The organism is Brucella sp. IR068 (assembly GCF_049065885.1).
Classification (GTDB): Bacteria; Pseudomonadota; Alphaproteobacteria; order Rhizobiales; family Rhizobiaceae; genus Brucella; species Brucella intermedia.
The window spans coordinates 1-53,068 of record NZ_JBAKHE010000010.1; the positions used below are offsets into that span (position 1 = coordinate 1).

Below are 53,068 nucleotides of genomic sequence, written 5' to 3' on the forward strand. Positions count from 1 at the left end.
GAAACCGTCAAGGTCAAGGACGGCTATGCCCGTAACTTCCTGCTCCCGCAGGGCAAGGCTCTTCGTGCCAACGAAGCCAACAAGAAGAAGTTCGAAGGCCAGCGCGCCCAGCTCGAAGCCCAGAACCTGGAACGCAAGAACGAAGCCAGCGCCGTTGCTGAAAAGCTCAATGGCGAAAGCTTCATCGTCGTGCGTTCGGCTGGTGAAACCGGTCAGCTCTACGGTTCCGTTTCGACCCGTGACATTGCCGAAATCATCTCGGCCAACGGCTTCACCCTGCACCGCAACCAGGTTGAACTGAACCACCCGATCAAGAACATCGGACTGCACGAAGTTGAAGTCTCCCTGCACCCGGAAGTCCAGGTCAAGGTGGTTATCAATGTCGCCCGCTCGGCAGAAGAGGCCGAACGTCAGGCAAAGGGTGAAGACCTGACCTCCGTGGAAGCAATCTACGGCATCGAAGAAGAGCCTCTGGCTGAAGAATACTTCGACGAAGACGAAGAAGCCGAAGAACAGGCTTAACGAAAAAGGCCCCGTCAATCGATGGGGCCTTCTTTTTAGCAGATCCGGAATTGCAATCGATCTTGGCGAATCACTCAGCCAACACGATCTTGGGCTTTTTCACCATGTAGCCGTGCTGGCGCAGATGGCAGTACACAGCCTTAGCCGTATTCACCACCTGTTCACGGAACATCGGCTGTACCCGCTGACAGTCCCCGGTAGTCTTCCAGCCCTGAGCTACGATCTCGTAGTCTGCCTTCGATTTGACGACGATCTTGGCGGGGTAATTGGCTTCCTTGAGAGCGGGCATGATGGCCTTCATGGTTTTATCCTGGGCCACGTCCTCACGCACACATTCCTTTTCTCCGAAAGCTCCGTACCTGCAGACGTAGTCTCCGGCTGATGCCGTGATGGTCGATACGAACAGGGCAGCAGCTGCTATTAAGAATTTCCTCATGACACACTCCAGTCAAACCTTGAGATTTATTTCGCTGTACCCTTATCGTCTTGTTTTACCTAACGAATGCAATTGATTGCACGGACCGTCAAGCTGATTTTCTTGACTGACCAAGCAATTCTATAGTGCGAATTGCCGCAGACAGATCGGCCCGGAGGTTACTGATCTCCACACCGTCGCGGTGATGCTGATCACGCCACACGCGTTCACTGCTACTGAGCTGGCTCTCAAGGCTGGCGATACCTTCCTTCTGCTGCGATATAATCTTTCGATAGGTGTGCAAGGCCATGTTGACCGTGCTGCTCACATAGCCGTCAGGCTTCAGCCCATCCGGAACCCCGACGTTCAGAACATCTTCGTAGGTGAGCTTCTTGTCAGCTTCTTCGCAGCGGTGCTGGGCCACACGCTGGCGCATCCAGTCCATCTTCACCTTGCTGATCTTTTTCTGCGATCGGTACTTGGCTCGCTCGTGGATGCCCTTCGCGTCATGCGTGTCGACCAGTTGCATCATTTCCCTGATGGAGATTTCCATGATCAACCTTCAGCGTTCTTGATCGTGATCTCGTCGTGATCTCGTGTCAGCACAAGCAGGTAGCTCGAGCTGTAGCTGCTCTGGCTCCCATGGCATTCGAAGATCACTACAGGGGTTGGGTTGTTGACGGGGCGAGATAGATGACGAACTGCTCGCTCGAGCGCCTCCCCCATGGACCACAGGCGACTGGCTATCGTGTGTTCGCCGTTATTCGTGCGAACGTCATACCAGCGGTCGTCCTTGTGCTTACTTAGGTTCAGCATCGCCGTCCTCCTCGATAACCTGGCAGCGATGAATGTCTACAGCGCTGATGTATCCGTAGAACTCAGTGCCGGCCCACATCTCAGCCTGGCTGTCATAGTCCGAGAAAACTCCAACGATGGCCTCCACTACCGCTTCTTGAACCTCCTCCGCAGAACAATCGCTGAGCTTAGGGACAAGCGGCACATAGTCGGAGTCGTCCTCGTCCAAGCCTTCGTTGACTTCGTCGTGCTCTTCCGCACTCACGAAATTCAGGCCGTCTTCAAGCTCCTCGCGAGCATGTTTCGGCAAGTCGGAGACTTCGATCTCCATAATCACACGCAGTTTCATTCAACCCTCCTTGGGTGATGCCATCTTGGCTGATGGCCAGACAAGTGCAATTGATTGCACAACCTAGCGAACAAGTTCGTACTGGTGCCCACCCGTGACCGCGATCCCGCGAGCATCGATATCGAGCCAGTCCTTGGGGACTTTGTGCTCAGCCTCGGGCTGCCCCTCATCATTGAAGACGAGCACCTTCTCATATCCGTGGAGCACACCACCGATGCGCATGCACTTCTTCTCCACCCCGTCGATCTTCATTCTGAATGCCATCACTTGCGGCCTTTCTTCTGCTGAGCCTCGATCTCTCGGGCTATCTTGATCTTGTCTAAGGACGAGCTTCCGGTGGTCGTAGAAATCGTCCGTGTCGGTCCTCACGCGTCCGAGTTTAGGGTCGTAATGACCAATGCGTGGCGTAATCATTCTTCTCCCCACCCCTTGACTCTTTTGCCTTTCCGGAAGGCGCATAACCTTTTGCTGACTTCGAACGACCTGTTGGCGGCGGCCTCGATCATGAAGGAACGCTTCTGCTCGGTCAGATCATGCTCTTTGACTTCAACAACATGATCGACCTGCCTCGAAAGAACCCGTGCATTCTCGCTCGCAAACAGCTTGCTTGCGAAGAACGCGGGTTTTCCTGAGTCGAGATCATAGCTGTAGAGTTTCATGGCTTGTCTCCAAGCATTTCCTGAACCTTGGTGCGCAGCGCGTCGATCTCGGGATCAAAATCTTCCCAAGCTTGATCGTCGGGGCAGTGGTCGAGCAGGTAATCTTCCAGCTCACCAAGCATATGGTTGAGTACCTGAACGCGAGCCATCTCCTGTGGGTCATCCTTGATGCTCACGATCCCCTCCGCATCCCGTCGCGCAGCTCCTGAACCTTTGCCGCGTCCGCGTCCGAGAACATCGTCAGGCGCGTTCCGGTCGGGAGACGCACGATCACAGGATTGTAGCCAAACAGGTGCGTCTGCTTGCTGATGGCGAGAGCTTCTTCCTCGGTCAACACACAGCTGTTCTGGGCTGTCACGTAGCTGAACATTCATCGCCTCCGATCTTCGGAAATTTCGAGTGATGTTCCTTGAACTCCATAGGAGTTGCGAACACGGCCTCCTTGTCGGACTCGAGCTTCAGGATTGGTGGGATCACGGACTTGCAAACATTGCGCCTGTAGATCGCCAGCCCCGCGCACTGCATGTTCCGGATCGTGTGACAATTCACGAAGGTGTCGCTGTGCGCCCGCATGAGCCATTCCTCCGGTGTCGCCCCGCCGAGCCAGCCGTTGAGTGCTGTGCGCGCCCAGGGACAATCTGAACAAGGCTTCTTGTGCTGGACCTTGCCTTCGACTGCCTCGTCGCTGCTTATGAGCTGCCGGCGCTTCATTCTCCCGGCTCCAGTTCTTCCTCGACCAACTCGAAGCCGTCATCATCCGGAAACGGGCCATGGATCGTCATAGCGGGAGACAGGCTCACTTCTGGCATGGCGTCGTGGAACATGCCTCCGTAGATCGTCGGGCCCGCCCCATCGACCCCGGAAATCTCCATCGTATCGCCTACCAGCTCGTCGTACTTGGCCTGGGCTTCTTCCTCGTCCTCGGCCTGAATGTAGACCGTGGCTGCGATCATGATTTCTTTGCTGAACAGCTTCATTCTGCCCTCCTTGGCTTCCCTTGAACTTTGACTGATGACCGTCATATTGCAATTAATTGCATTAGCTGATGATCATATACGGACGCTGGATATGCTCGGCGGCGTCCGGGAACTTGGCGATGATCGTCTTCACCTGAACGGCGTCATAGCTGTGAGGCATCTTCGGCCACTTGGCTTCCATGGCTCGCATGAACTTGTGCTGCCAGCTACCGCCCGTCTTGGTTTTGATCGTGCCCATGTAGATCCATTTCTGGCCTAGATCGTCGTGGACAACTGTTCCGAGGAGCATGATGTATGGTGGACTTACCATCAGTCCCTCCATGCCTCGTCGGGGAGCTTCTTCATCGCCCGGATCTGACGAGCGCTGATCTGGTGATGAGCGATCTTGTGACGGATGCGCTTATTCTGGATTTCGATCCCCTCGAGCCGCTTCGCCTCACGCTCGTGCCACTGGGCGATCTCCTCGATCGTGTCGTTGCGGACTGTCTGGGCGTGGGCTGCCTTATAGATCGGCCTGAATGCCTGGTTCAGCTCCAGAAGCCTATCCATGGGCGGCTCATTGACGACTCTCACGTTCGACTGGTCGCATCCGTGGAAGCTGGTGCCGAACAGCCAGGCGAGTGCCCGCCCCAGATATCCGACTTCCTTCTTGCAGTACGGGCAGCAGTGTGCCGGCACCTGCTCTTTCAGCTCAGTCTGCGCGTGAGAGCTCATGTCTCGGCCTCCCCAACAAATTGTCGGCCTCTTGCTCGAGTGCCATCATGATTTCCTTTGGCAGCATGGCCGTGGCAACCAAGTAGACAGCCTCGGCGTATGCCTTCTCGCCTATTTCCTTCACCCGCTGGCGCTTGTCCGTGAGCTTCGATTGCATCGCGTAGATCTTCTTGCCGAAAAGCTCCGCATCTGCCTTGCGCCCCTCGGCCTTGGCCTGTGCGAGTGCCTCCTCGTACTGTGCCTTGATCCCTACGGTTTGCATGTAGTGATCGCGCACACTGAGGTATTCGAGCTCGACCTCCCGCAACGGTTCGGGAAGCCTGATCGCCTTCGCATAGGTCTGGATGCCTACCTGCTTGGATTTCTTGGTCAGTCCGAAGAAGGGCATTATTTGAGCGCCTCCTCGACGGGAACTTCCTGAATGCCTGGCACACGGAGGATTTTGACCGGTCCCTCGGACAGTGCCTCTATCATAGGCATAAGCATGTTGAGCCGATCCTGACCAAGGACGACGACCCCATAGGACCCGTCTTCGAGCTTCACTGTGATCTGAGCTATCTGGACCTCAGCGTGCGTACTCATTGTCGTCCTCCCCATATGCTTCGCGCACATGAACGATCCGCTCGTATTCTTCCCCTGTGGCGGTGACCTGGACCGTCTGACTCACACGCCCTTGAGCATCCAACATGTCGGCCTGTTCGATGATGACGTGACCTTCGGGGAGTCGGTCCTTTTCAGCTGCAGCGAGCTTGGCTTCGAGGGCTTCTCGATTAAGCTCTACTTCGTCCTGGAATACGAAATCCCACTCAGCGCAAAGGTAAGCGACTGCTGCACGGCACATATCATCAAGAGAGCGCATATCGACTTTGATGATGCCGTTTCCTGTTTCCTTGTGGCCGTATCGTTCCAAGACGGTCAATGCATCGTCGTCTGACGTAAACGAAAACTTGTCAGCTAACCTTTGCTCCAACTCCTTGATCTGCGCAGTCAGCGCCGCGTTGTCGGCTCTCAGGGTATGTACTTGCTCCAGCGCATCGTTTCGCTCGGTGATGAGTTCGCGGATTGTTAGGTGACGCTCATTGGCGATATTCTGCCATCGCTCCTTCTCCGCCCGTTCCGTCGCCAATAGCTCCTCAGCCTGCGAGCGTCGGACAAGCTCATCCTTGTATTTGGCCTGCGCTTCGGGACGAAGGTTTTCAATGTGGCGCAGGAGCATAACGCCCATGATCCCGCCGAGCTTGGCAACCGTCTCCAGACCCGTATCTGTAGCGGCAGGCGCGGGGGAAGACGGGAGCTTGGCCGTCATGGCGTGCCAGATGTTGTGCACGGTGGCGCGTTCGTCCTCGTTGTCCCAATCTACAGCAAGGGCCGCATCAATCATTTCGTCGGTTGCATCTGCGGGCATTGCGACTAGGGCGGTGCGGATACCTTCGAAATTCTTAGCCATGCTGGTCGACCTCCTTCTCGTGTTCGATGATCTTGGCGACCGCGGCTTCCCAGAGCTCGCGATGGTTGACCTGATACCAGTCTCCCTTCGGGCTCTTGATCCACACGCACATGCCGCTGATGTGCAGGGCTATGTCGAACTTGCCTTCGGGGGCGGTCAGCGAACCGAGGGTCGTGTGAAGGCCGATAAGCTGGTTCTCTCCCAGCTTCAGGGCTTTGCCCTCGATACCGACTGGCAGTTCTGCCGCGTATTCGACTTTCTGCTCACTCATGTCAGACCCCCGCAGCCCGCAGGACCTGAACAATGTCGGCCCACAACAAGACGGTGGCGAGAAACAGACCGAGTGCGAACACTTCGGCTACGGTATGGAGAAACTCATTCATGGCTGTCGCCCTCCTCCGGTAGGTCGACTTCGGTCAGCTCGTAGATCGAGTTGGCGCTGCCGCGGTCGTGTCCTTCTTGCTCGAACACATCGAGCGCATCTGACGGGTCCACTGCGATGGCGAGGAACGCCTCGTTATCGGCCCCGAACAGGATCAGGTAATGCTTGGTCATCATGCCCTCCTTGGCAGTGCAATTGATTGCACAATCTATGCTGCTTTATTGTCGACCTGGGTCAAGAACCGGCCATACATTTCCTTGAGGAGTGCGATGCCCGCTTCGATGCACAGGTCGGGGTCCCGCTTCATCTGGGCCATCAGGTAGCCATTGTGATGCGCCTCGTAGGCACGAGTCAGCACTGCACGCTGGTCCTGGGTCACCCCGATCGTGAAAGTCTTGGCAATCTTGAGGGCTTTCTTCCATTCGCCCTTCTGCATGTGGTCGATCACCTGAGCTGTCTTGGTCATGCGGGTCATCATGTCCCTCCAGTGCAATTGATTGCAAACTTACTTGCGCCTGGTGACGACAGGCTTAGGCTGATCGACCTTGTACACCTGGACGATCTTGTGGGCCGCATCGCCATTCTCGACCAGAACGAAATGGAAATACCCTCCGAGCGATAGCTGGGCGGCCATCGCCTCTGCCTCCACGTCAACCTGCTCCTGATCACCAAACAGCGCTATGTTCAGCTGGGGAACGGTGCTACCGCCTGCTGCTATGAGGATAAAATCCGGGGTCATCTTGCTGGTCATCTGTCTTGCCCTCCTTGGCGTGGGGAGTGTTGATTGCTCCCTATGCCTTGAACTTAACTGAGAGCATACTTGATGCAATAAGAAATGCAATTAATTGCACATATCAGGACTTATTTTTCAATTGGTCCCAACCGTCCTGAAGCGTCTTTCTGGCTGTCTCGATCAGGAGAGGCTTTGCCCTCGTCAGTACGTCGATCGTATCGGACTTCTCCTCGAGATACTTGGGTGCGAACTTCGGGTCGTGCTTCACGATCGATCGCGTATTGTCGATCAGGTCAGCGAGCTTGATGTTCTGTGAGTCAGGGCATGCGAGGGACAATCGTCTCAGGTTCTCCTCATAGCGAGCCTTCCTGTTGCCGAACTCCAGGGGAACATTCGTCAGGTCCCGCACCATGTGACCGATACGCGGTCCTAGCGTTGTTTCGATCTGTTCGATCGTGACCTGCGTGTCTTCCACCACGTCGTGGACCCACGCTGCCCCGATGACACACAGATCGTTGATACCGTGGTCCCGGAGGATCTGCACGACCGCCCGAGGATGGACGATGTACGGATTGCCCGTGTACTTGCGGGTCTGACCTATTGCTGAATGCGCCGCTGTTGCGAACGCCATTGCCATCATATCAATCATGGCTTTCCGCCTCTCTGTTTCTTCATAATTCTTCCATTGGGGCAAATGCACCAAACACGGTCGCCGCACTCATGACCTGCAGGGGTGAACACCTTGCCTCGCGTGTCGATGATGCCATGATTGCCGCACAAGCAGCAGTGTCCTGTGTCGGAGAACTCGTCCAACCATAGCGATGCCATCTGAGTTTTAGTGATCGGCTTCGGCATATGTGGTCAATCCTCTTCTGTCGGGTAATCCGTGACCCCGCGCTTGGCGTCCTCGTACCCACGATCATACTCGGCCTTGTGCCTGTCGCTCCAATGCCCCCACGGCCTCCTGCTCCAGCCGTAGCCAAAGTGTGCCTGTGCTTGTCCGTATGCCTGCCGGAGAGACGGGTTCTCCCGTATCTTCTGGTCGTGCTCTGCGAAGTTGACTTCGGTCATGTCGGCTTACTTCCCTAGTATGCGAAAGCAATGGCCAGATCGTCGATCTCACCGCCCGCTTCCTTCAGGGCGTGCATTACATTCGGCCAGCCTTCGAAAACCTGCACACCTTCGACCGGGCCTCCGAACATGAGCATGTGCTCGTCCTTCACGTCCTCTGCGCCGGGTAGGTCAGCGCACTGCCAACGATCATAGTCGTCCTTCTTGATAAGGCCGAAACTGCCGGTGCTGCCACTCCTGTCGACGGATACGATCACCACAAACTTCGTCATGTCTTTCTCCTTCAATCGTATCTTGGCTTAGGGCCTGACGTTTGCAATTGATTGCACAACTCAACCTATCCCGGAGATACCTTTCGTAAGCAGGGCTGCGTCCTCTGCTGGAAGGTCGGTGATGACGAACTCCTTCCAGATCGATCGGGGGATCATCTTGGCAGGTATCTGTGTCGCCCCACTCATTCCCGCGGCCACATACCGATGATGACCGTCCACGAGCAGATGCCTTCCGTCTGGCCAGTGGAGAGCGAGGACAGGCGTTTCGATCCTGACTCCCAGGAGGCGCCTCACCCTGTGCTGTTCGATCCCGCGCTTCTCGAGGAAGAACTGAACGACTTCGGGTAACACGTCGATTTGCACGGTCTTCCTGGTCCGCACCTTCCAACTCTTGGTCATGGCCGTGATGTTGAAATGGTGCGTCTCTCCGGTGACGTCATCGACGTGGGAGAAGACTTCGTCCATTGGACCCATGTCTTTCATCTTCATCAGTGCAGCCCTACCCTGATACCTACGAGTTGGGTCTGGACAAACCGCACTAAGGCCAGTGCGTCCTTCCGTCTCTTGAAGAACAAGCAGCACGAGCCGCTTCCACGCCCATAAGTGTACGTGTCCCACTTGTCGTATCGTGGCCCCACATTCTTGTTCAGCCAGCCTAACACCCACGGGTTCACCACCCAGAACTCGCTCTTGTCCTTCCATGTATGCGTCTTGCCGTCCTTGTCAGTGTAGGACTGGTCGAACACCACTTCGGTCTTCTCCCAGACTATCTGGTGGGCGTACGTTCTGAGGCCCGCGTTCAGCGTGTTGATCTGTTTGCAATAAACGTCTTCAAACGAGACAAGCGCTCGATAGTCGTCCCGGAAATCTGGAACTCCTTCTGGCGGTCCTGGCCTGTGTGCGTGCGGGTCGGCCTGATCGTGGATGAAGAACACATTGTCCGAGCCGATCGTCATGCCGTGCTTGTGCTTGACGTACTTGGTCATGGCTGGGTCTCCTTCACGGGGTACTGGTCTAGCCAGGCGTCGTAGGCTTCGTGATCGATCAGGCCCCCGTATGCGAAGGCACCCGGATTGAGCTTGCTGTACTCGGCAATGCGTGCGGTCCCCCAGAGTACGAAGCCTACCATGTGTCCTCCCGGCCAGTCTTTCTTGTCTTGCTCGAGCTGCTCCTCGGGAGAACGGCCATGCACGCGGGCATAGTTTGCATATCGGGAGTTCCATTCTTTGGTCATGCTCGCCTCACCAGAAACGCCAGAGCGAGCATGAGAAGGAACAGGCCGTCCGCGATCAACTCCGTGCCAGACTGTGGCTTACGGTTCCAACCGAAGTAGCTGTTCAGGTGAATGAACCAGACGGCTGCTATGAAAAGGATGATCGGGTTCATGCTTCCACCCTCTCGAAACGGCCATCTATGAACTCCTTCTTGGCTCTCGCCCATAGGCTGTTGTCGGCAAGAGACTGGTAAATGACCACCTGCCCATACTGCGTATTAGGCTCCTTCTGTACCGTGACGGGGAGCATCATGGTCACCACCGCGGTCGGGCTCGGTTCTGGCCTCTGGGGGCTGAGCGTCAACCACCTGCGTGTCAGGCCCGTGTGCATCCAGAGGAAGCACTCCTGGTCGTCGAAGCACAGTTCTATGTGCAGTTCCGCTACGAGGACCACCCGATAGGTCGTCCCGCGTTTCTTATGGCGCCATGTCGTTCCAATAAGCGTTGCCATCATCCTTCTCCCGCGTAATCGTCAGGGAGGCGTTCGGTCAGATCCCCTGGATGAAGGCGGCCACGCTCGGAAGACCAGTACCCCTTCTCATAACCAGGACGACCGGGAACACCGGGATACCAGTCATCGGCATACCAATCGGTGCCGTCGCCGGGGACACGTTGCTCGAGGCGAACAACCCCGCCATAGATGGTGCGGAAAACCTGACCCGGCTCCAGCTCATACCGTCGTTCATACCAATCGATCTGTTCTGCCATCAGTCTTTCACCTCCGTGCTCATGCGGGATAGAAGTTCGGCCCGCAGCTTCTGGTCATATTCTTCGTGGTATCGGTTCTCAGCTGCCGACGTCGTCCAATCGTACCAGCCATAATTGAGACCAAACTCGTCCAGCAATTCTTCGTTCGAGAGCTTCGTGACGTCTGGTACTGGTCGTTCACGCTTCCCACGCTTGCTCATCACGCGGCCTCCGCTCGATACGGGTGCTTCATCAGATTGAGCTGCCCGCAGCGGAGGCACTTGCGATAAGGCCCCTCTTCCGAGTCGATATTGTCGATCCATTCGTGCTGGGCCGGCTCTTCGAGAATGACCATGAGTAACGAATGACACACCGGGAACGGGTTCATGACCGGTCCTTCGACTGTCAGATCAAAGAGCGAGACAAGGCCCTGATCGTAGAGGTCGGCGTCGGTTACTTCTGAGAGGTTCATCACACCACCCCCAGCACATCGAGGGCTGAGGGTGGATCAATTCTCCACCGCTCCCGACAAAGCTCGTCGTGTCTACGCTTGAGTGCCTGACTGGCCTGGTCGAACGGTGTCTGTTCGATTTCATCCAGCTCCTGATCTATCTCAACGAGGCGAGCTTTCTCGGCAACGGTGAACTCTATTTGCATGACGCAAAATCCTTATGCAATTAATTGCAAACTTATGCTGCCCGGAGGATCAGCACGTTATCCTGAACCTCGGCAATCGCTCCGGTCATGGTCTCGTAATGGGCGACCCGGATCTTCAACTCGAGGGTGGCGGTGTGAGCGGTGGCGTGAACTTCACGTCCTGCGAGGAATATGTCCTCCCAGCTCCCGCCGTTCAGCTGTTCCTGACAGCGTACGACGAAACCGTCGACCTGCTCCGTGACGAACCATCGTCTTGTGAGCTGATCATTCACCCTGATGCTGTGTACCGTGGCCATCATCTGCCCTCCTTGGCTTAATGGTCTTGGGGAAATTCCCCTTGCCCGTACTTTATCTTGGTACGTACCCGATGCAAGAAGAATTGCAATTAATTGCACGAGAATTTCTGATTTTCTCAACGACGCAACATTTTCTCAGGCACGCTACATTTTCTCAGCAGCGCAACATCGACCGCGCGCGCCACCACCCGCATCAGAATGTCCCGTACACCTGCCGCCTGCACACCACGCAGGGTCGGTACGGACTTAGGCGAACTTTATCAACTTCTGAGCGGGACTTACCTGCTCTCTCTGTTTTCTGGTGGAGGGGGTATCTGGACGCTCTCTATCAGCCAGGGGGCGTTCATGGCTTTCAGTATCTCTCTCGGTATGTGTAGGAGGATACTTGTTAGAAGCCTTGGATTTTCGGGCTTTTATGGCTGTATGAGGCTTGTCAGTATAGGTGGTAAAACAGGGGGATTTCGTGCGTCCCCGGAAATGTCCTTCGGGGGAGTTGGGACATATGATTTTGTCCCGAGAATGTTCTCCCCGCGAAGGTGTCGGAAGGGGAATTATTACTCCCCGTGCACTGCCTTTACGATAGCGTTGAACAGTGCTGCCTTGTTCACTTCATGTATGTTCGGGTTCCCCAGAATTGTTTGGCGGGCCTTTCTGGCTTCCTTGAGTGTCGGATAGGTGAGCTTCACCGTATCTGAGTTTTGTAGGAGCATGAAGCTGAACTCGTTTGATGATGTGTTCAGTATTGGTCCCGCGAAACCGGTCGTCGATGATTTCAGAGCGGTTTCCCGCCGTTTGACGGTTCTGGTGTTTTTCATATCGTCACCTTTCATCCTGTTTTGCAATTAATTGCATTATGGAGTGATCGGAGAAGGCTTCGAAGAAAGGCATCACAATTTAATGGGATGCTTTTCTAGCAGGTCTTCAGTATCCGAGGTGCTCCACGATCTTCATCAGAGCCTGTTCCTTGTTTATCAGGCCATTGTTTGTTTTTGAGGCTCCATACTTCAGTAGCAGTTTCTCCAGTCGCTTCTTTTCTTGTGGTGAGAATCTGAATAGTAGGACCTTCTCCTCTTTTGTTATTTCTTCCCCACGTAGCACCTTGTCGAGATCAGAGGCTTTGTACTGTTCGGCCAGTTGAAGCTTCTCTTTGTAATTCTCTGCCGTGACGTGTGGTGCAATGCTTTTTAGTTTCGTCCACCCGATCGCTTTCAATCGATCATGGTCAACCGGCAGATTGTAGAAAGCCTTTCCGATATCGATGAGATAGTAGGTTTTGCGCCGTCCCAACCCGGACTGCTCGTGAAACTCCTTCACGTCGTAGATGTTGTTTTCCTGCAGTTCCCACAAGACGATGCTGAGCTCTAGCAGGTTGTTGTCGACGTCTTCAGCGAGTTTGTAAGCTCTTTTCAAAAGCTTCTTGCTCGCCTCCGTCTTAGACAAGGCTGTCGTATCAATCATTAGTTTAGTGCCTCTCGTCTTAAACATCGGCACCGGCATACGAGCCAGGACCGAATTTGTTGATCTTGGTTCGAGTATCGCCGTTGCAATCAAATGCACACCGTTACTCATAGTATATCGACCTCTGCGAGCTTTTCCCCGCTCACGAAAGCGGGAAGAGGTAAGTCGTCGTCCAGATTGGATATCTTGTCGGTGAATGGATTATACGTTCCCCCCGCGGGTATTTTTATGTCCCGCATGAATATGTTGAGAAAGGATGGGTAGCTCAGAACCTCGATGCCTTGTGTCTGCGCGTGCTTGGCTTTCACAGTGTCTCTGCGACTCGCAACCAGCAGGTGTGTATCCGAGCGGATGCTTGACTGCACCGTGATCCCGAGGGACACGCATGCCGCCCTTAAACTATCCCGCGTGATCAACTCGCCATTCTGCCTCATCGCAGGTCCTGTGAACACGACATTTAATTGCACAGTTGCGCCCTCCTTGGCTAGACCCACTTCTTACCTTAACGTCATGTTTTAACGTGGTTGAAGCAAGAGCAATTGCAATTAATTGCAATCTGTGACGAAAATTTGGTTATTGTTTCAAGGCTTAGGCGGGAGCCTCAGCCCCCAACGCAATCCGGTAACCCGCCGGTATCCCATCTGACGTTCCACAGGATTGTCGATCTCCTCATCGGTGAACATGCACCGATTTCGGGACTGGTGGTAATGCATTGCACAACTGGACAGGTCGTGGCTCATCGCCTCGAGCATGAGACAGAGTTCCTGGGTTTCCTCAGCCGACAGACTGCCTCCTTCATAGGTGCCGTCGAGCAGAATACGACCGTAAGAAGTGGTCTTCCCGAATGATCCACCGCTGGTGATAGATATCGTGCCGGGATACTTGCTACCCTTCCCGACCATACCAATCACCAGATCTCCATCCAGGAACGTGCTGCGCATGCGTATGCGAGGGAAGGTCAGGTATTTGCGGGCGTGCTCGAAATGCCAGCGCAACCTCCCGAACGGCCCCTCCGGGAAGGTGAACAAGTCTTTCTGAGGACCTGCCTTCACTACGGCGAGCTGCTCTCGCAGGTATTTCTCCTGAAGTCCGGTGAAGCTCCCTCTCTGCAGGAAAGTCAGCACCAGCCCCCTGTCCCCCAACTGTAGGAGTGGCAGCCCCTCCCTCAGCATCTTCAGTTCTTCGGCTTTCATGTTACCTCCTTTTCAAAAGCGAAGGGCCTCAGATGAGGCCCCTTTTCTTTGCGAATTGCTTGGTCATAGTCAGGCTGATCAGTGTTTCGGTTTCGCCCACAATCGAGCTGGGTCCGATCTGATAAGCGAGAATATTGGACTTACCGAACGACTTGACGGTGCCATCAGGCATGAACACGTCGAGGTAGACGTTCGACTCGTTCTTGAACTTGAATGTCAGGGTGATCTTGTCGCTATCTGCGACTTCCGCGGCGGTCTGGATCTTCTTGGTGATTTCAGACGGCTTGGTGACAGGGAGAGGCTTTGCAGGCGGAACATACGCCTTGCACACGGTGACGGGTACGACCTGGAAACCGGTGGTGACCTTGTAGACGTCGTGTTTCACGCCCTTGGTCTTCGACAGCTTGCCAGCGATCATGTTCGCTACAGCTTGGGTGTCGTAAATCATCTTACCGGAAACGTCTAGCATCTTGCCCTCCATGGCGTTGTGATGTTTGGGAGAAATTTCCCTTGACTTGACAGTAACTTATGCCGATGCGTATGCAATAGAAAATGCAATTAATTGCAAGAAAAGACTCCGGAGATTTCTCCCCGGAGCCGTTCATTTTTCATGGTCAATCTCGAAGTTTGCCAGTTCGGCCTGAAGCGAGGTCAACTGACTAAGAGGCACTTTGAACGCATTCGTGATCGCCTCGTTCATTTGCTTCCCGATCGCCACAAACGCCGCGTGCACCGACTTTCCGAAAGCGGTTAGTCAGGCGGCGTCGGCGTCTTCTTCGAGATCAACCGTAATATTTGCTTCCGGGAACGCTTTCTCGAGAACTGCGAAGGCCGCTTCCATTCCCATCGCCTTCAGCTTCTGCTCAAGGGTCTGACCGCCAAGGAAGTCAATGCAGATGTATTCAAGAGCCACCGTGTCAACGGTCGTAGAACTCTGCTCTTTGGCTTTGGCGATGGCTGCATCGATAGTCGCTTTCTGGTCTTCGTGAACCTTGAAGGTCTTGGTTGTAACGGTCTTCGAGGACTGATCCTCGAGAGACTGAGGCTTGTCCTTGGCGAGATGCTTCTTGACAGTCTCGATCAAGGTGAGCGTGTTCGAGTTCAATGCGATCTCGATCCACTGATCCTGGTTGTCCTCGTTGATGACGAGGGCGATTTCCTTGAGCTTGGTCCAGCCGATGCCCTTCACCTTGTTCCAAGAGACCTTGGCCGCGGAGAGAGAGTTATAGATGCCGACCCAATACATGGCCTTACGGTAGGCCAGTCCGTGCTCCTTCTCGACAAAATCGCGGAAGGAAGCGTAAGGCTCAAACCAGTTGTTCGCCTGGATGAGCGAGAGGACGCCGCCCAGGCGGAACATCGTGAGTTCGGTCTGTTCGGAGAGAGCCGGGATAAGGTCGCGAGCGTCCTTTTCCTTCAGGTTCTCGATCTCATGAACCAGATCGGACAAAATGTCCGGCTCCATGATCTCGCCAGCCTTGGCGTTCGACGTGGCCACTTCCTTGGACTTGGCCGGCGTCTTGGCCTTGGCTTCCTTCTTTTCCTTGGCCGTCTTACCAGCCTTGGCCTTGGGTTCTTCCTTCGGAGCTTCCGGTTCGGTGGCGGGCTCAGGCTTGTCCTCTGCTTCGGCTCCCTCCGGCGCGTCCTCAAACTGAGACTTCAACCAGGCTCGCTTGCTGTCCGCTTGCCAGCCTTTCCACTCACCCGGAACTTCGATCTCATTCTCCTCGACCAGAGCGTCGAGTTGCGAGTCGTTCAGGGCGTCGACGTCAACGACAACGTCTTCTTCCTCGGCGGCTGCTTCCGGCTCGACCTGGGCTGCCGGCTTTGCAGTTTCAATCTCTGCTTCGACAGCGCCTTTGTTGGCACCCTTCAGAAGCGACAGTGAGGCTGAGCTCATTACCTAGACCCTCCTTGGCCTTTCATGTGTGGTTATCGTTACACCTTAACTGTTGTGCAATTAATTGCAAGATTAGTTCGAGCGAATTGCCATTGCTCCCGTGATTTTTTGCATGTCGAGAGTGATGCCGGGGAGCCTGCCAGCCTGTGCAAGACCCATGCACGCGAGGCCGTATCCGTCAGCAAGATTGTTCGTCGGAGCCTCGAAACCCCACCGCTTGAAGACCTGCAGCATCACCTGCTCCTTGTTCGCAGTACCTTTGCCGCAGACGAACTTTTTCAGTTCAGTCGCGCGCGGGTCGTACCATTTCAGGCCGTCCAGCTTCATCGAGAAGCGGATCAGCGTACCCAGCTCCACGAGGGGTATGATGCTCGAGGCGTTCTTCGTATTCAGTGAGAAGCCCTCGACCACAATCTTGTCAGGGTGGTATTCCTGAATAATCTCCATGATGCCGGTTGTGATATTAATTGCACGCTCGAGGCCGTTCGTTGACCCCGTTGGCTTGATCTCCCACGCCTTGATAACGTCAGGTACGCGGGTGCCCGACTCCCGTAGGAGTACGAGGCCGGTCGCTGTGGTGGAGGGATCGACGCCCAGACTGGTGAGCCTGGCAGATCCTTTCAATTTGATAGCCATCAGTTGCCCTTCCAGTCATAGGTCGCCGGATATTCTCCGGAGAAGCATTCTTTCTTTCGTGTGCATTTAGCTGCACGTTTGGACATGGCCGTAGAGCACACGCCGCACGGCACTCCGACTTTCTTCTTACGGAAATCGGTCACTGCCTTTGCCCGCGCGACGAGTTCGTCGGTAAGCTTGTCGTCCCTCTTGACTGTGAACTCCTTGAAAGGGGAGAATTTTTCGAACAGACCCCATTTCTCGGGATCAGGGTCGGCACAACCATAACCGCCTTTAGAAATGTACATGATCGTCGCCTCAGTCGTGTCTACCTGCTTGGCCCACGGGTGCGTACTTTCCGACACGAGACGGAGGTAGAGATTGGTTCGCCACTGATGTTCCGCGAGCGGGGCCTTGAGGCTTTTGAACTCGTCTTTATCCATCGTTTTTAGTTCAACGATTCGCAGCTTCGGCTGGTTCAGCTTCACGAGCATGTCTACCCCGCACGACGCACCACACTCCGCGCTCTCAAAGCGGACTTCTCGCGGCTCGAGCCACCGGCAGCCGCACTTGCTGCAGCCCTTCGGACGCAGAGTGAAATCGTGCTGCGTTCCACAGTTCGCGCACTTCCAGTGGCAGATAGCCCTCTCCATCTCAGCAAACCAGAGCACGATGTTGCGCTCCTGGTCGCGACCGATCTGAAAGGTCATGCGCTCGGACGTAGTCAGCCAGCCGTCCTTGGGCTTGGCGCCTGACAGATCATGCAATGCGTAAAACCGCGGGCAAATGCCCCCTTCCTTCGTAAGGTCGGAGGCGTGTATGCGCGAAATCGGCCTCGCCGGGTCCCAGCCAGATAAATGCTTGTGCAGGAGGAATTTCACCCCCATCGTTGGCATAGCCTTCTTGGCCGTTTTGAGGAAAGAGACGGCCATCAGTATTTACCTTTCGTGATCACCCACCCCTGGAGGGCAGTCATGGTCTGTTTGATTTGGTCGGCAGACCCGTGAACGGCAATCTCCAAGGTGACAGTCGGCCATTGGTCCCATCCGTGGTTCCAGGTGACTTCCTTGATGCCCAGGCCGTGGTTCTGCAACGCGTTGAGAGCCAGCTCGATCGGGATATCATGGGGATCCGGAAGAGGCGGCTTTACGTCAGCAATCGTGTCCCACTTCGCGGGCGTAATCGTGTTCCACTCCAAACCCTGGATCGGGCCTTCTGCCAACATGATCTGGTCGGCCTTAATAAAGCCGGTAGTTATCAGGCTTGCATCCGAGTCAGGCTTTGCCAGATCGACGCCAGCTACAATGAACGGGACACCTATACCCTTGGATTTCAGTAGGGCTCCGAACTGCTTCACTTGACATTCTCCTCCCACACGTGCCGGGGGACGCAGACCCACTCACCGTCGATGACTGGCTTGCCGTCCGGATTGACGAAGGAAATGATCAGGGCCGGCGACTTGCCTTCCTGACGGGCTTCGCGGGCGATCTTGGCGAGCCACTCAAGCTTCACGCCGAGAGACAGACTGGTCGTGCTTTTGGCTTCCATGAGGACGGTCTCGAGGTCGATATCCCCTTTCGCGCCCTCCATGGCTCCAGATGCTGGCCGGCCCTTGGCCTGAAGCTGTCGAGTCAAGCGTTTTTCAGACGCCCGCCCGGACTTCCCGATCGTATGCTTGTTGCGACGGTTGAGATACGGGTTGCTCACTCCGTATCCCCTTCCTCCAGGACGCCCTGCTTCAACATCGTGTTGATGATGAACTGGCGCACCTGGGAGCCGAACATCGGATCTCCGTATAGGCGTTCCTTAAACGGGGCGATCGTGTCGTAATGCTCCCCGTAGATGTCCCAACCCTTGTTCTTCTCGCCCTTCTCGAACTTGCCGTACGCCTTGAGATACTCGCTGACCGTGTTGAAGTCGTCGCACTGGCCGATCTGCAGGCCCTTGTGAGGCTGAGTGGCCATGACGAACTTGCCGGAAGCCGCAAGGATCGGTGTCTTCCATTTCTTGACGACGAAGTTGACCTCCTTCGCCACAGGCATGACGTCGGACACGGTCTTGTCCACGACATTGGAGCCATGAACACGGAGGCGGATCGCAGACTGGTAGCGAGGCTTATTACCCCCCGGCTCGGTCTCCGGGTTGCCGAACATCACCCCGATCTTGGTCGTGATCTGGTTGATGTAGAACAGGGTCGGGTAGCGACCCTGCTTCTCGGCCTCGGACAAAGCGGCCACCGTCTTGCGGTATAGTTTGCCCATAATCGTACCGACGCCACCCACGATAGCCCCCTCCGCGCTCTTTTCGAGCTCAGACAGACCGACCATGGCAGCGATGCTGTCGAGCACCACCAAACCGACGTCGTGGGCGTGCAACATGCCTTCGATCAGATCGACGCATTCTTCAGCGTACGCCGGTTTCAGAACCACGAGACGACTCGTATCGACGCCGAGAAGAGTTGCCCACTCCGGGTTGAACTCATTCTCGAGGTCGACGAACACGCAGAGCAGCTCAGGCCACAGCATCTGGTGCATGGCTATTGCCCGCAGAGCGATGTTCGTCTTGTTCGAGCTCTCCGGCCCGAAAATAGACGTCACCTTCCCTCGCGGAAAGCCGCCACCCAGCGCCAGGTCGAGCGGGAACAGGCCAGTCGGGATGCGGGTAGCATTGACGAGTTGCCCGCCCACCGAACCGATACTATCGCCCTTGTCCTTCTGGAAGGTCTTGAGCATGTCGAGGACGCCGACCGTTTCCTTGGCCGTGGACTTCTTGGCGATCTTCACTGCCATATCAGTCCTCCTGCTTCGCCCAGGTCACCGTCTCTGTATCGGCGTCGTAAACTACGTCGTAGCTCGGCGCGATCATGCCTTCGGGGACGATATCGAAGTGCGGAGACCAGGCGTCATATTCGACCCTGTCATTGATCAGGTGGTGTTCGGCCCGAACGACGATCACCTCGGCCATCACCTTCATGACGATCTCCGGATGATCGCGGATGACCTCGGCCTCGATCTGGAACTGGCCGACCCTGTGTTCTTGGAAGTGCATTGCAGTCTCCGTGCAATTAATTGCAGAACTAGGCGTTGACAATGTCCTCGACGCACTTCTTGAGACGAGCGTCTACCCATTCCTCGGCATAGTCTGCGACCTGGTCGATCTCCTCGTGGGAGCACGGGATCGAGAGCGAGATACCAATACGGGTGGATTTGTAGTCACCCAGATTGTGCGTGTAGCTGGCCTCGAAGCCGACGCGGCACTGCTCGCCGGACGCAACCGACGGAGTTACCTCTTCAGGAACATGAACGCTCTCCTGGCTAGTCTCCTCGGAGATCGTCTTGCCCTTGTCTTTGTTTTCGACTGTTGTGGTCGCGGTGGTCTGCTTCTTGGTAAGTTTCAGTGCCATTATAGCCTCCTTGCTGTTACTGGCTCACATGTCCTTAATCTGACTGCCAATCGTCTGATACCAATGGTGGCGGTTGGCTGCGTACCCTGAAAAAACAGGGCTATCGTCGTCGATAATGTCGAAGACGGTTGGCATGGGCTTGTCCGGATATTCCCGGCGGATGCGCCCCACAGGCTGCTCAACATTCGACCGCGGCATTGCCAGGATCGCCAGATCCAGCCAATCGATCGACGTGCCCTCGCCCATCATCGTGTATGTGGTGAGAAGGATGGGCTTTACCTTCTCCTTCTCGCGGGCCTTGCGCTCGGCTGCCGTGTTGGCGCCGATGTAATAGCCCATGTCCCGGCCCGAGATCTTGAAGCTCTCGCGGCAAGCGCGGTGGATCGCTTTCAGGTGGTCGTGCAGGGTCGAGAAGATGACGATCTTGCGATCCTTCTCATGTGCCATGCTGATCAGCTCTGCGATCAGGTGGTTACGCACTGGATCGGCGGCGATGATCTTCTCCAGATGCGCTGTCTTCCCCGGCTCATGCGGGAGTCTAACGACCTTCTTGCCTCCAGTCTTCTTGTCCTCGCGCACCACCCGCGGGCAATCCCAAGCGGAACGGAAACGGAGAACCTTCGGCACCATGAGCTGCGCTTCGGTTTTGGCGCGGATCGGGCCGATATGCGCGAAGATCAGCAGCTCCTTGCCGTCTGCACGGTTCGGGGTAGCGGACAAGCCCAGACGAAGCTTTGCCGGGAACATGCAGGCGACTTCAATGAACTGGTCTGCCGGCAGACGATGACATTCGTCGAAGATCACCAGACCGAAGTCCTTAGTGATCCAATCGGGGTACTTGCCGTCCTTCGATAACGAGTGGATCATCGCGACACAAAACTTCGTGCCGACTACCTCACACTTGTCGCCCCGGATCTCCCCGATTTCATGTGGCTGCAGCCCGAGGAACTTCTGGGCACCGTCCAACCACTGCTTGTAAATATCGTCTTTGGTCGTGATGACGAGCGTCTTGCGCTTGACTTCGAATGCCGCCTTGTATCCGAGGACGGTCTTGCCCCACCCCGTGTACGCACTGACGACACCGGACTGACCGGCCTTGAGGAAAGCGGTCGTTTCGTCGAACAGCTCCTCTTGATGCGGGCGAGGAGTCGGGCATTTGGGAAATTCGATGTACTCTCCATCGGTGCGGTTGTCGTTATAGCCGACGGGGCAGATCGCCCGAGGCAGTAAGATCAGACCCGTATTCGGGTCCGTGCGGTACAACGGTACGACGTCACCGAACCGGGACGTGAACTGATACTTGCGCTCGATCTGTGCCTTGTACGGGTAATGCGCCATTGCATCCGTAATCAGGGGCTGGTCGTGCCTGATGAGTTCGCTGAGCACCGCCAAGGCTGATCTCCTGGAAAAAGGGGCGAGTTAGCCTGAAATGACCAACTCGCCAGTTGTCAGCTGCGAGACGCGACTCAAACAGCCGATATTTGCAATTAATTGCAATTCTAGAGCTCATCCTTGAGAGACGAGCTGACGCCCTTCTCGTACCCGATGCCGCCCTGTGCCTTACCCACACCGAGTTCGATCAACTCCTGCGGGGAGTAGTATTTGATTTCCTCGGCATAGTTGGCTGGCAGGCAGTCTTCCACCTTGATGCCAAGTTCAGCAGCGAGGGAGTCAAGGCTGTCGTGCTTCTCTACAAAGTCGAATTGATTGCCGACTGCTGGTTCCTTATCGCCGGTTCGCGAAATATCGAAGGTGCAGCCTGCAAGACCGCCCCGCTTTTCAGCGAGCTTCTGCAGATGCTTGATCGTACCCTTCTTCATCACGTAAAGGCGACGCTGGTTCTTGCGGACCTGTCCCTTGTTGGGGCCAGCCTGAATGACATGCTCGGAGTGGTCGATCACCGTCAACACACCTACCAGCGCAGGTTTGCTGTCCTTGTCGTTCTTGGCACAGATCGGGCACGGCTGGCTCTGGTCGACGTCGGCGGTGCAGACAAAGTGCTTCCAGTCGCCGTTCATGTGGAGCGAATGCTGGTAATAGCGCTGATCCGAAAGCATACCGTTATCATCGAGGTCGCCGTCGAGGAAGGTAATGCGCTTCTCTTCGCCTTCCTTCAGCCAGAAACGCCAGAGCTTACCGGCCTCGGCCTTCGCCATTTCAGCCTTGGCTTCTTCGTTCGCGAGAGCTTCCTGGGCTTCGGCTCCGGACTTGAGAAAGCTCAATCCGCCTTTTGAGCTTGCCTGCTTCTTGGGGGTGGATGCATGAGATACGCCCGCACTACCTGCAGGCATGGATTTGGCGCTCTTTGCGAAGGTCAATGCCATCTTTGTCTCCTTGAGAACCGTTGTCTCACAATGGGTTAGCTGGATGATTGTGCAATCAATTGCATAATGCCTTATCTGCTGAGCGGGTCAAGTATTATTCTTCACTCCGGGCAAGATACCGTTGAGAATTTCATATAATTGCTCCGGGGTCGAAGCACCTGGGTCCTTAACCCCCTCCGGAACCATAAGATGGCCGATAATATGCGTCTCACCGAGAACTTCGTCATACTTGGCTCGGCCTGAGTCCCCACCCACTCCACGGTCAAACAAGGTGTACTGCTCCAGCGCGTCCGACATACGCTTTATTTTCGCAACGCTCGGGTTTGCAAACAAAGGACTTACCACGTTGTCGTAAACGCGCAGCACTGACGCTACATCGAACGGGCCTTCGACCACAACAATCGGACGTGCCCTGTCCACCCATTGCTCGCCATACCAGACGATAGGATTGTTCCGCTTTGCGTAGCGGTACATGCGATAGCGGGGATCGGTGCCTTCATCTACCGCACGTCCGTGGAGACCCACCAACCTCCCCTCGAAATCCCTGATCGGGAAGCACACGCGGCGCTCTTTGTCTTTCGTGTCAGCACGCAAGTCTAGTGCGTCGGCCAGCGCCGGCGGTACATCTCTTTCCTTGAGGTAGTCCCGCGCAAATTGAACCTCACGCCAGGGCGGAAAGCTGTCGAGCCACCATTCGGGGTACAACTGCATGTCTTGCTTCTCCCCGAACAAAACCTCCTCTATGTCGGGGAAATCAAGGTTGAGCTCGGCGTCGTTTTCAGCCTCCTCTATCAGTGTGAATGCGTCCGACCACTTTACATCGACCGCGTGCTGCTTTGAGTTCAGGGTCTGCATTTCCAGCACCAGGTCGAACATGGTCCCGTGGAAGCCGCAAGAAAAGCAGTTACAAAACGCGTCTCCCGCGTCCTTCTTCACACCAAACACTTCCGGACTGGACTTGCCGCCTTCATGGCGCCACGGACCTAATGGGCAGTCGCAAACGATCCACCCTGCCCGCTGCTGCGCGATCGGAACCTTCGCCCCGAGAAGCTTGAGGAATTTTATGGTCCTCTCGATTTTCATTAGAAAGCGCCAGTGCCTACAATGTATTCCGGTTCCTTGGTTGCCTCAGACAAGGCAGTCTTATGAAGCTCCTGCATCGTCTGAGTGCACAACTGATCACAGCGTTCATTCTCCTCGACGCCAGCATGGCCCTTCACCCATTCGAAGGTCACGTCGTGCAACTGATACAAGGCAAGCAGGATCTCCCATAGGTCGCGGTTGATCACGGCTTTTCCCTGATAGGTCTTCCAGCCGTTCTTCATCCAATTGAGGGACCACTGCGTGCAGCCTTTGATCAGGTATTCACTGTCAGAGTAAATCTTGATGGACTGGCCGATCTCGATCGTCTCGAGCGCACGGATGACCGCTATCATTTCCATGCGGTTGTTCGTGGTGCCGAACTCGCCGGCTGTGTGCTCCACACGCTGGCCGTCGGCAAATTTGATGACATAGGCCCAAGCACCGAGACCGTCCTTTTTCAGGTCACAGCCTCCGTCGGTGTAGACTTCGATCACGCCGGGTCCTGTAGGGGTGACGACCGTTCCCGCAGGAGCCAGGTCCCCCAACTCGATCGGCAATGCACCGAGGATTTTGAACACCTTCAACCGTAGGGCTTCGGCTTCTTCGGGGCTATCCGCTTCGATTGTCAGGGGAGCCTGAAACTTCATGTCACTTCCTCGCAGTGATTTTGAGGGTGCGGCTGGTGCGGGACTCTTTGATCACTTCCTTGCGCTGCGGCTCGATCATGTAGGCATCGAGGTCCTTGAGAGTAATCGTGGCACACTTGTAAAAAAGCTCGTCACCCAGGATCTCATGGACCCGCTTCATGTCGATAACCTCGCGAGCTGTACCGCGAGAACCGGCCTCCACCTTGAACTCGACACCGAGTTCTTCAATTGCCGCGTCGGGGTCACCGAGCTCGTTCATGATCTCCTGCAGTTCCTTGTGCGCCTTGGTGTAAGGCTTCAATTCCTCCTGCAGTTTCTTGACTTTGTCCTTCACCTTCAGAGCCACCGCCTCAAGGCGACCAACGGCATCGATCTTGTCCGCGAACTCGGACAGATACGGATCGGGCTTCACCGCGGTCTGCTGCTGAACCTTTGGTTTGTTGAGAACGATCGCCATTATGGCCTCCTGTTTCTTTCTTCAATCTTAGCTGTTGGTCGGTATAATGCAATTAATTGCACATCCTAAAGGAACTGCAAATCTTCGACGTCCGGATCAACGATCTCGTCAAAGTCCATCTGATCGAAGTTCCAGTTGGTAATGAATTTTCCGACCTCACCACTTCGCCCCTTGAGAATGTCGATGGTCCGCTGCTTGAGCGTCTCAACGCTGTCGGGTTCAAAAATGCCGAGGACGATCGAACTCACCTGAGCGATCGCGTCAGTGTAGCCGATATCTTCAAGGCCGGCTTTCTCGCCCTTCTTCTTGTCCTTTTTGGCCGCGGTCTTTGCGAACTGCCATGAGACAGTCGTCGGTGCGATGGCCGCGAGCTCCTGTTTGATCAAGTCGGCATTTTCAGCAACGCGCTGATACCGGTCCTTCACATACGGGTGCTTGAGAAGATAACCACCGTCGATCCATATGCCGCCTGGCTTGAGCTGGCGGGCCAGCATCCAGATATCTTCGACGGTCGCTGTCAGGTTCCCGTCCACCACCCAGAACGGTGAATGATGGCCCTGAATGAGTTTCAGGCCCTCGGAATACTTGGCGAAGTTCGCCGTGGTGAGCCCCGCATTCTTGATCTTGCTCGCGGGAAGATGCGTCACCATTGAACCGAGTCGTTGCTGAACAATGAGCGGGTTCATCTCCATCGATACGAACAGACGTGTCTGGTTCTGAATGTCCACCGGCGTCGGCTCGGCCATCTCCATACCGAGGAGCCAACCGTGCAGAGCGGTTTTAAGCAGCTGCCACGTCTTGCCCGCTGCAGGGCGACCGACGAGACTGACCATATCGCCTTTGACGAGTCCCCCCATCATGGCGTCGAGCGTCGGCCAACCGAACTGAATGCCGTACTGGTCCGAAGTCTTCCACTTCTGGACATAATCCTGAACGAGAGCGTCGTGCGCTTCGCGGAAGTCCACCACCTGCTTCGACTGGCGCCTCGAGACGAGTTCCATCACCGCTGTCGTCAGGGCAAGTAACGCTTTCTCGGGGTCTTTCTGGTTTGGCTGCAGGTTCTCAGACGCGTTCTGCATCGCCTTCTTGAGACGATGCTCCGTATCCCGCATGAGAAGCAGGTCGTGATAGTATGCCGCCGGCTCCTTGTGAGGGACCAGCGCCTCGTCCACATGGGCGAGGATGGTTTCTGGCTTCGGTAACGCCTGATACTGCTTCACGAACTCGCGGACGAATTTGTAGACCGGAACTTCGTTAGCCTTGAACAAGCCTTCCATGTCTCCGAACTGGAGCAAGCCGGCAACTGATCCTTCGGCCAAAACAGCCGAGATAAACATCTTTCCTAAGCTCAACTCACACCCCCACTTCGAGGAAATGGTTCGAGATCAGCTCCCCAAATCCGAGGCCGTATTCCTTCCGCAAGACGGTCTTATTCGAGGCGAACAGAACAGTCTGCTGACCGGCGACCTGGCGTTGCGACAGGAAATCTAGCAAGGCCGAAACCTGCCACTTGGCGATCGAGCCGCCTTCGGCCTCCGTGTAGAAGAAATTCGGGATCAGGATGCAGGTGAGATCCGGCATGTCCTTGGCAGACAGCAAATCGAGAACAGTGCCAAGAGTCATCACCCGCGCCCGGATGAAGTTGCGCACCAGCGCCCCCGCCATCGCAGACATGCGAGCTTCCATCTTTCCCGCACCATTCGTACCCGTATAGACGAGACCGGACACTCCGGTCCCGCCCTGCAGGTGCTTGCGGAAACTTTTCAGATAGTCGATTTCGGCCTTAGTGAAGTCATTCGGAAGCGCCTGCCAGATCCAGTGCTGCTGAATACCGGCGTCCAGCGCGAAATTTTCTATATCTGCGACCAGCCGCTCATGATGCTCCTTGACGAGCACGCCGTCCTTGAATGGGTCGACTGTCATAAGCCGCCCCCGTTGATGGCCTTGATAAGATCATCGAGGCTCGACGGCATGGCGTCATCGACCTCAGCCGCAGGCTTATCCGCCTTCGGTTTGGTTTGTGAAATTAATTGCACATCCTTGGACGAAATCATGCCGGTGCCAGCCTCCTGCTTTGACGGCGATTTGGGGGATTTCGCTATCAGGTTTACAGCAACGCCAGCATGTTTCAATAGGAAATCGAGGTTGGGCATTGAAGGACTGTTCTTTATCCCCGCCTGTTCTTCGACAGTCTTCGCAAATTTCACCCAATCAACCAAAGCAACAGTCATGGCCTTTATTGCTGTTCCGGGTGGGCACTTGTTGATGAAGTTTTTGAACTGTCCCAATTCCTTCTTCGTCGTTACGGTAGACACAGAGCCGTGATGCTCGAACACCAGTTGCTTCCAGAGAAACGACAACCCCGTCGCAGAGTCGGGGTGATGCAACATCTTGTTCGCCTTCACGTGGGCGACGACGTCGAGGACGGACGTAGGCTTGGCCGGCTTCGCCTCGCTCGCGCCCGCGTTCATCTTTGTTCTTTTCCCTTTCGGGGGAAGTCTGATCATGCTTGCACCCTTTCCTGGACTGGCGAAAGACCCCGCTTTTGACCCTGCGTGCAACTGCACGCTAATCTCCATGTTGTCACTCCCTGTTGTTTCTCCCTGTATATAGAGTGGACTTATTTGAGACCCCTCGGGCAGACACTTTTGTGTACTGCTTGAGTGGCCTTCTACGAGTCTACTGCCTTTCTCCGTGAGCCAGATATGATTCACATTCTTATTGCCGAACAAACCCTGCTTCGACTGGATCAAGCCCAGCTGCCGCAAGTTGGATAAGCTCTTTTTGATGCGCCTCGGCTTGAAGCCAGTCTCGCTTACGAGGTCCGAATAGGACTGCGCGGTCGACTTCTTTCCAGCCTTCCGGGCCTGATTGTACCGGAACGCTATACGCACTAGAAGAATGGCGTCATACGGGTCCTGCGTGCCTTCAAAGGCCCTCGCCAATAAATTCGTCAAGGCCGTCGCCTCCCATCACTTTGAGGGCTTTATCTGTGAGGCGGAACACGTTCACATTCTTGTTGCCCACCAGCTTCTGACTGAACTCCAGGAGTTTCTTGTCTCGGATCACCTCGAGAGCGAACCGCACCTGCTTGCGCGTGCAGCCAGTTTCTTCCGTGATCTTGACGTACGGGAACGGGACCCCGAGGACCCCGTTCTTCAACTGCCTGCGGCACTCCTCTCCAATGACGAGGAACACCACGGCAGCCGTCAGATTGCCTGTAGCTTTATGGGCTCGAGCAATACAATTCGGCATCACGCCTCCCCGGTAGATGGGTCCTTGTCTTCGGCATTGTTGGCCGGCGACTTCTCCTGCGCCTTTTCCAGCGCTTTCTTGAGGATCTGCGCCTGCATGCCGAACACGCCGATGTTGGCTTCCATCGTCTCCTTAATGGCCTGTTTCTTGGCTATGGTGTCCATGATCATTGCGACGATTTTCTTGTAGTAGGCGTCGAACCATTCCTTGATCTCGCTGACCGGAATGATCAGGTGTTCCTCGCCTGCGAGCTCGGCCACGTAGTCGGCCATCTTCGATGCGAGAACGCCCTGGTCGACCTCGGCAAGGAACTGCTGCACTTCCTCGTCGGTGCCGTTTGGCTTACCCTTGAGAAGAACACCGATGGTCGTGGACGAGCGAACCTCATCAGTCTTTTCCCAGACGACCCCCGGCCAAGCTGTCGCCGTCGTGAGCGCCAGATCAGCGATCGACACGACCACCTTCTTGGACGGATCATCCTTGAACATGTCGCCGGCCAGCGCGGATCGGATGCGGGCGCCGAACCATGTCGTCCCAGGACAGTTCATAGCGATACCGTCGAGGATCTCCTCCGGCTTCACGCCGATGACGAAACCACCGCGGCGGGCGATCACGAGATACGAGTTCTTGCTTTCGGTGCCGCCCATCATCAGAGGCTGCTGCTTTTCAGCGTTCATCAGTCTGTTTCCTTCATTGCAATTGATTGCACAACTATGGTGCTTGGTAGTCGAACAGGATCAAGTGGTGAGAGATGGCTTGGCCTGCTTCACAAAATTGTAGACCTCGGCGGTCAGGGCCGCCTGCGAATAAAGTGGCGGGGAAGCTCCTTCGATCGGGGTCACGCGCTTCATGATATCCTTGATCGCTGTAGGCTGGTCGTAAATGAAGCCCTTGAAGCCGTCGATCACCTTGATGATGAACTCCTCGGCCTTGGCCTTATCCAGCCCATTGAAGTCCAGTGTCTTGTCGATGCGGCCCTCGCGATAAAGCTCCTTGGGAAGCTTGCTGGCTGCGTTCGTCGTCATCATGACCAGAACCCTGCTCTTATGCTCCGCAAGCCACCAGAGGAGCTGGCTGAGCATCGTGGACGTGGTTCCCGAGGTGTCATTGTTCGACGTGTTGAAGATCTTCTCGACCTCGTCGATCAGGGCGATGCACGGCTCCTCATGATCGAGGCGTGCAAGGTTGGTCAGCATGTTCTGCTCGCTCTCGCCCACGTACTTGTTCTTCGTGCCGGCAATGTCCACGCGATAGAGCGGGACGCCCCACTGCAGAGCCACGTACTTGGCAGCTGCCGTCTTGCCGGTTCCGGGAGGGCCGTCCATCAGCAGGCCCCTCGGGATAAGTCGGGGATCGGTCCCGTGCAGGAAGAACTCACGCTCCTTCTCGATCCACGTAGCAAGCTCCTCCGGTGGATCGTAGAAGTCCTGCTTGACGTCGATCTGGGTCAGGCCATTCGACGCCTGGAATATCGACTTACGGGTCTCCATGATGCCCTGAACGGTGAGGCTGTGATCCCGAGCCATGGTGAGGCGAGCGAGCTCGGCTGCTTCCTTGATCGTGCAGCCACCCAACCCCTGCAGGAGCACCTTGGCTTTTTCCTTGTCCTCCACGACCGCGGTCATGAAATCGAGAAGCAGCTGACGCGGAACCGGCACTTCGCCGGCATTGAACATCGGTTCCACCACACGCTCCGGGTTCACCAGAATGAGCGTGCTCTCGGCATTGACCATCTTCTCGTACAGCTTCACCAGCGGCAGCTGGGCGCCTGCAGGGTGAACGAAGTAAAATAGCGTGTCCGGTTGTGGCTTGGTGGAATTAATGTCGTATGGGAGGGGAGGCTTGTCCGTGAGCGTCTTCAGAACCTCGACGAAATTGACGAGGTCTCGGGTGTGAACAGCGATCAGCGGGATCTGGGCTTCTATGGCTAGTTTGAGCATGGTCGATGGCGGCCCTCCTTGGCCTTATTCCATCTGACTATGACTGAGATGCGTGCATTAGCAAGCAAAAATGCAATTGATTGCACAAATTCCTACTGAGAGCAGCTGGCAATAGCGAGCAGCACGGCCCATCCTATGAGGAGTACGAGAGGCCAGTGATCTGCACGGTCATTGCTCATCTCATTTTCCACACTTTGAGAAACTCGATCGCTTCCTTGGGATTGTTTGCGGCGAAGATCGACCATTTCATCAACCCTTCTCCGGTCAATCCGGCGAGTACCGCGACCGGGATTGTATAGGTATTCCCGTCGAGTTCCAGAAGGGCCAGCACAGGCTTGGTGAAGACCCAAGCAGCAAACAAGGCGGCGAACACCGAGATGATGCTACGGAGCCACGTCATCCGGGGAGACGTGGCCAGCTTAAAGAGCGCTGCGCCGAACACGGCGAGCCAAAAGGATATGTCATGCCCAAAAATATTCACTGACGTACCCTTCTAATGTTTAACGCTGGAGGCCGAAGAACGATCCCAGCACCCAGCGCGGACCCCACGCTCGAAATGAGCGTCGATCCTCTTGTTGCCCTCTTTCGTCGTCGCCTGAACATCGCCCAGTGAGTCGTCAATGACCCCGCAAGGCTTATTTACCGGCAGCATTGCTTTGGGAGCACAGCCCGCGAGTACGATCCCAAGTGCCGCCGCGCCGGTAACACTCATCAACAGCCGCCTGCCCTTTTGCGGCCTTCCCGTCATTAGCCCTATTTGCTTTCTCAACATCACTGATGGCCTCCTGCCGCGCGCCTTCACGGAGCTCATGAACTGTCCAGCTCAGCGCGCCGATAATAGCGAGACCTAACAGTCCATAGATGATTGATTTCGGGCTCATCGGCGCTCACCGTTCTGGAACGCCTCGACACCTTTCTTTTCACCATGCCGGCTAATGCCGAAAATCACGGCGGCAATGATCGCGATAATCAGGAGCCAGACCCAGCCAGGTACGTCTGCCGCGTATTCCTTGAGCGGGTCTATATACGCCTTGGCTGCATCAAACTGATCGAAGATGCCCATCACCGCCGCAACGATAGTCGAGAAGAACGCGGTCACGGCAGAGATGATCTTGGAGATGAAGTTAGCCTTCACTTCCGGCACCTTGGCTACCACGTCCTTCACCGGAGCAGCTACCCTTCCGACAGCGATCTGCCGCGGCTGAGCCGTTTTCAGCGCCTCCATGAACTCATCGTCGATCGACGTACTCAACGGCAGACCATTCTCCGCCCTGAAGGCAAGGATTGCCCCGCGAGTCATGGTGCCGATAATACCATCTGACCCTCCGACCTCCGTGTAGCCCAGCTGTTTGAGCATCACCTGTACGTCTTTGACGATAACAGGGTTGGTGATCGGGGAGTTCTTCGGTAGCGCGGCTTTAGCGTTGTCTGGCCAGACCTTCTTGGCCGTCGCCAAGTATTTCTTGACTTCTGCCAGACCATTCGTGCCGCCGTTGATCGCCTTGCGAACTCCGGTCGTATCATCCTTGTCGGCCAGCGCATTGCAGCCACGTTTGCCCCACTCCCGGACGGCGGTGAGAAATGCGACCTTTACATTCGTCTGAAGCGTGCCGGGGCTTTTCTCGAAGCCCATCTTGCGATAGCCCTCGCGCCCCGTGGTCTGCAGCATACCGCCGCCTCGATAGATCCACCCATCTTCGCTGGGCGCCGAGGCGTTGCCCATGCGACCACCATAGACCTTGATCGCCAGTTTCTTGGCCTGGCGAACGTACGGCTGAGCAGATTTTACGGTCTTGAACCGCGATGGCCATACGGCCTGGATGCGCTCTGCGCTGGTGTATGTCAGGCTTTCGACAATGGTGCGCAGGCCGCCTGTCTCCACGGCAATATTGCACATGAAATGGCGGATACGGCGGGGTGTCGATATCCCCTGCTTTTCGGCTTCAGCCCAGTTATCGACGATGGCATCGATCAGACTGGCCTTGGCATTCGGAAGGAACCTGTTGAGTTCCGCTTTCGTGACCATGGCGGCTGTCCCGTTTGTGCAATTGATTGCACAGCACTACATAAACAGCTCATCGAGTGCAATTGATTGCAACGAAAACGGACCCACGACAGCACCATGGAGCCGCATTCCTCAATAGTTGGTGACGTCGACGACGATCAGGGAGTAGAAATTGGGTGGCCACACTTGGAACCCCGCACCAGATGACAAGGGCGTCCGCAACTGTCTTGACGCACACAAGATATTCGCGCCCGACGTCGCTACTCGGCTGGAATGGAATGTAGATATCCAAAGCGTCGGACTGACTCTAGAAACGCTTACGGAATAGAACGGGGCGGCCATAATCACCGCGTACGCCCGACCCGCTGCGAAACCGAAGGTCCCGTTACCTGCGTTCTCGAGCACCCCGCTGATGCGGAGAGGCCGCATGTCGCTGTTGAACACAACCTGCCCCGAGCCATTCCAAATCAGAAGGCCCGAACGTGAGGCGTTAGCGACGTGCGGGGCGCGGTCGAACACGTAATACTGAACGGCGGTGCCGGCGCCGGCTTCTGTGTACCCGACATAAGTGAAGACATTTCCCGACTGCGTGCAGGTATGGATCATCCAGTACGCGCCGTGATATATCGCGATGAGCGGGTTGGTTCCGGTCACAGTGATCGTGAAGCTCGAGTTCAGATATGGATCGGCAGCCTGAGAGATGACGGTCCCCGAGGCGGTAAGGACGAGATTGGTGTAATTCTCGTCGATCTGGACCGTTCCATAATCGTTTCTGATAAAGAGACCGGCTGTCATCAGTACACCCCCCACACAAAGTTGACGTTTGCCCGCCTGTGAGCGGGGGTGCTTCCCCAAGCCCAGAACAATGACGTCGTATTGCGTGTGATCGTCGGGTAGTCGTAGCCGGTCTCGAAGCCCTGAGCCCGTGGTATAAGCGAGAAAAACAGGGTGCCCGTATCCCAGCCCCCTGGCGTGATGCTGCCATCGGCTGTTCCAATCGTGCCGAAGCCGAGGATGCGCCCCATTCTGGTGGTCGTGTCCATCACGACACGACCGTATTCGTCCCAAATGATTAGACCCGCGGCCATTACCATACCCCCAGTCGAACCCGCTCAACGCCGTTTGCGTCGAACACACGGATCAGCGAGTCCTGGATCATCGTCCTCTGGCCGCTGGGAGCGCTTTGGAACGTGCCGATGGTTGCAGTGATCGCCGAAAGGCTTGACACGCTGAGCTTGTCAGCAGTGATAGATCCCTCAACGACAAGCTCACCGCCGTTTCTACGGCGAATGTATGCTCCGCCGAAATCGGTTCGGACACCTCCGGGAAGGGTGTAGGCCCATGCGCGCAGCAAAATATACCGGCAGCCCGACGGTACGACGAAGTTGGTCGAGTGCGACGTCCGGGTCTGTGCACTATCCGACCGGCCACCAAATATCTGACCGCCGGTCCGGTTCTTATTCACGTCGTAGGTGTCAACAGTGAAAAAGGTATAGGCGGGCTTGGTGTGGTGGTGAACAACTTCGCAGCCGACGTTATACTGCTCGCCAACTGCTACCTGAACGAGTTGGCTCGTCCACAGGGTGAGCTGCCCGGAGTAATCCGTGGCAGGTGTGATCCTGATGCTTCCTGCAGAACCAACAAAACCGGACCAACCGCCAACCACGCCGATCTCCACGGCCCCCAACGACGTAGCCAAGTTGTCCCAAGCATCAGGATCTTCCATATTGCCGTCAGGGATCATGTTCGAGTTGTTGCCGATAAACATCTTCGACGCGGTAACCGCGCCGGCCTGCAACATGTTGGTGCTGATCGAGCCGGCCACCAAGATGCCCGCCCGGAGACTATCCAAATCAGCCTGAGCTGCCGTTATCGTGCCGGTCTTGATATGGTCACCGTCGATCACCGTACGACCGTACTGAGCCACCAGTCGAGTATTCCCCTGATAGGTCGCCAAGATCACGCAGTCGGAAGCTTGAGCCACCGCCAGATCCGTCGTGGAGGCGATCTCATACGTACCCTTCTGCCAATAGAGATATAGCGTGCCGGTCGTGTAATTGGCTGAACCCTCGACAATGTCTCGCCAGGCGCTGTTACCGTCATCTCCGATGTACGTGATCGTCCCCGGCGTCCAAGACACGCTGTTCACGCTCGGCTTGTTGTGCTCGAACTCCAGGTTGATGATCTCGATGCCACGCTGGCCGATCGTCAGACTGTTGGCTTTAATCGTGTTGGCTGATATCGCACCGCCGTTGATCTCTGTTAGATCGCCACCCGAGCGCCAGTCGGCAAGGCTCGTGCCGCCAGAAATCAAAATCTTACCAGGGTCTATTTTGGTCATACCTGCATTGACCAGAGCCGCCGCCTCACGAGGCATCGTTTCAAGTCGAACGAGCTGAGCTTCCATCGCCTGCGGCAAGTCTCCCGTTCCGTAGTTGAACAGAATTATGGGAGAGATGTAGCTGACCACCTCAGAGAGCTTTGACGGATCAGACGGGGTCGTTCCTCCGGTCACCGTCGCGCCAGGCGCCGAACCATCGATATAGGTCGAATAGTTCGCCCACTCACTCGGCACCTCTGACTGACTGAAATTTCCTACGATGTAGTGATACGGGCTGCTTTCCCCGATAACGCCGAGGGCATTTACCGGTGTGGTCTTGTCAGAGGCAAAGCCTGCAATGCCAAGATAGCAAGAGCGGTTGGGGTCGCTCGCACCTACACGGCGAATTCGAAACGTGAGCTTGTAGATCCTGGACGGATCGAACGGCACCTTTTCCTGCGAGATGGCTGCGCCTTGGTCACCCGTGCCCCGCATGACCTGCTTGCCGTTACCGTCGTCCGCGAACACTACGCTCGGGTTCGTGTTCCAGTTCTCGGCAATCGACATGTCGTCATTGACGATATCGCTGGAGGTGATCGTACCCAGCGTGCGACCATCAACCGTGATCGAGCCTGCAATAGCCGTTCCAGCCTGCAGCTTGTCAGCCGACAACTCGGTAACGTGAGCGTCACCGATAATTGCTTCAGCGATCTGTGCAGAACCAGTGATGACCGCCTGGTTAGTAACGAGATGATTGGCGCCGATTGTATGAGCCAACACCAGCCCGCCGTCCATATACGCCCGACCTTCGACCAGTTGGAATACGGTCCCACCCTTGTATATGCCCAGCACTATACCGTCGTCGGCATAGACCGCGACGATATTCTGGGTCGTGGAGAGCTGAGTGTCCCCGCGAACGTAGAAGACGTAGATCGTGCCTCCGATCCAATCTACGGAGCCGGCTTCGATCTCCCTCGTCTCGGTCCCCTTGTTGTAGGTTATCGAACCGCTGCTCCAGGTGAGTGTGTTCTTAGCTTCACCCTGACCAGGATTAAACAGGATGCCTTCAATGGTAGGCAGTTCGGTCTCAGGGATTTCGCCCGTGGTCGCGCTCACCATCGAGGTGAAGCGGCTCTTGTTACCTGAGGTGTCGACCGCACGAAGCCAGTAGAAGCGCTCAGTCTCCAGTGCGAGGCCGGTGCGAGAGAACGCCGTGCCGGAGGTCTCCGAGACAAGAGATGCCTCGCTGAGATCGTCGGTCTCACTCTCCCACACCTCGATATGCGAGAAGTCCGGGTCCTGCGGTACAGCCGCCGACGTCGCTTGACCGGCAGAGACAACATAAGGGGAAACTCGCGAGCCTATTTCCAGTTGCGCGCCCCAAATTGTCAGTCCGGACTCACCGTTACCAATATAGGACGGAGCACCATCCGCGGGCATGGAAACACCGTCGCTCAGCATAATGGCAACGGTGTTCGACTGCTCTGCGGGCAGATCGGCGGTCAGCGCGCACCGGAAGAAGCCGCCTTCGTAGGGGATGATCTTGGCTGCCGCGGTGCCGCCGATGACGGTACCAGACTCGAGATCAAAGTATGCGGTCTGCAGACCCTCTTCACCCGATAGCGCCAGCTGCAGAACTCTCCTCTCCTCGGCCTTGGCGTAGACGCTGAGGGTGTTCTCGCCTGACGCGTCAGTATAGGTGATCATGCCGTGATTGCCGGTCGTTGCTAATTCGACCAGACGCGTTGCAGTAACCCCACCGATCGGGTCCCCGATGCCCGCGATGTTGACAACGGAACCCTTGTGCCAAGCGACAGGTGAAAAGTCTTGCGACCAAGGCAGCAAGTTTTTTACCACTGCTGTGTCCCACTTCAGCCAAATTGCGGCTAGTCCGGCAGACGCTACCAGGTGTCCAGGATCGAACGGTGGCAGGTTGTCTCGAGCGGTAACAATGCTGACCGGAGCACAAGGTGCCGACTTATTGTTCATCCGGTCATAGGCGGCCACCCGGACGGTGGTAGCCACACCAGGACGGACCCTCCACTGGTAGGCGTTATCAGAGGTCAGATAGGATACGTAATTACCGTCGCCTTCCTTGATCTGAACCTCATAACCCGCGAGGTCTTCCTCGGTATTTGCGTCCCACTTTGCAATTAACTGCACATAGCCGGGATCGTCTTCCAGAACCGTAGAGATGAGCGCCAGTCCGGTCGGGGTCGCAGGCGGCTCGGTGTCGATTGTTACTTCAAGTGCCTGTCCCATCACCTCGGACGATGCCAGGAAGTCGTCTTCCGAGAACGAGTCGATGTGAGCGACCCTGACATAAATCGGTATAGAGTTACCCACCTGGAATGGGTACAGGCCAGCCTGCCCCTCAAATACAGGTGTCGTGGCCGTCGGATCGTAGCCACTTAACGGCTCGGCCCATACCTTTGTCTTGACATAGTCAGTGTCGACGGTCGCGCCCCACGAAATAAGGATCTGACCGAAGCCCGAGTCCACCTTTACGGCTGGAGCGTCAATCGGCGGATTGTATGCTGTTAGCTCTGCGGGCACCGACGTGCGGTCAATCCCCGTCACAATGAAAGTGGCGGTGACCTCGAAGAACAGCCGGCGAGCAGGTTTCCCGTCGGTCCGGTTTTTGTCGATAGTGTACGTGTACTTTGGCTCGAACACATTCTCTTCGCGGCGAAGCACGCGCTCGCCATCGACCAAGCCGTAGACGCGAACCGTGTTCATCTTGTACATGGAGTTGTTCGTTGGCCCGCCAGGGAAATAGTTTTCCCACTTGATCTCGCAGTCCGGACTTTCAAACGGGCGTGCCAGTTGGAGGTTGCGAACCTCCGGAACGGCGACCTCACCCCAACCCATGGCATCGTACAAGAGCGTCGCCGGATCAGAGCGGCCATTCGAAACGCCGAGCGTGTACACCTTGATCGTATAAAGACCAGGAATGACGTCCTCAACATCGACCGAAAACCCCGAGACACGTGGATAGGTGAAGCGATCCTGATCGTTCGGAGACTCGATCTCGACGCGGAACACAGACGCCAGGTTCTTAGCATCACCCTCCCACGATACCGTCAGCCCAACCTTCGGCACGCCGTTGACGAAATAGCTGTACTCCTTGGCCGTCAGGTTTTTTGGAGGCGTGAGCTCTCGCTCTTCACGGTAGCTTGGCGTATCGAAGCGGGCGGAGCGATCGACAAACTCATACTTCGGGACATGCTTCTGCAGCGCCGTTATCTCGAAGATGTGGTCTTCCTTCTCCGTGTTAGCCAGAACCCGAAACGGCCTAGGAGCGACGTTGGAAGCAGAGAGAACCCACACAGCCGCCGAGACAGGCTGCTGTGGTAAAGCCGTTCCGAGCGCGAGCGTCGACCTGGACCCGGCACCACCAACGACTGGGCTGCTGGCAACCGATCCGTCAGGCATCATCACGTAGAGCGAATAACTTACCCCGCTCTTCAAGGTAACTTCACGGTCGAGCGTGACACTCGTGGCGGACTGGTATCTTTTTAGGCGGCCACCGTTGTCGACGCCAGATATGCGCTCGTCCATGATCAAGATATCGTCGCCAGGCTTCAGAGAAGCGTGATCCATACCGGCCCGATAGGTGACAGTCTGGGTTTCGTAGAGCTCGGACTGCAAGATCCACATGCCCAAGCGTCGAGCCTGGCCTCGAGACGTGCAGCCGAAAGCATTCACCTCCTTGACCCGCTCGCCATAGCGAAGGATCGCCTGGGGGTCGCGAACCACCTCGACCGCCGACTTATACAGGTCGTTCGGGTCCATGTAGCGGACGTGAGCGACAGTGTGTCGTGCCGTGTGCGATGAAGATGAATAAATGAATTCTCCATCAACAACGTTCGCGCGCGTTACCAGTTGAACGGGATCGGACGGGCGATCCTGCACTGCGGTGACCGATCCCGAAGACCAGAACGACATACCACGGAATGAGGATGCAATTAATTGCAAAAGCTCGTAACATTCCTTGTTGTCGGTCAGATACGCCGCCATCCGGAAGCGAGGCTCCATGCCACCGAAGCCGTCGGGAACGAGTTGGTCACAGTAGGCCCCGATCTCATAGAGCGTCCACTTGTCGACAGAAGACTCAGGAATGTACTCACCCATACCGACGCGCCTGTTCGTGACGATATCATAGTAGATCCAGGCAGGGTTGTCGGTGTAGGCGTCTTTGAACGTACCGTTCCAGATGCCGCTATATGTTCGGTTCACCGGGTCGTAGTTTGAAGGGACTTTGATAATTGCGCCGTCGCCCTCGACCGCGAGGGATGGCAGGCCCTGCTCGAAGTCCTCGGCGCTGATCGCCATCGCCAGGAGCGCGCTATCGGGATAAATGAACTGTTCGTCAATAATGCCAGTCAACGAAGCGAAATAGAGCATATCCTGGGTCTTCGTGTTATCCTCTGCATCGCTCGTGATGCGGGTGACACGCACTTCCCACGGATAGGAGACGCTCGGCGCAGGGTTCTGCGGGAGCTTGATAGTATAGCTCTTGTCGTAGCCGGAGGTGTTCTTACCCGATAGCGTGATCACACCGAACGCATCTACATAACTGCCGTTGTAGGGCCTGACCTCGATACGGAACTGTACCGACGTCCGCTTCATACCTTCATCTGTCTGCTTGAACAGGGCCGGTATGCGTATCATTACGCGGCAATGCGTAAAGTCTGGGTCAGTCAGCGTGCGGGTGACTGGATTGTTCTTGGTGACCTGAACGCCGATTGTGGTCTCCTGTTCGACGCCCTTGAAGTTGTCGAAAGGAGCCTGATCCGGGAGCCCGGAGCGGAAATCCCACTGCACACCTCGGAAGTTGAGCTGGCCGTTGTCAGCCTCGAGACGGGTCTCATCCAACAGAATGTCCCTCGATCCGCGAGTCGGTCCTACAATCTCTCCGTCGCTGAGGAGCGCGATAAAGCGAACGGTAGCGTTCGAACGCAAGGTGTTCTTGTCGTTCTTGGCGCTGCCTTTGCCACCGCCACCCTTGCCGTGCAAGAATTCAGTAATCTTGGGCAACTGCGTCATCAGAAACCTCGCTTAGGCCGACACGTCTTCGGTGTGGACGCCTGCAGAAATGATCGGAATGTTCGTTACCACCATGTGCCCATACCAGCGGGGCACCGGCATTCCTTGGGTGGCAATCCTGGGTGCGTTGGAGAACATGCCGCTCTCCTTCTCCTTCTCGTCTTTCTCCTGGGCGGAGAGCATCTGGCTGACGCCAGCCAACGCCATGCCGATACCGACGGTGACGAGTTGGCTATAGGTGATCCCGCCGAATGCAGTAGCCGAGAGAGCCGGTGCTGCGAAGAATGCGACACCAGCGAGCAGCACACCGGCAATGATCTTACCTATCGCTGCACCCTTACCGCCCGAACCTTGAAGCACCGGCACAATGTGCAGATCCGCGCCACCAAGACCGAAATGGACGTCCTGCTCACCGAGGTAGATGCCGGTCTTCCGGTTGCCACGCACGCACTGGAAGTCACGCTGAGCGACGTACTGCTTGAAGCCCCGCACTTGGCAGCCGATCGCACGGACTGCTTCGGCCAAGCTATTCACCTCGAGCTCGAACTTCTTGCCGAAGAGCTTGCCTGCCTCGCCGTGCAGGTAAATCGTCCGCATCATTTCGAGCTCCCTTCGTACCGGAGCCAATGGCTGATCTTCTGGCCCCAGCGATGGATTGGTTCACGAACGGACAGGCGCCACTGGAGATGGTGGAGGAGCAGTCCGTCCTCGATCATCACTCCGCCATGGTTGGGGACTTCGGAGCGGATCGACATGAGCACGCAATCGTCGGGGCGAGCGTCCGCGGAGTCGATCATGACGAACCCGGTCTCCTTGAAGTAGTCGAGATACAGGTTCTGACCTTGCTTCCACCATTCGAAATCTCGAGCCTTGTCCGGGAACACGATCCCCTTCTCGGTGCGGAAGTAGTCACGCACGAGCGAGTAGCAGTCCCAGACGCCATGCCGGAACGGGCGACCGACCAAGGGGGCAATCGGGGCTTGGTCACCGAAGAAGAACGGCTCCGAGCACGACGGCTCACTATCAGGGTTCGCCTCATCGACTGAAACCACGGCGATGCCCCACGGCATGCCGGATTTCATCTGGTTCTGCATGTCGAGGCCGGAAGGGTAATCCTTCTTGTTCACGTGTGAATGCAGCAGGGCAAGGACCTCGCCCTGCTCTGCGGCCACCACGTAATCCTCGGCCTTCAGCCTGAAGTCCTCTGTTGGCTTCTCCGCAACGTTGGCGCAAGGCACGTATTTGCTATTGATTGCACTTTCACCCACGACAAGGCCGCACGCCTCTTCGGGGAATGCAGCAACTGCGTGGACCTTGAACTGATCGATGACTTCTTGCGGAAACATTATGACCTCACTGAACTGTCGTGCGGATCAGACCGGGGAAGGCCCGCGTCGGAAGAGGCTGCTTAACCCCACCCGCGGGGCGGAAACGCAGCCGGCAATCCGATAGTAACAGGCCGCACTGATCCTTATCGGCGGTGGTCGGGTTGCCGCTGGCGTCGTAGTAGCGTGCCTCTGCAAACGGACAGGTCGCCTTCGAATAATCGAAACCACCACCGGGCTTCGGAATGCGATAGGTGTGCGTGCAGGTGTCGCGCAGCATCTTACGACGAGGAACCGTCAGGCCCTGCTGGTCGACTGCCGCCGCGAGGACGAACTCGATCTCGGTCGCCCCCTGCTTCGTCTTCTGCTCGATGCGATAGATATCAGGCGGGTAATAGGCAGTCGGATCGGCCTCGGCCTCGCCGTCCAAGAACTGGCGGTAGGTGCGGACACGCGTGAACTTCGCGCCAACCAGGTCGTCGAACTCGTAGAGAAGGCCAGCCAAGAAGTCCAAGGCGTTGCTGACGGTCACCTTCGGTCGCGGGAAAGGACCCTGCCCCGTCAGCTCCCAGCCACTCGTCTTGATATCTACAGGCGTGTAATCGACCCCGCCGAAGCGCAACGGTTCGTAGGTGCCGTCCTCTTTCTTGTTCACGCTGTTCGTCAGATAGAAGATTTGCCCGACGCCGATAGGTGTCAGGTCCAGGATGAACAGGTTGACGCGATCACCAGGGGTAAGGCTCTGGGCCGTACGTGCAATAGCGGTCATGGATCAAACGTCTCCTCGAAAGCTGCCGACACGGAATAGGTCCGCGGCGCCGTCAGGCTCTTGCGCCATTCGGTGCAGATCCACTGGCGGGCCGTGGTCTCGTGCGGAAAGGTCCAGATGAACGGGCGGTAGCCGGCGCGTTCCTCGAAGAACGCCTCGATCGCATTCCCCTCACTGAGCTCCAGGTTTGTGAAATTAATTTCAATCTTGCGACCCAACGCATTGAGGCCATCCCCAGAACGCTGGGAATAGCCATCGCCGAATTGGGCGCGACGGATGCGGGGCTTCACGCTGGTCGACGATCCAACGTCGACATGCACCAAGCCAGGGGGTTGAAAGACTGGGTAAGCCATTATGCGAACGCGCTCCTGTTAAACATGCCACCAGCGAGCATCTGCTTGGCCGTGAACTCCTGCATCTTGAGATCCATCATCGTGTCGATTTGGTCGGAGATCTTCGCGGCCAGGTCTTCGTTGCCTTCCGGCGTGCCGGTTGCGCCTTCGATCTGGATGATCGTCTGAGGCGCGAACACACCTCCCCCGCCGCCACCACGACCGCCACTGCCCATGCCGGAAGTGAGTCCGGACAGTGCTCGCTGGGTGCGCTCGTCTTGCTTCTCCGTGAGGACCCGCTCACCTTTCTGGAGGAGAGCAAGATACTCGTCGCCCTGCTTGCTCGAGCCGTTGTGGAACTTCGGGATGCCTGCATAGGACGACAGGTTGATCGTCGGTGACGTCGGGCCGACCTTGCCGCCCTCGTGCAGGAACAGCGAGAAGATGGAGCTGAAGATGCCACCGAAGCCGCCACCGCCCCCACCGAGACCACCCATGAGCTGCTGGATCAGACCCATCAGCCCCTGACCAAAACCACCGAGGCCGCTCGTTGCGTCCGCGAGAGGCTGCTGCAGACCACCGGTAGCCTGACCGAAGTTCATGACCTGCGGAGCAGAGCTGTTCGCCTTCATGCCCGCCTGCTGGATCTTCGTGCCTGCTTGGTCGAACTGCGGCCCTGCCTGCTGGGCTGCCATGCCGGCCTGCTGCAGGTTCACCCCGGTCGAAGTGAAATTGCTTGCAGCCATCTGGGCGTTGTTGGCGACCTGGCCGATGTTGGTGCCCATCTGGTTCAGGTTGGTGTTGACCTGCTGGATCGAGTTCGTGACCGCCGCCACATCGATGCCATTGGCTGCACCGCCCATGCCAACAGACTGCACGCCAGGCCACATCGCACGCATCTGAGAGTTCAGACCGTTCTCCCAGGAACCGCCACCCATGCCAACACGACCACCACCTACGTCGAAGTGCATGGAGTCGAGAGCACCGTACTTGCCCTTGCCGCCCGAGAAGTAGCCACCCCAGCGGAACTGGTCCTGAAGCTCAGGGAACATCTCCATCTGTGACAGGCGGGCCTGCTGGGCGAACTGCTCGTACACCCGGAAATCTGCGGCGTTCTGGTAGTTGTCGAACACCCGACCTGTGAGCGGATCGCTGAGCCGCACATCTGCCGCCATACCCTTACCATGGAAGCGCTTGTCACCAGGGCGAAGACCACTGATGGCTTCCACGTTGAGATTGGTCTTGGATGCGGCGTCTTGCAGGATCGCCAGAAGCTTCTTGTCGATATTGGCATTGAAGTTCTTGGCGAACTGGAGGCTGTTCCCAGTGCTGATCGGGCTGGTCGAGAAAGTCGACAGGTTGTCGTTCAGGATCTTTGAAAACGCATCCGATGCCTTGTTAGAGTTCGCTGCCGGAAGAGCACGCGTGATCTCGCTACCCGTGCCGCCCGCGACACCGAGGCCGGCCCCGCTGAGAACGACATTAGCTGCCGTAACGCTCATCTGGGCAGTGCTCAGGTTCTTCAGGAAATCAGGCTGGGAAACGTCTGCCGACTTGGAGATGCCGAGCTTCTCAGCCAGGCCACCGAGAAAGCCACCCTTGCCGACAGCGTTCTGCATGTCACGGACAGCACTCTTCATGATCTGGTTCACGCCGATGCTGACCAACTGCTTGCCAAGGTTCCGAAGCATGTTCTGGAACCCGCCCTTCTCACCGACGAGAGCGCCGGAGATGGCGTCGGACATGCTCGAGGCGAAATCCTTGGCGGCGCCGAGCAGGTTGTCGCGTAGGGTGCCCACGCTGTCTGCCCAGCCGACGAAACCGGAAGACGAAGCACTCTCGATATCCTGGAGCTGCCGGTTGTACTCCTGCAGCTGCGCGATCTGCTCCTTGGTCAGAATGATGTTGCGATCAGCCAGCTGGTTGACCGCCTGCTGCGTCTTGACGTCAGCCTTCTTGTAGTCACCCGAAATCTGGGCGAGCTGGATGGACTCGCGGATTGACTTCAGCTGATCAGCAAACGGGTCGCGGGCCGAAAGAGAGAGGCGGTCGAGCGAAGCCATCAGCTGCTGATACTGGGCGAGCGTGATCGAGCCGTCCTGGAGGGCCTTGTTCAGAACAGCCTGGTCAGCTGCATACTGGCGGGTTGCGGCACCCACGGGGTCAAGGTCATCGAGAAGCGAGCGAAGGGCTGTCGCCTGCTGAGTGGCGGCCATGATCGAGGCGAGCTGGTTACGCTGGTCAGACAACAGCTGACCATTCGAGCGTTCGAAGTTGGCAATATCCTGCGCGATCTTTAGGCGGTCACGTTCGGCATCCGTGGTTGCCTGAGCTATGGCCAGGCTCTCCCGTGCGCTACGAAGCTGCTCCTCGAAGGCCGCGGCCTGGCGTGCCTTCTGAAGCTCCTGCACCTTGGCACGGATCTGGTTCTTCTGGTCTTCATCCAGCTTCTTGCTTTCGTCCTGAAGGTCACGGATCGTGCGACGCACTTCTTCCTCGGCCTTGGCTTCCGCCGTGACCGCACGCGCTGCGTTGATATCGTCCTCGAGACCGCGGATCGTATCATCGAAGCGAGCCTTGGACTGAGCTGCGAAGAGCTCCTGCATTGTCGCCTTGACGCGATCAGCGCTCTCCTTGTCGTCAATACCCATCTGCTCTTTGATATCTCGGAGCCTCTGCGTGAGAGCCAGCTGGTTCTTCGCCTCACCTGTTACGGCGCGAGCCGCGCTGATCTCGTCCTCCACGTCACGCAGGGAAAACTTGATCGGGTCCGCGAGCTGTTCCTTCTGGAGATCAAGAACACGCTGAGCGCGATCGATTTCCTGCTGGGTAATCTTGGCGTTGCGGGACTGGAGGGTCTCCAGGCTTCGCTCACGAATATTCTGAAGAGCCTGCTCGCGCTTGGCCAGGTCATCCATGAGACCGATGCGCGAGTTCAGAGACTTCAGAGCTTCGTAGTCGTCATCGCTGATCGGGATGGTGACCGAACCCGCCTTCTTGATGCCCTGCTGAACCTTGTCGCGCAGCATCTGGCCAATGCCGTCACCCCAGTCTTTCGGAGGCTCCGGTGTGTATTTTTCCCACTCACCCTTATCGTTCTGGATAAAGTCGCGCTTGCCCGTCCAGTAGTTCATGCCGGCGTTAGGTCCGGACTGTATTGTACCCGTCAGCGGGTCCTGCGCCATGAAGTCGAAGAAGCCCTGGTACTCCTTGCGGAAGTCGCGCATGCGCTTGAGGTTCTCTTCGCTGAAGTTGCGCTTCACCCAGGCAGTAATCCAGTCTTCGCTGCGGCGCACACCCTCAGCTGCGAGCATGCCGACGATAAACGGCCAGGTGCGCGCAAGCACGGTGCCAGCGAGCGAAAGGGCTGCACGGAAGCCGCCCATCGCCTTCGTCAGCAAACCCACGCCCGTGATAGCGCCGCTGAAGCCCATAGTCGTCAGAAGCGGTGCCAGCAGCCTGGACGCCGCGATCACACCACCGATGGCCGGCGCCAAGACGATGAACGCTGCCGCTACCTGCTTGATGACGACCGGAAGCCCCTGGATGACGTCGGTCAGGGCATTCAGGGTTCCAGTGGCTGCGGTGATGAGCGGGCCGGTGAGCGGGGACAGGGCTTCACCAATCGATGCCTTGAGCAACGTGTACGCCTTAACCATCCCCTGGATCTGGTTGTTCTGCGCTTCGAAGAACTGCTGAGCCTCGCGATCGAGAGCGCCTTCCATGTCCGGACTCTGCACGAGACGCAGCTTGTCACGCACCGCATCCACCTGCGTGCCAATCGCACCAAAGACGCGCTTGATTTCGTCGGTGTCCATGCCCAGAGCCTGGAGCAATCCCTTGGAGCCACCCGAGGCCGTCAAGCTGTTGTAGGCTTCAGCGAACTTGAGTAGGACCTCCTCCGGCTTCTCCTCGAGCAACGTTGCGAACTGCTCGCGGGTCATGTTCGTGACCTGCAGGAACGACTTGAAGCCCGTCGTGTTGTTCGCCAAGCCGTCGCGAAGGCTGCGGAGAACGCGACCAGAGGACGTGCCGAAGAGCTCGAAATTGACGCCCAACTGACGAGCGCCTGCCGAGAGAGCGAGAATGTTCTTGGAGCTCATCCCAAATTCTGCGGTCGACTGCGCCAGAACCGTGGCCATGTCGAGGATTTCGCTTTCGGTGGCTGCTGTGTTGTTGCCGAGGTAGTTCAGCGCGTCACCGAACTCACCAACGGCCTTCGCCCCCTCGCCCGTGAGCGTCAGGATACGGGAAACTGCAGACGCCCCCTGCGCGCCAACGATATCGGTCGTGACGCCCAGCTTGCCGAGCACCTCAGTCATGCTGACGATGTTGTCGACGCCCTTGACGCCCAGCTGGCCAACCGTCTCGGAAAGCTGCTGAAGCTGACCGGTGTCGATGCCGTTCATGCCTCGGTTCAGGTTGTCGAACTTCTTGCGGAAATCATCCAGCTCGCGACCGGCCATATTCGTGGTCTTCACCACGCCTACCAAGCCGAGTTCGTACTGGCCCCAAGCCCCCACCGTGCCCTGCAGGGTCCGCATGGAAGCGTAGAGACCACCGAGTGCAACGGTGGCCTCCTTGGCTTTCTTCACGAGGTTGTCGAGCTTACCTCCGGCCTTTTCATTCTCGTCGCCAAACTTCTTGGCGCCGTCGCCGGTCTTCTTGAGACTGTCCCCGATCTTATCGAGGAGGGCACTTGCCTCGTCCCGCATCTTCAGGATGAATTCGAGCTCTTCAGGGTTCATATGCCGCTCCGCAACATGCAATTAATTGCACTAACTACTTTTTCGGCCTCTGACTGCTCGGCCCACGCCTGGCTTGCTGCTTCTTGATCTTCTCCGCTTCCGCCCGGTCACACTGATCATTGGCGTCGTCGAGGATACGGAACACTTCGAGGGCTTTATTGGACTGACTCAGGACGCCGCCCCCACCAGGGAGAAACCCGCGCTTGTACAAGCCGTAGAACTTAAGCATCCACGCCCAGAGCCTGGGGTTCTCGTGGATATGCTGTCTGGGGCAGGCGTATGTCGTCTCCCCCATGATGGTGACCGGCTGAGCCGCTGGTCTGAGCCAATTCCTCGGCAGATCCGGTTCACCGGGCTCGGGGTGCCTCAGCCTTATTGCTGTGCATCCCCAAGTGTCCTTCTTCTTGCACCCGTCGCACTGACGTTCGGGCATCAACCTGACGGCGGTGACGCCCAGCCTCAGTTTTTTTCTTCGTCCGCGGAGACCTCACTGATCTCCTTGATACGGGCGCCGAGTTCCTGGGTGAGACGAATGCCCACCTTCGACATGGTTGCGTCGTCGGCTACTTCGTATTCGCGACCGTTGACCTGCACCTTGACCGTCTGGAACGGAATGTCGTTGCCCTTGGCGTCCTTGAAGTTCGAGAAGCCTGCCAGGCCGTGGCGAACAGCATCGATGTTCGTCTGATTGACGCGGGTCTTGATGCCGATTTCGTCAGAGCCCTGCTTGCCCGAGAGCGAGGAGGCGTTGTCGTAGATGTAGCCCATGAGGAAGACGTCGAGAGGCTTCAGGAAGAACTTCGTCGCACCTTCTTCGATGGTGACTTCGTCCTTCATACCCTTCGACGGATCGTTCGGGTCGACCGGAACCTTGGTCTTCTTCTTGCACGGATCAAGATCGGAAACGTGTTCCACCGTGTCGTGCACGGTCATAGCGATAAGGGCCATCTATCTGCCTCCTGGCTGCGTGGCGATGTGGCTGCCCACATGGACAGTGCCGGCAATTTACGAGAGGCGATGACGCTGTGCAATTAATTGCAATCCTAGTGGACTGCTGTATGGTCCGGGTTGTTTGGCGCTGCGTTCTTGTCCGCGATGAAACAGGTGACCTTGGCGGGGGCGAACTTCTTGGCGATCTCATGCGCATCGGCGTAGGTCAACTTGGCCGCGAGCACAGGTCCGATAAGGTTCCCGTCCTTGTCAGCCTGCTGCACGATGTAGACCTTGACAGTGTACCTGCCCATTTTCCGCTCCTTGAAAAACTAGGGGAGAGCGTCTCCACTCTCCCCCAGGCTTCGCCGCATTATGCAATTGATTGCATACCTCAGACGAGGACAATGCAGAGCTCGTCGTTGCCAAGAACGCGAGAGAAGCGCAGCTGTGCGTCGTAGGTGCGGATACCGTTACGATCCTGGTAGGTCAGGCCGGTGTACTGCACGCTTGGCGACAGGAACCATACCGTGTTGCCAGGCTCGGTGCCGCAACGCATCTGGAAGGTCATGCGCTCAGCCGCACCCATCTTGCCCCAGAAGTCGTGGTTCGCGACCAGTTCGGCTTCAGGGTCGATACCGCCTTCCGGAGCACGAGAGACGATACGGGTGCCGACGTAGCCTTCTTTGGAGCTGACGTCCGGACGGACCTGAATGTCGTTCGCCTGCGTGTAGTTGAAGGCGTTGACGATCACGTAGTCCTGGTCGACCCGGAGGCGAGCCAGTTCCACCTGAGACGGCAGCGACTTCTCGTAGTTGGCGATCGGCATCGGCTTGTCGATCGGATCGATGAAGGTTCCCTGGAACTCCCATTCGATACGAGCGTAGTTACCGGCTTCCGCGGTGATCGAGAACGTGCCCAGCGAACCGAGCATCTTGTGCTCAACGCCGTCCATGTTCAGCACCATGGTCAAGCTCTCGAAGTTGTCGGAGACAGGATCGAGACGGAGACCCTTCGGCAATGCCCAGATCGTCCAGCGGGTGCCGGCAGCCAGGTTGCCAGTCCATTCCGGAGTCACCTCGATGCCGGTTGTGCCAAGCGTGATCGCCGTACCCGAGGTAACGGCTGCAGCAGCGCTGCCCTGGCCGTCGGTGTCGGAGGTAACGGTGATCTCTGCTACGCCGGAAGCACCACCCGTCGTGACTTCGAGAACGAAGTTGATCACGTCGGTGTGTGTGGCCCCTGCGACAGATACACCCCAGGTCACCTCAACGGTATGATTACCGACTGGGTAAACCACGGTGCTGTCTGCAGCAGCGTTGGCGGTCAGCGAGTAGCCGCAAGCGCGAAACAGGCGAGAGATGAGCGGAGCGTCTGCGAGAACGCCGCTGTTCTGCGCGCCATTGCCCTTGAGCTCGGTCGTAAACGTCATGGACGCCAAGCGCCGCCCAACAATGTTTGGGAGCGGAGACAAATCGTCACGAGCGAAGTTACGTTCGAGCAGGTTGAGGTTGATCTGGTAGTCGGGCTCTTCGACGTAGAGTGCATCGTTGAGACCGACGGCTGCTTCCTCACGGTAGGTCGCCTCGATCGCGGCCTGAAGCACGGCGCGGCGCGTGAGGAGCGGGGCTGCAACGGTCATAGCTTATTTCCTTCTTCTGGAGTGCGCCTACCGTCAGCTCACGCCTTGAGAGCCGCGATGACCGCGTTGATGGCAGCCTTGTTGGCGTTCGCCACTGCGACGGCCTCCTCAGCTGTGGTAGCGTCCGCTACGGACACTTCAGTCAGAGAGACGATCTGCTGTTTGGTCTTGACGGCGTTTACAGCGTCAGCGTCGGTATAAGCAGCACCGCCACCCCCAGCATTCACTGCATCAATGATGGAGTTAATGAGCTTCTCGAGCGTGCCGTCGAAGATCTTCGACGTGCCGGAGAAAAAACCTTTCTTGAGCTTCTGGAGAGCCATTTGGGGCACCTTTCCTTGTTAGTGCGGAGGACGGGCTCAGACGCGAACCCGCTTACCTCCCCCAATCGAGCGGTACGTGCCGCCCTTCCCGTACTCTTCGGCCTGGACTGCAGGTGTAGCTTCAGGCTCAGCGGCGACCTCTTCGGCTACCGCCTCGGCAACAGACTCATCGACCGGCACTTCGTGATCCGGTTCGTCGGCCTGTTCCTGGGTCTTGCTGATCTTGAGCTTGGTCACTGCACAATCCTCGCCTCTGTGAACGTGTGCAATTAATTGCAAATCAGAGGCGAGGGTCAACGTGTGTGCGTGTGCGTGGTATGCCGGCGACTCCGGCTTACGGTTTTGCGAGAAGTTCTGCCGTTCGGGTCTCGCCAAACAGATCGGTGGCCATACTCACAAGGAGGGGCCACAGTTCATGGTCTGAGCGGAACGTATTGGCCGTCATGAAAATCTGGCGGGTTCTGAACGGCTGACGGGACATGGCGGCTTCCACCTGAGCAGCTTCAGCCTCGGTCATGCGCTCCCACAGAGTTACCGATGGTATGACCGTTACCAGCGGGGCGGCTGGGGCCTCGACCTGTTCGATCGTGTTTCCCGCAGCAATCCACGCTTCGATGTTATGGAAGTCGTTATTACCTTCCGCATTGTCGTTCACGAAGCTTTCCGCTTCACCACCTTCGTATTTAAAGGCGAACCCCTGTTCCGTCTTGCGGACATATTCGAAGTTTCTCTCGTTCATCTTTATCTCATATCTAGTGCACGGCCTAATCAGAGAGATTACAGTTCTGCGTTAAGAACGATATAGCCCCAAATAGTGTTGTTAGAATTAGACATTCTCACCAACCATAGAGGCGCAGTAGTCGGTGTTTCATACGCGGGAACTGAGAATGTGAATGTAACCATATTAGCAAGCGCGGCCTCGAAACCCATGGTGGTATCGATCCATGAGCCATTAAAGTATGATGCACCGCCGACAACACTGGCGGATGGGTTCGCTCGCATAGTAGTAGTCAAACCGATGGTAATCCTGCCACGAAGCTCACCGGCCATTGCTGTACCAACTCCGAGCCAAGAGGGACCCTGCGTGTACCGTTGGTAGTATCTCTCACAGAGCGCAATTTCCTGCTGAATATGTCTTGGCGAAAACGGGTCGTCTTCAAAGGTTGCGTCACCTTCGACGACCGAAACATGCGCGATCGAGTAATTGCCGACTGCGCGAGGCGTCAGAGTAAAGGCCAGAGCAACGTAACCATCATGTGAAGTCCCGAGAGTCTTCCCAGCGATAGACGGCATATCAATCACGCCCTGCCTCTTTCGGGTTGCGGCGTCAAAGACTGTTCCGATATTCAGCGGAACATCGGTGATGACTGACTCCGATGGACTACCGCCCGCGCCGAAATTCTGCCCCAGTGAACAGGTGAGCGAACCACCGTTCACAGAAGGGCCTGATGTATAGGCCGTAACCGTCGCCTTCCTGTTTGCAAGCGTCCTGACGCTTTCGATACGCTGTGTGATGCCAACGGTCCCCGATGTAGGCGCGACGGGGAAATTGAGGTTAAGATAAAACGCGGGTTCTCCGGGAACGTCAGTTTGACCCAACGCGAACGGTTGCTGCGAGACGCCCACCGTCTGATTTGTGTTGTTCGTCACATACCAGCGGTCGAGAACGATCATGTTCTCGCCTGGGGCAAGGTTCCTGTTGCCGCGCTGATTGATAGGGAAATCACCATTGATGATCTTATTACGCCATCCAGAAAGGATGCCTGCGTCGATGTTGGCACGAGCCTGACCTTTCTGCGCAGGCGTCAGATCCTGAACTTGGTCGAAGCGTACAGTGTGCTGGGTCAGGGTGTCGCCAAGATCGGTAATGTCTGCCGAAGCCAGGGTCACATTGCCGCCCCTACCGGCCACCGAGGTTACCGGCGCCGTAGGCGTAGCCAGCTCGACCCAGTTTGCGAGCGTCGATGCCGGTTCAGACTTCAGAATGAAGTTCTTCTGGACGTCCGTACGAACCGCGATCGATCCCTTGGGCACCACGAGCGCGAGCATCTCTGCTTCGCTAGAGACAGTGACGATATCTCCGAACAGGTCATCCGGAAGCTCTTCCAAAGGAACCTTGCCGTCGACTCCGAGTGACGCTGCGCTGATATTGCTGCGCCCCTGAGCCTTCTGAGTCGCATTGAGTGCCTGGTTCTTGTCGAAGCGTACGGCATTGCCGAGGTCATCCATCTTCTGCTTGTCGGCAGCGGACATGAAACCTGACTGCTCTACGGTGGCAACCGCGTGACCATGTTCTGCAGGAGGGAAGACGTCAGGCTTGCCCTGCACGCCACCCCACGGCACCTCATCAGCCTGCTTGGCGTGATCCACGACACCATCACCGTCGACGTCGTACTCAGACTTGAGCATATCACCGAGGCCGGGATCACCCTTGTCTCCCTTGATGCCCTGCTTGCCACGAGGACCGCGCTGCAGAGGAACCTCGACGACAACGATGGTGCGCGTCTGGGCGTTCGCGATGACGTTTTTGACGAGAACAGTTACTTCAGTGGTCATCCGAGCATCCCCGCAGGCGGGCTCATCAGCAGTTCGATGTTCCCGGTGAAATACATGGTCGAAATGTCATCCGGCGCGGCCAGGTCGACGGCGTACTGGATCGGGTTCATATGCCCGCGGAACTGCTCGGTGGTCGCCGCATCGATCTCGAAGACCGGGATCAACTGGATGCCTTCGGCACCCATGTCGACCTCTTCGAAGGTGATGCCGCTTTCCTTGGTGAGCTTGATCTGAATGCCCTCGCTCCAGATGTGCATCCGGATTACCCAGTCAGGCCAGTCAGTCGGGCGCTCCCCGTCGAATTTCATGTCTATGTACATGCGCCAAGCATACCCAGGGGATATGCTAGTGACTTCTTTCGGTAGGGCTGCTCGCAAACTCATGGTCGCCTCGATCAATCTAAGATCTGCAATTAATTGCACACAGCGCTAAAATTGTAATCTTCCAGGGAACCGTCAGGTGCACCTAGCGATCCGGGTGCGGGTCTCGAGGGTCGAAGTGCGAATGCCGGAACATGACCTCCATGAACATCACTCCTACCACGCTCTTGTCGAGGTAAGTGTTGAGATCAATGTCGTTGCCGATGCGCTTCGTGTCGATCGCCAGGCCGCCCCATTTGCGGTTCTGGTCCATCACCCGCTTCAGGACAGTGAGCGTCTCCTCGGCCATAATCGATGGCTTGGGGTCGCCCTTGTTGACCGTAACGCGGAACTCCACGCCCACCTGCAGATTGCATTCGATGAACGGGAACGTGAAGCGCTCCTTCTCGGGACCTTGAACGATGCCTATCGAGTAGCGTTTGCGGTGGTCTTCTCCGCTGAGCGGTCCCATCTCGACCGTGCTGAAAGTCATCGGCCAATCCGGCTCCTTCACGGACCGGTAAGCCACTAGGACGTTCTCGAGGATCTGCTGGCGCACGCTAGGCGTATCGGGCATGTCAGCCTCCCTTGGCCGAAAGGACCGAGCGCACGATCGAGTCCATCGACTTCTCTACAAAGTATGGTAAGCCCGCATCGAGGGTCTTGCGCATACCGAGGCGTGGCGGGATCGTTACGCTGGTCTTCAATACATAAAGCGGGACGATCTGGGTCCCGCGCTTCTGGAAAATGATCAGGTTGCCGGCTCTGCTCTTGGCAACGAAGGTGTTGTCCCATTCTCTGGCGGATCTCTTCTTCGGCGTGCCGTCTGAATTAAGGGCTGCCGGCAGGGGGATCGTCAGGTACTTGGCCTTACGAGGCTTGATCGTGGCCCCAAACTCTTGGACAGCTGCCACCTTCGAGCCGCCGATCGATCCCCTGATGGTCGAGAATGTCGTGCCTTCCACCTGCACACTGTCAACAATGCTCTGGAGCATTTTGCCGGATCGCTTGGACAGCGTGTTCGAGGAGGTGCCTCCAGGCCATGAACCGGAGTGACGCTGCACGAGGGCTTCAACCACGCTGTCGAGGAAATCCCTGAGCTCCTGGCTGAGCACCTTAGCCGACCCGTCCCAGCTCTTCTTCAGATGCTGGTGGAACGTGCGAAGACCGGCCTCGGCGTTCCTGA

76 protein-coding genes (1 of these 76 cut by a window edge) are annotated in these 53,068 nt (G+C 56.7%); 1 reads left to right on the plus strand and 75 read right to left on the minus strand.

Going from position 1 to position 53,068, the window contains the following annotated elements; genetic code table 11:
* The coding region (gene rplI, locus ACOWVS_RS16485; protein ID WP_420973054.1) for a 50S ribosomal protein L9 at positions 1-522 on the plus strand (522 nt) is incomplete at its 5' end.
* A gap of 70 nt (positions 523-592) precedes the next feature.
* Here rplI and ACOWVS_RS16490 read toward each other — a convergent pair.
* The 75 genes from ACOWVS_RS16490 to ACOWVS_RS16860 form a co-directional block, all read right to left on the minus strand.
* A complete protein-coding gene (locus ACOWVS_RS16490; RefSeq protein ID WP_075042199.1) occupies positions 593-958 on the minus strand; it encodes a hypothetical protein in 366 nt (121 codons plus the stop codon).
* Between the two features lie 88 nt (positions 959-1,046).
* Positions 1,047-1,490 (minus strand): hypothetical protein, encoded by a 444-nt coding sequence (locus ACOWVS_RS16495; RefSeq protein WP_075042198.1) that lies wholly within the window; start codon positions 1,488-1,490, stop codon positions 1,047-1,049.
* A 2-nt stretch (positions 1,491-1,492) separates the two neighbouring features.
* Entirely contained in the window at positions 1,493-1,753 is a 261-nt protein-coding gene (locus ACOWVS_RS16500; protein ID WP_075042197.1) for a hypothetical protein, read from the minus strand.
* On the minus strand, positions 1,737-2,081 hold the full coding sequence (locus ACOWVS_RS16505; protein ID WP_075042196.1) for a hypothetical protein: 345 nt from the start codon (positions 2,079-2,081) through the stop codon (positions 1,737-1,739). The genes ACOWVS_RS16500 and ACOWVS_RS16505 overlap by 17 nt, the downstream gene beginning before the upstream one ends.
* Before the next feature lie 63 nt (positions 2,082-2,144).
* Positions 2,145-2,495: a hypothetical protein gene (locus ACOWVS_RS16510; protein ID WP_075042195.1), complete on the minus strand. Its 351-nt coding sequence runs from the start codon at positions 2,493-2,495 to the stop codon at positions 2,145-2,147.
* Positions 2,492-2,740: a hypothetical protein gene (locus ACOWVS_RS16515; protein WP_075042194.1), complete on the minus strand. Its 249-nt coding sequence runs from the start codon at positions 2,738-2,740 to the stop codon at positions 2,492-2,494. The genes ACOWVS_RS16510 and ACOWVS_RS16515 overlap by 4 nt, the downstream gene beginning before the upstream one ends.
* Positions 2,737-2,916: a hypothetical protein gene (locus ACOWVS_RS16520; RefSeq protein WP_075042193.1), complete on the minus strand. Its 180-nt coding sequence runs from the start codon at positions 2,914-2,916 to the stop codon at positions 2,737-2,739. Before ACOWVS_RS16520 ends, ACOWVS_RS16515 begins: the two co-directional genes overlap by 4 nt.
* Entirely contained in the window at positions 2,913-3,110 is a 198-nt protein-coding gene (locus ACOWVS_RS16525; RefSeq protein ID WP_075042192.1) for a hypothetical protein, read from the minus strand. Before ACOWVS_RS16525 ends, ACOWVS_RS16520 begins: the two co-directional genes overlap by 4 nt.
* Positions 3,095-3,451, minus strand: a complete 357-nt coding sequence (locus ACOWVS_RS16530) for a hypothetical protein (protein WP_075042191.1) — start codon at positions 3,449-3,451, stop codon at positions 3,095-3,097. The genes ACOWVS_RS16525 and ACOWVS_RS16530 overlap by 16 nt, the downstream gene beginning before the upstream one ends.
* Positions 3,448-3,717, minus strand: coding sequence for a hypothetical protein (locus ACOWVS_RS16535; RefSeq protein WP_075042190.1), 270 nt, complete (start codon positions 3,715-3,717; stop codon positions 3,448-3,450). Before ACOWVS_RS16535 ends, ACOWVS_RS16530 begins: the two co-directional genes overlap by 4 nt.
* A 61-nt stretch (positions 3,718-3,778) precedes the next feature.
* A complete protein-coding gene (locus tag ACOWVS_RS16540; RefSeq protein WP_075042189.1) occupies positions 3,779-4,027 on the minus strand; it encodes a hypothetical protein in 249 nt (82 codons plus the stop codon).
* Positions 4,027-4,431: a hypothetical protein gene (locus tag ACOWVS_RS16545; RefSeq protein WP_075042188.1), complete on the minus strand. Its 405-nt coding sequence runs from the start codon at positions 4,429-4,431 to the stop codon at positions 4,027-4,029. The genes ACOWVS_RS16540 and ACOWVS_RS16545 overlap by 1 nt, the downstream gene beginning before the upstream one ends.
* Positions 4,409-4,819 carry a hypothetical protein gene (locus ACOWVS_RS16550; protein ID WP_075042187.1) on the minus strand — a complete coding sequence of 137 codons (411 nt, stop codon included), beginning with the start codon at positions 4,817-4,819 and terminating at the stop codon, positions 4,409-4,411. The genes ACOWVS_RS16545 and ACOWVS_RS16550 overlap by 23 nt, the downstream gene beginning before the upstream one ends.
* Complete coding sequence (locus ACOWVS_RS16555) at positions 4,819-5,013, minus strand: hypothetical protein (RefSeq protein ID WP_075042186.1); 195 nt, start codon at positions 5,011-5,013, stop codon at positions 4,819-4,821. Before ACOWVS_RS16555 ends, ACOWVS_RS16550 begins: the two co-directional genes overlap by 1 nt.
* Positions 4,997-5,878 carry a hypothetical protein gene (locus ACOWVS_RS16560; protein ID WP_075042185.1) on the minus strand — a complete coding sequence of 294 codons (882 nt, stop codon included), beginning with the start codon at positions 5,876-5,878 and terminating at the stop codon, positions 4,997-4,999. The genes ACOWVS_RS16555 and ACOWVS_RS16560 overlap by 17 nt, the downstream gene beginning before the upstream one ends.
* Complete coding sequence (locus ACOWVS_RS16565) at positions 5,871-6,149, minus strand: hypothetical protein (RefSeq protein ID WP_075042184.1); 279 nt, start codon at positions 6,147-6,149, stop codon at positions 5,871-5,873. Before ACOWVS_RS16565 ends, ACOWVS_RS16560 begins: the two co-directional genes overlap by 8 nt.
* Before the next feature lie 104 nt (positions 6,150-6,253).
* Positions 6,254-6,433, minus strand: coding sequence for a hypothetical protein (locus ACOWVS_RS16570; RefSeq protein ID WP_139309290.1), 180 nt, complete (start codon positions 6,431-6,433; stop codon positions 6,254-6,256).
* Between the two features lie 35 nt (positions 6,434-6,468).
* Positions 6,469-6,735, minus strand: coding sequence for a hypothetical protein (locus ACOWVS_RS16575; protein ID WP_170873278.1), 267 nt, complete (start codon positions 6,733-6,735; stop codon positions 6,469-6,471).
* A gap of 30 nt (positions 6,736-6,765) precedes the next feature.
* A complete protein-coding gene (locus ACOWVS_RS16580; protein WP_075042181.1) occupies positions 6,766-7,011 on the minus strand; it encodes a hypothetical protein in 246 nt (81 codons plus the stop codon).
* 103 nt (positions 7,012-7,114) lie between these two features.
* The gene (locus ACOWVS_RS16585; RefSeq protein WP_170873277.1) at positions 7,115-7,624 is read right to left on the minus strand and encodes an HD domain-containing protein; all 510 of its coding nucleotides are present in this window, start codon (positions 7,622-7,624) and stop codon (positions 7,115-7,117) included.
* 230 nt (positions 7,625-7,854) lie between these two features.
* Positions 7,855-8,064: a hypothetical protein gene (locus tag ACOWVS_RS16590; protein WP_075042179.1), complete on the minus strand. Its 210-nt coding sequence runs from the start codon at positions 8,062-8,064 to the stop codon at positions 7,855-7,857.
* Positions 8,065-8,078: 14 nt separating this feature from the next.
* Complete coding sequence (locus tag ACOWVS_RS16595; protein ID WP_075042178.1) at positions 8,079-8,336, minus strand: hypothetical protein; 258 nt, start codon at positions 8,334-8,336, stop codon at positions 8,079-8,081.
* A gap of 60 nt (positions 8,337-8,396) precedes the next feature.
* Complete coding sequence (locus ACOWVS_RS16600; RefSeq protein ID WP_075042177.1) at positions 8,397-8,825, minus strand: ParB/Srx family N-terminal domain-containing protein; 429 nt, start codon at positions 8,823-8,825, stop codon at positions 8,397-8,399.
* On the minus strand, positions 8,825-9,322 hold the full coding sequence (locus tag ACOWVS_RS16605) for a hypothetical protein (RefSeq protein WP_075042176.1): 498 nt from the start codon (positions 9,320-9,322) through the stop codon (positions 8,825-8,827). Before ACOWVS_RS16605 ends, ACOWVS_RS16600 begins: the two co-directional genes overlap by 1 nt.
* The gene (locus tag ACOWVS_RS16610) at positions 9,319-9,465 is read right to left on the minus strand and encodes a hypothetical protein (protein WP_170873276.1); all 147 of its coding nucleotides are present in this window, start codon (positions 9,463-9,465) and stop codon (positions 9,319-9,321) included. The genes ACOWVS_RS16605 and ACOWVS_RS16610 overlap by 4 nt, the downstream gene beginning before the upstream one ends.
* 101 nt (positions 9,466-9,566) lie before the next feature.
* Positions 9,567-9,722, minus strand: coding sequence for a hypothetical protein (locus ACOWVS_RS16615; RefSeq protein WP_170873275.1), 156 nt, complete (start codon positions 9,720-9,722; stop codon positions 9,567-9,569).
* Positions 9,719-9,862, minus strand: coding sequence for a hypothetical protein (locus ACOWVS_RS16620; RefSeq protein ID WP_170873274.1), 144 nt, complete (start codon positions 9,860-9,862; stop codon positions 9,719-9,721). Before ACOWVS_RS16620 ends, ACOWVS_RS16615 begins: the two co-directional genes overlap by 4 nt.
* A 197-nt stretch (positions 9,863-10,059) precedes the next feature.
* On the minus strand, positions 10,060-10,317 hold the full coding sequence (locus tag ACOWVS_RS16625; protein WP_075042173.1) for a hypothetical protein: 258 nt from the start codon (positions 10,315-10,317) through the stop codon (positions 10,060-10,062).
* Positions 10,317-10,517, minus strand: coding sequence for a hypothetical protein (locus ACOWVS_RS16630; RefSeq protein ID WP_075042172.1), 201 nt, complete (start codon positions 10,515-10,517; stop codon positions 10,317-10,319). Before ACOWVS_RS16630 ends, ACOWVS_RS16625 begins: the two co-directional genes overlap by 1 nt.
* A complete protein-coding gene (locus ACOWVS_RS16635; protein ID WP_075042171.1) occupies positions 10,517-10,768 on the minus strand; it encodes a hypothetical protein in 252 nt (83 codons plus the stop codon). The genes ACOWVS_RS16630 and ACOWVS_RS16635 overlap by 1 nt, the downstream gene beginning before the upstream one ends.
* Positions 10,768-10,953 (minus strand): hypothetical protein, encoded by a 186-nt coding sequence (locus ACOWVS_RS16640; RefSeq protein WP_075042170.1) that lies wholly within the window; start codon positions 10,951-10,953, stop codon positions 10,768-10,770. The genes ACOWVS_RS16635 and ACOWVS_RS16640 overlap by 1 nt, the downstream gene beginning before the upstream one ends.
* Positions 10,954-10,985: 32 nt before the next feature.
* Complete coding sequence (locus tag ACOWVS_RS16645; protein ID WP_075042169.1) at positions 10,986-11,252, minus strand: hypothetical protein; 267 nt, start codon at positions 11,250-11,252, stop codon at positions 10,986-10,988.
* A 551-nt stretch (positions 11,253-11,803) separates the two neighbouring features.
* Positions 11,804-12,064 carry a hypothetical protein gene (locus tag ACOWVS_RS16650; RefSeq protein WP_139309287.1) on the minus strand — a complete coding sequence of 87 codons (261 nt, stop codon included), beginning with the start codon at positions 12,062-12,064 and terminating at the stop codon, positions 11,804-11,806.
* 106 nt (positions 12,065-12,170) lie between these two features.
* Positions 12,171-12,707 (minus strand): hypothetical protein, encoded by a 537-nt coding sequence (locus ACOWVS_RS16655; protein ID WP_139309286.1) that lies wholly within the window; start codon positions 12,705-12,707, stop codon positions 12,171-12,173.
* Positions 12,708-13,288: 581 nt separating this feature from the next.
* Positions 13,289-13,900, minus strand: a complete 612-nt coding sequence (locus tag ACOWVS_RS16660; protein ID WP_075042166.1) for a hypothetical protein — start codon at positions 13,898-13,900, stop codon at positions 13,289-13,291.
* A gap of 28 nt (positions 13,901-13,928) precedes the next feature.
* Positions 13,929-14,369, minus strand: a complete 441-nt coding sequence (locus ACOWVS_RS16665) for a hypothetical protein (RefSeq protein WP_139309285.1) — start codon at positions 14,367-14,369, stop codon at positions 13,929-13,931.
* Positions 14,370-14,654: 285 nt separating this feature from the next.
* Positions 14,655-15,800 (minus strand): hypothetical protein, encoded by a 1,146-nt coding sequence (locus tag ACOWVS_RS16670; RefSeq protein WP_170873272.1) that lies wholly within the window; start codon positions 15,798-15,800, stop codon positions 14,655-14,657.
* Positions 15,801-15,872: 72 nt separating this feature from the next.
* The gene (locus tag ACOWVS_RS16675; RefSeq protein ID WP_075042161.1) at positions 15,873-16,436 is read right to left on the minus strand and encodes a crossover junction endodeoxyribonuclease RuvC; all 564 of its coding nucleotides are present in this window, start codon (positions 16,434-16,436) and stop codon (positions 15,873-15,875) included.
* Positions 16,436-17,347 carry a hypothetical protein gene (locus ACOWVS_RS16680; RefSeq protein WP_075042160.1) on the minus strand — a complete coding sequence of 304 codons (912 nt, stop codon included), beginning with the start codon at positions 17,345-17,347 and terminating at the stop codon, positions 16,436-16,438. Before ACOWVS_RS16680 ends, ACOWVS_RS16675 begins: the two co-directional genes overlap by 1 nt.
* Positions 17,347-17,772 carry a hypothetical protein gene (locus ACOWVS_RS16685; RefSeq protein ID WP_075042159.1) on the minus strand — a complete coding sequence of 142 codons (426 nt, stop codon included), beginning with the start codon at positions 17,770-17,772 and terminating at the stop codon, positions 17,347-17,349. Before ACOWVS_RS16685 ends, ACOWVS_RS16680 begins: the two co-directional genes overlap by 1 nt.
* Positions 17,769-18,122, minus strand: coding sequence for a hypothetical protein (locus tag ACOWVS_RS16690; RefSeq protein WP_075042158.1), 354 nt, complete (start codon positions 18,120-18,122; stop codon positions 17,769-17,771). The genes ACOWVS_RS16685 and ACOWVS_RS16690 overlap by 4 nt, the downstream gene beginning before the upstream one ends.
* Positions 18,119-19,204 (minus strand): hypothetical protein, encoded by a 1,086-nt coding sequence (locus ACOWVS_RS16695; protein WP_075042157.1) that lies wholly within the window; start codon positions 19,202-19,204, stop codon positions 18,119-18,121. Before ACOWVS_RS16695 ends, ACOWVS_RS16690 begins: the two co-directional genes overlap by 4 nt.
* Before the next feature lies 1 nt (position 19,205).
* Positions 19,206-19,463: a hypothetical protein gene (locus ACOWVS_RS16700; RefSeq protein ID WP_075042156.1), complete on the minus strand. Its 258-nt coding sequence runs from the start codon at positions 19,461-19,463 to the stop codon at positions 19,206-19,208.
* A gap of 28 nt (positions 19,464-19,491) precedes the next feature.
* The gene (locus tag ACOWVS_RS16705) at positions 19,492-19,818 is read right to left on the minus strand and encodes a hypothetical protein (RefSeq protein WP_075042155.1); all 327 of its coding nucleotides are present in this window, start codon (positions 19,816-19,818) and stop codon (positions 19,492-19,494) included.
* A 24-nt stretch (positions 19,819-19,842) separates the two neighbouring features.
* Positions 19,843-21,204 carry a DEAD/DEAH box helicase gene (locus ACOWVS_RS16710; RefSeq protein ID WP_247644438.1) on the minus strand — a complete coding sequence of 454 codons (1,362 nt, stop codon included), beginning with the start codon at positions 21,202-21,204 and terminating at the stop codon, positions 19,843-19,845.
* Positions 21,205-21,317: 113 nt separating this feature from the next.
* Entirely contained in the window at positions 21,318-22,142 is an 825-nt protein-coding gene (locus tag ACOWVS_RS16715; protein WP_075042153.1) for a hypothetical protein, read from the minus strand.
* 87 nt (positions 22,143-22,229) lie between these two features.
* The gene (locus tag ACOWVS_RS16720) at positions 22,230-23,225 is read right to left on the minus strand and encodes a hypothetical protein (protein ID WP_075042152.1); all 996 of its coding nucleotides are present in this window, start codon (positions 23,223-23,225) and stop codon (positions 22,230-22,232) included.
* A complete protein-coding gene (locus ACOWVS_RS16725; RefSeq protein ID WP_081375277.1) occupies positions 23,225-23,872 on the minus strand; it encodes a ribonuclease H family protein in 648 nt (215 codons plus the stop codon). Before ACOWVS_RS16725 ends, ACOWVS_RS16720 begins: the two co-directional genes overlap by 1 nt.
* A 1-nt stretch (position 23,873) precedes the next feature.
* Positions 23,874-24,329 (minus strand): hypothetical protein, encoded by a 456-nt coding sequence (locus tag ACOWVS_RS16730; protein ID WP_075042151.1) that lies wholly within the window; start codon positions 24,327-24,329, stop codon positions 23,874-23,876.
* A gap of 65 nt (positions 24,330-24,394) precedes the next feature.
* Positions 24,395-25,624 carry a DnaB-like helicase C-terminal domain-containing protein gene (locus ACOWVS_RS16735; protein WP_170873271.1) on the minus strand — a complete coding sequence of 410 codons (1,230 nt, stop codon included), beginning with the start codon at positions 25,622-25,624 and terminating at the stop codon, positions 24,395-24,397.
* 58 nt (positions 25,625-25,682) lie between these two features.
* The gene (locus ACOWVS_RS16740) at positions 25,683-26,252 is read right to left on the minus strand and encodes a hypothetical protein (protein ID WP_075042149.1); all 570 of its coding nucleotides are present in this window, start codon (positions 26,250-26,252) and stop codon (positions 25,683-25,685) included.
* Positions 26,249-26,908 (minus strand): hypothetical protein, encoded by a 660-nt coding sequence (locus ACOWVS_RS16745; protein ID WP_420984172.1) that lies wholly within the window; start codon positions 26,906-26,908, stop codon positions 26,249-26,251. The genes ACOWVS_RS16740 and ACOWVS_RS16745 overlap by 4 nt, the downstream gene beginning before the upstream one ends.
* A gap of 349 nt (positions 26,909-27,257) precedes the next feature.
* Positions 27,258-27,584, minus strand: coding sequence for a hypothetical protein (locus tag ACOWVS_RS16750; protein ID WP_075042147.1), 327 nt, complete (start codon positions 27,582-27,584; stop codon positions 27,258-27,260).
* Positions 27,584-28,261, minus strand: coding sequence for a hypothetical protein (locus ACOWVS_RS16755; protein ID WP_075042146.1), 678 nt, complete (start codon positions 28,259-28,261; stop codon positions 27,584-27,586). Before ACOWVS_RS16755 ends, ACOWVS_RS16750 begins: the two co-directional genes overlap by 1 nt.
* 60 nt (positions 28,262-28,321) lie before the next feature.
* Entirely contained in the window at positions 28,322-29,524 is a 1,203-nt protein-coding gene (locus ACOWVS_RS16760; RefSeq protein WP_075042145.1) for an AAA family ATPase, read from the minus strand.
* 175 nt (positions 29,525-29,699) lie between these two features.
* Positions 29,700-30,005: a hypothetical protein gene (locus ACOWVS_RS16765; RefSeq protein WP_139309281.1), complete on the minus strand. Its 306-nt coding sequence runs from the start codon at positions 30,003-30,005 to the stop codon at positions 29,700-29,702.
* Between the two features lie 154 nt (positions 30,006-30,159).
* A complete protein-coding gene (locus ACOWVS_RS16770) occupies positions 30,160-30,405 on the minus strand; it encodes a hypothetical protein (RefSeq protein ID WP_139309280.1) in 246 nt (81 codons plus the stop codon).
* The gene (locus tag ACOWVS_RS16775) at positions 30,402-31,550 is read right to left on the minus strand and encodes a peptidoglycan-binding protein (RefSeq protein ID WP_075042142.1); all 1,149 of its coding nucleotides are present in this window, start codon (positions 31,548-31,550) and stop codon (positions 30,402-30,404) included. Before ACOWVS_RS16775 ends, ACOWVS_RS16770 begins: the two co-directional genes overlap by 4 nt.
* Before the next feature lie 111 nt (positions 31,551-31,661).
* Positions 31,662-32,324 (minus strand): hypothetical protein, encoded by a 663-nt coding sequence (locus tag ACOWVS_RS16780; protein WP_075042141.1) that lies wholly within the window; start codon positions 32,322-32,324, stop codon positions 31,662-31,664.
* 292 nt (positions 32,325-32,616) lie between these two features.
* Positions 32,617-38,898, minus strand: coding sequence for a TipJ family phage tail tip protein (gene gpJ, locus ACOWVS_RS16785; RefSeq protein ID WP_075042139.1), 6,282 nt, complete (start codon positions 38,896-38,898; stop codon positions 32,617-32,619).
* A 12-nt stretch (positions 38,899-38,910) separates the two neighbouring features.
* Complete coding sequence (locus ACOWVS_RS16790) at positions 38,911-39,498, minus strand: tail assembly protein (protein ID WP_075042138.1); 588 nt, start codon at positions 39,496-39,498, stop codon at positions 38,911-38,913.
* Entirely contained in the window at positions 39,495-40,244 is a 750-nt protein-coding gene (locus ACOWVS_RS16795; protein ID WP_075042137.1) for a C40 family peptidase, read from the minus strand. The genes ACOWVS_RS16790 and ACOWVS_RS16795 overlap by 4 nt, the downstream gene beginning before the upstream one ends.
* A 7-nt stretch (positions 40,245-40,251) precedes the next feature.
* A complete protein-coding gene (locus ACOWVS_RS16800) occupies positions 40,252-40,992 on the minus strand; it encodes a phage minor tail protein L (RefSeq protein ID WP_075042136.1) in 741 nt (246 codons plus the stop codon).
* Positions 40,989-41,345 (minus strand): phage tail protein, encoded by a 357-nt coding sequence (locus ACOWVS_RS16805; RefSeq protein WP_081375276.1) that lies wholly within the window; start codon positions 41,343-41,345, stop codon positions 40,989-40,991. Before ACOWVS_RS16805 ends, ACOWVS_RS16800 begins: the two co-directional genes overlap by 4 nt.
* Complete coding sequence (locus ACOWVS_RS16810; RefSeq protein ID WP_075042135.1) at positions 41,345-46,072, minus strand: phage tail tape measure protein; 4,728 nt, start codon at positions 46,070-46,072, stop codon at positions 41,345-41,347. Before ACOWVS_RS16810 ends, ACOWVS_RS16805 begins: the two co-directional genes overlap by 1 nt.
* 459 nt (positions 46,073-46,531) lie before the next feature.
* Positions 46,532-47,020 carry a hypothetical protein gene (locus ACOWVS_RS16815; protein WP_075042133.1) on the minus strand — a complete coding sequence of 163 codons (489 nt, stop codon included), beginning with the start codon at positions 47,018-47,020 and terminating at the stop codon, positions 46,532-46,534.
* A gap of 95 nt (positions 47,021-47,115) precedes the next feature.
* The gene (locus tag ACOWVS_RS16820; protein WP_075042132.1) at positions 47,116-47,316 is read right to left on the minus strand and encodes a hypothetical protein; all 201 of its coding nucleotides are present in this window, start codon (positions 47,314-47,316) and stop codon (positions 47,116-47,118) included.
* Positions 47,317-47,396: 80 nt separating this feature from the next.
* Positions 47,397-48,644, minus strand: coding sequence for a hypothetical protein (locus tag ACOWVS_RS16825; RefSeq protein WP_075042131.1), 1,248 nt, complete (start codon positions 48,642-48,644; stop codon positions 47,397-47,399).
* Positions 48,645-48,682: 38 nt separating this feature from the next.
* Positions 48,683-48,967, minus strand: a complete 285-nt coding sequence (locus ACOWVS_RS16830) for a hypothetical protein (RefSeq protein ID WP_075042130.1) — start codon at positions 48,965-48,967, stop codon at positions 48,683-48,685.
* A gap of 36 nt (positions 48,968-49,003) precedes the next feature.
* Positions 49,004-49,204, minus strand: coding sequence for a hypothetical protein (locus ACOWVS_RS16835; RefSeq protein ID WP_139309279.1), 201 nt, complete (start codon positions 49,202-49,204; stop codon positions 49,004-49,006).
* A 97-nt stretch (positions 49,205-49,301) separates the two neighbouring features.
* Positions 49,302-49,706: a hypothetical protein gene (locus ACOWVS_RS16840; protein ID WP_247644437.1), complete on the minus strand. Its 405-nt coding sequence runs from the start codon at positions 49,704-49,706 to the stop codon at positions 49,302-49,304.
* A gap of 38 nt (positions 49,707-49,744) precedes the next feature.
* Positions 49,745-51,523 (minus strand): hypothetical protein, encoded by a 1,779-nt coding sequence (locus tag ACOWVS_RS16845; protein ID WP_075042128.1) that lies wholly within the window; start codon positions 51,521-51,523, stop codon positions 49,745-49,747.
* Positions 51,520-51,831 carry a hypothetical protein gene (locus tag ACOWVS_RS16850; RefSeq protein ID WP_139309278.1) on the minus strand — a complete coding sequence of 104 codons (312 nt, stop codon included), beginning with the start codon at positions 51,829-51,831 and terminating at the stop codon, positions 51,520-51,522. The genes ACOWVS_RS16845 and ACOWVS_RS16850 overlap by 4 nt, the downstream gene beginning before the upstream one ends.
* Before the next feature lie 157 nt (positions 51,832-51,988).
* Positions 51,989-52,459, minus strand: a complete 471-nt coding sequence (locus ACOWVS_RS16855; RefSeq protein WP_075042126.1) for a hypothetical protein — start codon at positions 52,457-52,459, stop codon at positions 51,989-51,991.
* 1 nt (position 52,460) lies between these two features.
* On the minus strand, positions 52,461-53,068 hold the 3' portion of the coding sequence (locus ACOWVS_RS16860) for a hypothetical protein (RefSeq protein WP_075042125.1). It continues 46 nt past the right edge of the window; 608 of the gene's 654 nt are visible here — the last part of the coding sequence; the start codon falls outside the window, past its right edge; its stop codon occupies positions 52,461-52,463.

Coding starts and splice junctions, on each gene's coding strand:
- ACOWVS_RS16650 (WP_139309287.1), bottom strand. CDS start 12,064: ATGAAAAACACCAGAACCGTCAAACGGCGGGAAACCGCTCTGAAATCA.
- ACOWVS_RS16660 (WP_075042166.1), bottom strand. CDS start 13,900: ATGAAAGCCGAAGAACTGAAGATGCTGAGGGAGGGGCTGCCACTCCTA.
- ACOWVS_RS16555 (WP_075042186.1), bottom strand. CDS start 5,013: ATGAGTACGCACGCTGAGGTCCAGATAGCTCAGATCACAGTGAAGCTC.
- ACOWVS_RS16585 (WP_170873277.1), bottom strand. CDS start 7,624: ATGGCGTTCGCAACAGCGGCGCATTCAGCAATAGGTCAGACCCGCAAG.
- ACOWVS_RS16535 (WP_075042190.1), bottom strand. CDS start 3,717: ATGAAGCTGTTCAGCAAAGAAATCATGATCGCAGCCACGGTCTACATT.
- ACOWVS_RS16640 (WP_075042170.1), bottom strand. CDS start 10,953: ATGCAAATAGAGTTCACCGTTGCCGAGAAAGCTCGCCTCGTTGAGATA.
- ACOWVS_RS16760 (WP_075042145.1), bottom strand. CDS start 29,524: ATGCTCAAACTAGCCATAGAAGCCCAGATCCCGCTGATCGCTGTTCAC.
- ACOWVS_RS16625 (WP_075042173.1), bottom strand. CDS start 10,317: ATGGCAGAACAGATCGATTGGTATGAACGACGGTATGAGCTGGAGCCG.
- ACOWVS_RS16675 (WP_075042161.1), bottom strand. CDS start 16,436: ATGGCTATCAAATTGAAAGGATCTGCCAGGCTCACCAGTCTGGGCGTC.
- ACOWVS_RS16700 (WP_075042156.1), bottom strand. CDS start 19,463: ATGCACTTCCAAGAACACAGGGTCGGCCAGTTCCAGATCGAGGCCGAG.
- ACOWVS_RS16630 (WP_075042172.1), bottom strand. CDS start 10,517: ATGAGCAAGCGTGGGAAGCGTGAACGACCAGTACCAGACGTCACGAAG.
- ACOWVS_RS16490 (WP_075042199.1), bottom strand. CDS start 958: ATGAGGAAATTCTTAATAGCAGCTGCTGCCCTGTTCGTATCGACCATC.
- ACOWVS_RS16645 (WP_075042169.1), bottom strand. CDS start 11,252: ATGATGGCCACGGTACACAGCATCAGGGTGAATGATCAGCTCACAAGA.
- ACOWVS_RS16825 (WP_075042131.1), bottom strand. CDS start 48,644: ATGACCGTTGCAGCCCCGCTCCTCACGCGCCGCGCCGTGCTTCAGGCC.
- ACOWVS_RS16720 (WP_075042152.1), bottom strand. CDS start 23,225: ATGAAAATCGAGAGGACCATAAAATTCCTCAAGCTTCTCGGGGCGAAG.
- ACOWVS_RS16560 (WP_075042185.1), bottom strand. CDS start 5,878: ATGGCTAAGAATTTCGAAGGTATCCGCACCGCCCTAGTCGCAATGCCC.
- ACOWVS_RS16605 (WP_075042176.1), bottom strand. CDS start 9,322: ATGACCAAGTACGTCAAGCACAAGCACGGCATGACGATCGGCTCGGAC.
- ACOWVS_RS16820 (WP_075042132.1), bottom strand. CDS start 47,316: ATGGGCAGGTACACTGTCAAGGTCTACATCGTGCAGCAGGCTGACAAG.
- ACOWVS_RS16725 (WP_081375277.1), bottom strand. CDS start 23,872: ATGAAGTTTCAGGCTCCCCTGACAATCGAAGCGGATAGCCCCGAAGAA.
- ACOWVS_RS16830 (WP_075042130.1), bottom strand. CDS start 48,967: ATGGCTCTCCAGAAGCTCAAGAAAGGTTTTTTCTCCGGCACGTCGAAG.
- ACOWVS_RS16550 (WP_075042187.1), bottom strand. CDS start 4,819: ATGCCCTTCTTCGGACTGACCAAGAAATCCAAGCAGGTAGGCATCCAG.
- ACOWVS_RS16755 (WP_075042146.1), bottom strand. CDS start 28,261: ATGAACGCTGAAAAGCAGCAGCCTCTGATGATGGGCGGCACCGAAAGC.
- ACOWVS_RS16815 (WP_075042133.1), bottom strand. CDS start 47,020: ATGGCCCTTATCGCTATGACCGTGCACGACACGGTGGAACACGTTTCC.
- ACOWVS_RS16570 (WP_139309290.1), bottom strand. CDS start 6,433: ATGACCAAGCATTACCTGATCCTGTTCGGGGCCGATAACGAGGCGTTC.
- ACOWVS_RS16565 (WP_075042184.1), bottom strand. CDS start 6,149: ATGAGTGAGCAGAAAGTCGAATACGCGGCAGAACTGCCAGTCGGTATC.
- ACOWVS_RS16510 (WP_075042195.1), bottom strand. CDS start 2,495: ATGATTACGCCACGCATTGGTCATTACGACCCTAAACTCGGACGCGTG.
- ACOWVS_RS16840 (WP_247644437.1), bottom strand. CDS start 49,706: ATGAACGAGAGAAACTTCGAATATGTCCGCAAGACGGAACAGGGGTTC.
- ACOWVS_RS16800 (WP_075042136.1), bottom strand. CDS start 40,992: ATGACCGCTATTGCACGTACGGCCCAGAGCCTTACCCCTGGTGATCGC.
- ACOWVS_RS16740 (WP_075042149.1), bottom strand. CDS start 26,252: ATGACAGTCGACCCATTCAAGGACGGCGTGCTCGTCAAGGAGCATCAT.
- ACOWVS_RS16695 (WP_075042157.1), bottom strand. CDS start 19,204: ATGGCAGTGAAGATCGCCAAGAAGTCCACGGCCAAGGAAACGGTCGGC.
- ACOWVS_RS16575 (WP_170873278.1), bottom strand. CDS start 6,735: ATGACCCGCATGACCAAGACAGCTCAGGTGATCGACCACATGCAGAAG.
- ACOWVS_RS16680 (WP_075042160.1), bottom strand. CDS start 17,347: ATGGCCGTCTCTTTCCTCAAAACGGCCAAGAAGGCTATGCCAACGATG.
- ACOWVS_RS16590 (WP_075042179.1), bottom strand. CDS start 8,064: ATGACCGAAGTCAACTTCGCAGAGCACGACCAGAAGATACGGGAGAAC.
- ACOWVS_RS16595 (WP_075042178.1), bottom strand. CDS start 8,336: ATGACGAAGTTTGTGGTGATCGTATCCGTCGACAGGAGTGGCAGCACC.
- ACOWVS_RS16525 (WP_075042192.1), bottom strand. CDS start 3,110: ATGTTCAGCTACGTGACAGCCCAGAACAGCTGTGTGTTGACCGAGGAA.
- ACOWVS_RS16855 (WP_075042126.1), bottom strand. CDS start 52,459: ATGCCCGATACGCCTAGCGTGCGCCAGCAGATCCTCGAGAACGTCCTA.
- ACOWVS_RS16600 (WP_075042177.1), bottom strand. CDS start 8,825: ATGAAGATGAAAGACATGGGTCCAATGGACGAAGTCTTCTCCCACGTC.
- ACOWVS_RS16655 (WP_139309286.1), bottom strand. CDS start 12,707: ATGATTGATACGACAGCCTTGTCTAAGACGGAGGCGAGCAAGAAGCTT.
- ACOWVS_RS16775 (WP_075042142.1), bottom strand. CDS start 31,550: ATGGTCACGAAAGCGGAACTCAACAGGTTCCTTCCGAATGCCAAGGCC.
- ACOWVS_RS16730 (WP_075042151.1), bottom strand. CDS start 24,329: ATGGCGATCGTTCTCAACAAACCAAAGGTTCAGCAGCAGACCGCGGTG.
- ACOWVS_RS16515 (WP_075042194.1), bottom strand. CDS start 2,740: ATGAAACTCTACAGCTATGATCTCGACTCAGGAAAACCCGCGTTCTTC.
- ACOWVS_RS16610 (WP_170873276.1), bottom strand. CDS start 9,465: ATGGTAGGCTTCGTACTCTGGGGGACCGCACGCATTGCCGAGTACAGC.
- ACOWVS_RS16805 (WP_081375276.1), bottom strand. CDS start 41,345: ATGGCTTACCCAGTCTTTCAACCCCCTGGCTTGGTGCATGTCGACGTT.
- ACOWVS_RS16770 (WP_139309280.1), bottom strand. CDS start 30,405: ATGAGCCCGAAATCAATCATCTATGGACTGTTAGGTCTCGCTATTATC.
- gpJ (WP_075042139.1), bottom strand. CDS start 38,898: ATGACGCAGTTGCCCAAGATTACTGAATTCTTGCACGGCAAGGGTGGC.
- ACOWVS_RS16545 (WP_075042188.1), bottom strand. CDS start 4,431: ATGAGCTCTCACGCGCAGACTGAGCTGAAAGAGCAGGTGCCGGCACAC.
- ACOWVS_RS16780 (WP_075042141.1), bottom strand. CDS start 32,324: ATGACAGCCGGTCTCTTTATCAGAAACGATTATGGAACGGTCCAGATC.
- ACOWVS_RS16505 (WP_075042196.1), bottom strand. CDS start 2,081: ATGAAACTGCGTGTGATTATGGAGATCGAAGTCTCCGACTTGCCGAAA.
- ACOWVS_RS16750 (WP_075042147.1), bottom strand. CDS start 27,584: ATGCCGAATTGTATTGCTCGAGCCCATAAAGCTACAGGCAATCTGACG.
- ACOWVS_RS16495 (WP_075042198.1), bottom strand. CDS start 1,490: ATGGAAATCTCCATCAGGGAAATGATGCAACTGGTCGACACGCATGAC.
- ACOWVS_RS16500 (WP_075042197.1), bottom strand. CDS start 1,753: ATGCTGAACCTAAGTAAGCACAAGGACGACCGCTGGTATGACGTTCGC.
- ACOWVS_RS16850 (WP_139309278.1), bottom strand. CDS start 51,831: ATGAAATTCGACGGGGAGCGCCCGACTGACTGGCCTGACTGGGTAATC.
- ACOWVS_RS16580 (WP_075042181.1), bottom strand. CDS start 7,011: ATGACCAGCAAGATGACCCCGGATTTTATCCTCATAGCAGCAGGCGGT.
- ACOWVS_RS16620 (WP_170873274.1), bottom strand. CDS start 9,862: ATGATGCTCCCCGTCACGGTACAGAAGGAGCCTAATACGCAGTATGGG.
- ACOWVS_RS16795 (WP_075042137.1), bottom strand. CDS start 40,244: ATGTTTCCGCAAGAAGTCATCGATCAGTTCAAGGTCCACGCAGTTGCT.
- ACOWVS_RS16615 (WP_170873275.1), bottom strand. CDS start 9,722: ATGAACCCGATCATCCTTTTCATAGCAGCCGTCTGGTTCATTCACCTG.
- ACOWVS_RS16540 (WP_075042189.1), bottom strand. CDS start 4,027: ATGGTAAGTCCACCATACATCATGCTCCTCGGAACAGTTGTCCACGAC.
- ACOWVS_RS16635 (WP_075042171.1), bottom strand. CDS start 10,768: ATGAACCTCTCAGAAGTAACCGACGCCGACCTCTACGATCAGGGCCTT.
- ACOWVS_RS16790 (WP_075042138.1), bottom strand. CDS start 39,498: ATGATGCGGACGATTTACCTGCACGGCGAGGCAGGCAAGCTCTTCGGC.
- ACOWVS_RS16745 (WP_420984172.1), bottom strand. CDS start 26,908: ATGGAGATTAGCGTGCAGTTGCACGCAGGGTCAAAAGCGGGGTCTTTC.
- ACOWVS_RS16810 (WP_075042135.1), bottom strand. CDS start 46,072: ATGAACCCTGAAGAGCTCGAATTCATCCTGAAGATGCGGGACGAGGCA.
- ACOWVS_RS16715 (WP_075042153.1), bottom strand. CDS start 22,142: ATGGCATTGACCTTCGCAAAGAGCGCCAAATCCATGCCTGCAGGTAGT.
- ACOWVS_RS16530 (WP_075042191.1), bottom strand. CDS start 3,451: ATGAAGCGCCGGCAGCTCATAAGCAGCGACGAGGCAGTCGAAGGCAAG.
- ACOWVS_RS16845 (WP_075042128.1), bottom strand. CDS start 51,523: ATGACCACTGAAGTAACTGTTCTCGTCAAAAACGTCATCGCGAACGCC.
- ACOWVS_RS16670 (WP_170873272.1), bottom strand. CDS start 15,800: ATGAGCTCAGCCTCACTGTCGCTTCTGAAGGGTGCCAACAAAGGCGCT.
- ACOWVS_RS16705 (WP_075042155.1), bottom strand. CDS start 19,818: ATGGCACTGAAACTTACCAAGAAGCAGACCACCGCGACCACAACAGTC.
- ACOWVS_RS16665 (WP_139309285.1), bottom strand. CDS start 14,369: ATGCTAGACGTTTCCGGTAAGATGATTTACGACACCCAAGCTGTAGCG.